The 56,386-nt window shown below is 73.2% G+C and carries 49 protein-coding genes, 1 pseudogene and 1 riboswitch (1 of these 51 cut by a window edge); of the genes and pseudogenes, 26 read left to right on the top strand and 24 right to left on the bottom strand.

Going from position 1 to position 56,386, the window contains the following annotated elements; all coding sequences use genetic code 11:
- Positions 1-224 carry the end of a YhjD/YihY/BrkB family envelope integrity protein gene (locus JJV70_RS16320; protein WP_219048717.1) on the top strand. The gene continues 877 nt to the left of window position 1, outside the view, so only the last 224 of its 1,101 coding nucleotides appear in the window; its start codon lies off the left edge, out of view; it ends in the stop codon at positions 222-224.
- 227 nt (positions 225-451) lie between these two features.
- Here JJV70_RS16320 and JJV70_RS16315 read toward each other — a convergent pair whose 3' ends face one another.
- From JJV70_RS16315 to JJV70_RS16305, 3 genes are all read right to left on the bottom strand, one after another.
- The gene (locus JJV70_RS16315) at positions 452-1,348 is read right to left on the bottom strand and encodes a hypothetical protein (RefSeq protein WP_219048716.1); all 897 of its coding nucleotides are present in this window, start codon (positions 1,346-1,348) and stop codon (positions 452-454) included.
- On the bottom strand, positions 1,345-2,667 hold the full coding sequence (locus tag JJV70_RS16310) for a glycosyltransferase family 4 protein (protein ID WP_219048727.1): 1,323 nt from the start codon (positions 2,665-2,667) through the stop codon (positions 1,345-1,347). The genes JJV70_RS16315 and JJV70_RS16310 overlap by 4 nt, the downstream gene beginning before the upstream one ends.
- 117 nt (positions 2,668-2,784) lie before the next feature.
- On the bottom strand, positions 2,785-4,197 hold the full coding sequence (locus tag JJV70_RS16305; protein WP_219048715.1) for an FAD-dependent oxidoreductase: 1,413 nt from the start codon (positions 4,195-4,197) through the stop codon (positions 2,785-2,787).
- A gap of 103 nt (positions 4,198-4,300) precedes the next feature.
- Here JJV70_RS16305 and JJV70_RS16300 point away from each other — a divergent pair, with 103 nt between their 5' ends.
- Positions 4,301-4,699, top strand: coding sequence for an RNA-binding S4 domain-containing protein (locus JJV70_RS16300; protein ID WP_219048714.1), 399 nt, complete (start codon positions 4,301-4,303; stop codon positions 4,697-4,699).
- Positions 4,700-4,718: 19 nt separating this feature from the next.
- Here JJV70_RS16300 and JJV70_RS16295 read toward each other — a convergent pair whose 3' ends face one another.
- The gene (locus JJV70_RS16295; RefSeq protein WP_219048713.1) at positions 4,719-5,561 is read right to left on the bottom strand and encodes a SigB/SigF/SigG family RNA polymerase sigma factor; all 843 of its coding nucleotides are present in this window, start codon (positions 5,559-5,561) and stop codon (positions 4,719-4,721) included.
- A gap of 1,019 nt (positions 5,562-6,580) precedes the next feature.
- On the opposite strand from JJV70_RS16295, the gene JJV70_RS16290 reads away from it, so the two are divergent.
- The 5 genes from JJV70_RS16290 to JJV70_RS16270 all read left to right on the top strand — a co-directional run bounded on the left by JJV70_RS16290 (position 6,581) and on the right by JJV70_RS16270 (position 10,964).
- On the top strand, positions 6,581-8,191 hold the full coding sequence (locus JJV70_RS16290; protein ID WP_219048712.1) for a sensor histidine kinase KdpD: 1,611 nt from the start codon (positions 6,581-6,583) through the stop codon (positions 8,189-8,191).
- A 140-nt stretch (positions 8,192-8,331) separates the two neighbouring features.
- Positions 8,332-8,751 carry a roadblock/LC7 domain-containing protein gene (locus JJV70_RS16285; protein WP_219048711.1) on the top strand — a complete coding sequence of 140 codons (420 nt, stop codon included), beginning with the start codon at positions 8,332-8,334 and terminating at the stop codon, positions 8,749-8,751.
- Positions 8,748-9,107, top strand: a complete 360-nt coding sequence (locus tag JJV70_RS16280; RefSeq protein ID WP_219048710.1) for a DUF742 domain-containing protein — start codon at positions 8,748-8,750, stop codon at positions 9,105-9,107. The genes JJV70_RS16285 and JJV70_RS16280 overlap by 4 nt, the downstream gene beginning before the upstream one ends.
- Positions 9,088-9,705 carry an ATP/GTP-binding protein gene (locus JJV70_RS16275; RefSeq protein ID WP_219048709.1) on the top strand — a complete coding sequence of 206 codons (618 nt, stop codon included), beginning with the start codon at positions 9,088-9,090 and terminating at the stop codon, positions 9,703-9,705. Before JJV70_RS16280 ends, JJV70_RS16275 begins: the two co-directional genes overlap by 20 nt.
- Positions 9,702-10,964 (top strand): cytochrome P450, encoded by a 1,263-nt coding sequence (locus JJV70_RS16270; protein ID WP_219048708.1) that lies wholly within the window; start codon positions 9,702-9,704, stop codon positions 10,962-10,964. The genes JJV70_RS16275 and JJV70_RS16270 overlap by 4 nt, the downstream gene beginning before the upstream one ends.
- A gap of 60 nt (positions 10,965-11,024) precedes the next feature.
- Here the strand turns inward: JJV70_RS16270 and JJV70_RS16265 are convergent, their stop codons facing one another.
- On the bottom strand, positions 11,025-12,245 hold the full coding sequence (locus JJV70_RS16265) for a cytochrome P450 (protein ID WP_219048707.1): 1,221 nt from the start codon (positions 12,243-12,245) through the stop codon (positions 11,025-11,027).
- Between the two features lie 155 nt (positions 12,246-12,400).
- Here JJV70_RS16265 and JJV70_RS16260 point away from each other — a divergent pair, with 155 nt between their 5' ends.
- A complete protein-coding gene (locus JJV70_RS16260) occupies positions 12,401-12,763 on the top strand; it encodes a DUF427 domain-containing protein (protein ID WP_219048706.1) in 363 nt (120 codons plus the stop codon).
- Between the two features lie 365 nt (positions 12,764-13,128).
- Here the strand turns inward: JJV70_RS16260 and JJV70_RS16255 are convergent, their stop codons facing one another.
- Positions 13,129-13,542, bottom strand: coding sequence for a VOC family protein (locus JJV70_RS16255; RefSeq protein ID WP_219048705.1), 414 nt, complete (start codon positions 13,540-13,542; stop codon positions 13,129-13,131).
- Positions 13,543-13,824: 282 nt separating this feature from the next.
- Here JJV70_RS16255 and JJV70_RS16250 point away from each other — a divergent pair, with 282 nt between their 5' ends.
- The 3 genes from JJV70_RS16250 to JJV70_RS16240 all read left to right on the top strand — a co-directional run bounded on the left by JJV70_RS16250 (position 13,825) and on the right by JJV70_RS16240 (position 16,000).
- Complete coding sequence (locus JJV70_RS16250; RefSeq protein ID WP_219048704.1) at positions 13,825-14,019, top strand: hypothetical protein; 195 nt, start codon at positions 13,825-13,827, stop codon at positions 14,017-14,019.
- Positions 14,020-14,175: 156 nt separating this feature from the next.
- Positions 14,176-14,370 carry a hypothetical protein gene (locus JJV70_RS16245; protein WP_219048703.1) on the top strand — a complete coding sequence of 65 codons (195 nt, stop codon included), beginning with the start codon at positions 14,176-14,178 and terminating at the stop codon, positions 14,368-14,370.
- Between the two features lie 16 nt (positions 14,371-14,386).
- Positions 14,387-16,000 (top strand): hypothetical protein, encoded by a 1,614-nt coding sequence (locus JJV70_RS16240; RefSeq protein ID WP_219048702.1) that lies wholly within the window; start codon positions 14,387-14,389, stop codon positions 15,998-16,000.
- A gap of 178 nt (positions 16,001-16,178) precedes the next feature.
- Here JJV70_RS16240 and JJV70_RS16235 read toward each other — a convergent pair whose 3' ends face one another.
- Entirely contained in the window at positions 16,179-17,681 is a 1,503-nt protein-coding gene (locus JJV70_RS16235; protein ID WP_219048701.1) for a PLP-dependent aminotransferase family protein, read from the bottom strand.
- Between the two features lie 216 nt (positions 17,682-17,897).
- Between JJV70_RS16235 and JJV70_RS16230 the strand changes: the two genes are divergently transcribed.
- The 3 genes from JJV70_RS16230 (at position 17,898) to JJV70_RS16220 (ending at position 20,746) form a co-directional block, all read left to right on the top strand.
- Positions 17,898-18,665 carry a glycerophosphodiester phosphodiesterase gene (locus JJV70_RS16230; protein ID WP_308294845.1) on the top strand — a complete coding sequence of 256 codons (768 nt, stop codon included), beginning with the start codon at positions 17,898-17,900 and terminating at the stop codon, positions 18,663-18,665.
- A gap of 75 nt (positions 18,666-18,740) precedes the next feature.
- Positions 18,741-20,102 carry an MFS transporter gene (locus JJV70_RS16225; RefSeq protein ID WP_308294844.1) on the top strand — a complete coding sequence of 454 codons (1,362 nt, stop codon included), beginning with the start codon at positions 18,741-18,743 and terminating at the stop codon, positions 20,100-20,102.
- Between the two features lie 269 nt (positions 20,103-20,371).
- A complete protein-coding gene (locus JJV70_RS16220; RefSeq protein WP_219048699.1) occupies positions 20,372-20,746 on the top strand; it encodes an RNA polymerase-binding protein RbpA in 375 nt (124 codons plus the stop codon).
- Between the two features lie 121 nt (positions 20,747-20,867).
- Here JJV70_RS16220 and fxsA read toward each other — a convergent pair whose 3' ends face one another.
- The 5 genes from fxsA to JJV70_RS16195 all read right to left on the bottom strand — a co-directional run bounded on the left by fxsA (position 20,868) and on the right by JJV70_RS16195 (position 26,982).
- A complete protein-coding gene (fxsA, locus tag JJV70_RS16215) occupies positions 20,868-21,542 on the bottom strand; it encodes an FxsA family membrane protein (protein ID WP_219048698.1) in 675 nt (224 codons plus the stop codon).
- Complete coding sequence (locus JJV70_RS16210) at positions 21,529-22,323, bottom strand: polyprenol monophosphomannose synthase (protein ID WP_219048697.1); 795 nt, start codon at positions 22,321-22,323, stop codon at positions 21,529-21,531. The genes fxsA and JJV70_RS16210 overlap by 14 nt, the downstream gene beginning before the upstream one ends.
- On the bottom strand, positions 22,316-24,133 hold the full coding sequence (lnt, locus tag JJV70_RS16205) for an apolipoprotein N-acyltransferase (RefSeq protein WP_308294843.1): 1,818 nt from the start codon (positions 24,131-24,133) through the stop codon (positions 22,316-22,318). Before lnt ends, JJV70_RS16210 begins: the two co-directional genes overlap by 8 nt.
- A 580-nt stretch (positions 24,134-24,713) precedes the next feature.
- Positions 24,714-26,354: an amidohydrolase gene (locus JJV70_RS16200; protein WP_219048696.1), complete on the bottom strand. Its 1,641-nt coding sequence runs from the start codon at positions 26,352-26,354 to the stop codon at positions 24,714-24,716.
- 187 nt (positions 26,355-26,541) lie between these two features.
- Positions 26,542-26,982, bottom strand: a complete 441-nt coding sequence (locus JJV70_RS16195) for an Lrp/AsnC family transcriptional regulator (RefSeq protein WP_219048695.1) — start codon at positions 26,980-26,982, stop codon at positions 26,542-26,544.
- A gap of 214 nt (positions 26,983-27,196) precedes the next feature.
- On the opposite strand from JJV70_RS16195, the gene JJV70_RS16190 reads away from it, so the two are divergent.
- The 3 genes from JJV70_RS16190 to JJV70_RS16180 all read left to right on the top strand — a co-directional run bounded on the left by JJV70_RS16190 (position 27,197) and on the right by JJV70_RS16180 (position 29,947).
- Positions 27,197-27,580, top strand: coding sequence for a hypothetical protein (locus tag JJV70_RS16190; RefSeq protein ID WP_219048694.1), 384 nt, complete (start codon positions 27,197-27,199; stop codon positions 27,578-27,580).
- A gap of 242 nt (positions 27,581-27,822) precedes the next feature.
- A complete protein-coding gene (locus JJV70_RS16185; RefSeq protein WP_219048693.1) occupies positions 27,823-28,566 on the top strand; it encodes a DUF4142 domain-containing protein in 744 nt (247 codons plus the stop codon).
- The gene (locus JJV70_RS16180) at positions 28,547-29,947 is read left to right on the top strand and encodes a DUF1996 domain-containing protein (RefSeq protein WP_219048692.1); all 1,401 of its coding nucleotides are present in this window, start codon (positions 28,547-28,549) and stop codon (positions 29,945-29,947) included. The genes JJV70_RS16185 and JJV70_RS16180 overlap by 20 nt, the downstream gene beginning before the upstream one ends.
- Positions 29,948-30,392: 445 nt before the next feature.
- Here JJV70_RS16180 and JJV70_RS16175 read toward each other — a convergent pair whose 3' ends face one another.
- Positions 30,393-31,259 carry a CdaR family transcriptional regulator gene (locus JJV70_RS16175; RefSeq protein WP_306823474.1) on the bottom strand — a complete coding sequence of 289 codons (867 nt, stop codon included), beginning with the start codon at positions 31,257-31,259 and terminating at the stop codon, positions 30,393-30,395.
- A gap of 743 nt (positions 31,260-32,002) precedes the next feature.
- Between JJV70_RS16175 and JJV70_RS16170 the strand changes: the two genes are divergently transcribed.
- The 3 genes from JJV70_RS16170 (at position 32,003) to JJV70_RS16160 (ending at position 35,484) form a co-directional block, all read left to right on the top strand.
- Positions 32,003-32,824: a hypothetical protein gene (locus JJV70_RS16170; protein WP_219048690.1), complete on the top strand. Its 822-nt coding sequence runs from the start codon at positions 32,003-32,005 to the stop codon at positions 32,822-32,824.
- Positions 32,812-34,320: an NADH-quinone oxidoreductase subunit NuoF family protein gene (locus JJV70_RS16165; RefSeq protein ID WP_219048689.1), complete on the top strand. Its 1,509-nt coding sequence runs from the start codon at positions 32,812-32,814 to the stop codon at positions 34,318-34,320. The genes JJV70_RS16170 and JJV70_RS16165 overlap by 13 nt, the downstream gene beginning before the upstream one ends.
- Positions 34,321-34,446: 126 nt before the next feature.
- Positions 34,447-35,484 carry an SCO0930 family lipoprotein gene (locus tag JJV70_RS16160; RefSeq protein ID WP_219048688.1) on the top strand — a complete coding sequence of 346 codons (1,038 nt, stop codon included), beginning with the start codon at positions 34,447-34,449 and terminating at the stop codon, positions 35,482-35,484.
- A 228-nt stretch (positions 35,485-35,712) separates the two neighbouring features.
- On the opposite strand, the gene JJV70_RS16155 is transcribed toward JJV70_RS16160, so the two are convergent.
- A complete protein-coding gene (locus tag JJV70_RS16155) occupies positions 35,713-36,885 on the bottom strand; it encodes an acyl-CoA dehydrogenase family protein (protein ID WP_219048687.1) in 1,173 nt (390 codons plus the stop codon).
- A 268-nt stretch (positions 36,886-37,153) separates the two neighbouring features.
- Here JJV70_RS16155 and JJV70_RS16150 point away from each other — a divergent pair.
- From JJV70_RS16150 to JJV70_RS16140, 3 genes and pseudogenes are all read left to right on the top strand, one after another.
- Positions 37,154-38,205, top strand: a pseudogene (locus JJV70_RS16150) (glucose 1-dehydrogenase).
- A gap of 210 nt (positions 38,206-38,415) precedes the next feature.
- A complete protein-coding gene (gene ctaD, locus JJV70_RS16145) occupies positions 38,416-40,107 on the top strand; it encodes a cytochrome c oxidase subunit I (RefSeq protein WP_219048686.1) in 1,692 nt (563 codons plus the stop codon).
- On the top strand, positions 40,104-40,493 hold the full coding sequence (locus JJV70_RS16140) for a cytochrome c oxidase subunit 4 (protein WP_219048685.1): 390 nt from the start codon (positions 40,104-40,106) through the stop codon (positions 40,491-40,493). Before ctaD ends, JJV70_RS16140 begins: the two co-directional genes overlap by 4 nt.
- Positions 40,494-40,608: 115 nt before the next feature.
- Here JJV70_RS16140 and JJV70_RS16135 read toward each other — a convergent pair whose 3' ends face one another.
- Entirely contained in the window at positions 40,609-42,270 is a 1,662-nt protein-coding gene (locus tag JJV70_RS16135; protein WP_219048724.1) for a ubiquinol-cytochrome c reductase cytochrome b subunit, read from the bottom strand.
- A gap of 151 nt (positions 42,271-42,421) precedes the next feature.
- Complete coding sequence (locus JJV70_RS16130) at positions 42,422-43,804, bottom strand: peptidase C39 family protein (RefSeq protein ID WP_219048684.1); 1,383 nt, start codon at positions 43,802-43,804, stop codon at positions 42,422-42,424.
- Between the two features lie 305 nt (positions 43,805-44,109).
- Here JJV70_RS16130 and JJV70_RS16125 point away from each other — a divergent pair, with 305 nt between their 5' ends.
- Positions 44,110-44,697 carry a uridine kinase gene (locus JJV70_RS16125; protein WP_219048723.1) on the top strand — a complete coding sequence of 196 codons (588 nt, stop codon included), beginning with the start codon at positions 44,110-44,112 and terminating at the stop codon, positions 44,695-44,697.
- 487 nt (positions 44,698-45,184) lie between these two features.
- Positions 45,185-47,128 carry an AAA family ATPase gene (locus JJV70_RS16120; protein WP_219048683.1) on the top strand — a complete coding sequence of 648 codons (1,944 nt, stop codon included), beginning with the start codon at positions 45,185-45,187 and terminating at the stop codon, positions 47,126-47,128.
- Between the two features lie 7 nt (positions 47,129-47,135).
- On the opposite strand, the gene JJV70_RS16115 is transcribed toward JJV70_RS16120, so the two are convergent.
- From JJV70_RS16115 to ribD, 8 genes are all read right to left on the bottom strand, one after another.
- Positions 47,136-47,591 (bottom strand): PH domain-containing protein, encoded by a 456-nt coding sequence (locus JJV70_RS16115; protein ID WP_308294842.1) that lies wholly within the window; start codon positions 47,589-47,591, stop codon positions 47,136-47,138.
- 30 nt (positions 47,592-47,621) lie between these two features.
- Entirely contained in the window at positions 47,622-48,470 is an 849-nt protein-coding gene (hisG, locus tag JJV70_RS16110; RefSeq protein WP_219048682.1) for an ATP phosphoribosyltransferase, read from the bottom strand.
- Positions 48,471-48,579: 109 nt separating this feature from the next.
- The gene (locus JJV70_RS16105; RefSeq protein ID WP_219048681.1) at positions 48,580-48,852 is read right to left on the bottom strand and encodes a phosphoribosyl-ATP diphosphatase; all 273 of its coding nucleotides are present in this window, start codon (positions 48,850-48,852) and stop codon (positions 48,580-48,582) included.
- Positions 48,853-48,946: 94 nt separating this feature from the next.
- Positions 48,947-49,432 (bottom strand): 6,7-dimethyl-8-ribityllumazine synthase, encoded by a 486-nt coding sequence (gene ribH, locus JJV70_RS16100; protein ID WP_219048680.1) that lies wholly within the window; start codon positions 49,430-49,432, stop codon positions 48,947-48,949.
- A gap of 47 nt (positions 49,433-49,479) precedes the next feature.
- Positions 49,480-50,790 carry a bifunctional 3,4-dihydroxy-2-butanone-4-phosphate synthase/GTP cyclohydrolase II gene (locus JJV70_RS16095; protein ID WP_219048679.1) on the bottom strand — a complete coding sequence of 437 codons (1,311 nt, stop codon included), beginning with the start codon at positions 50,788-50,790 and terminating at the stop codon, positions 49,480-49,482.
- Positions 50,787-51,452, bottom strand: coding sequence for a nicotinamide mononucleotide transporter family protein (locus JJV70_RS16090; protein ID WP_219048678.1), 666 nt, complete (start codon positions 51,450-51,452; stop codon positions 50,787-50,789). Before JJV70_RS16090 ends, JJV70_RS16095 begins: the two co-directional genes overlap by 4 nt.
- Positions 51,449-52,126 (bottom strand): riboflavin synthase, encoded by a 678-nt coding sequence (locus tag JJV70_RS16085; protein ID WP_219048677.1) that lies wholly within the window; start codon positions 52,124-52,126, stop codon positions 51,449-51,451. The genes JJV70_RS16090 and JJV70_RS16085 overlap by 4 nt, the downstream gene beginning before the upstream one ends.
- Positions 52,127-53,233 (bottom strand): bifunctional diaminohydroxyphosphoribosylaminopyrimidine deaminase/5-amino-6-(5-phosphoribosylamino)uracil reductase RibD, encoded by a 1,107-nt coding sequence (gene ribD / locus JJV70_RS16080; protein WP_219048721.1) that lies wholly within the window; start codon positions 53,231-53,233, stop codon positions 52,127-52,129. It lies immediately after the preceding gene.
- Positions 53,234-53,396: 163 nt separating this feature from the next.
- A riboswitch (FMN riboswitch) is annotated at positions 53,397-53,527 on the bottom strand.
- A 337-nt stretch (positions 53,528-53,864) separates the two neighbouring features.
- Here ribD and JJV70_RS16075 point away from each other — a divergent pair.
- Positions 53,865-56,213 carry a chitinase C-terminal domain-containing protein gene (locus tag JJV70_RS16075; RefSeq protein WP_219048676.1) on the top strand — a complete coding sequence of 783 codons (2,349 nt, stop codon included), beginning with the start codon at positions 53,865-53,867 and terminating at the stop codon, positions 56,211-56,213.
- The last annotated feature ends 173 nt before the right edge of the window (positions 56,214-56,386 follow it).

The raw sequence follows: 56,386 nt of genomic DNA, 5'->3' as shown, positions 1-56,386 counted from the left end.
TGTTCGCCCTGTATGTGGCGAACTTCAGCAACTACAGCGCGACCTACGGCAGCCTGGCGGGCATCATCATCTTCCTGGTGTGGCTGTGGGTCTCCAATATCGCGATCCTGCTGGGGCTGGAGCTGAACGCGGAGTTGGAGCGGGGCCGGGCGATTGAGGGCGGGCATCCGCCGGAGGAGGAGCCGTACGTGGAGCCGCGCGACACCCGGAAGTTCGAGGACTGACATGGGGTGGGGCCGCCGGTGTGGTGGGTCAGGGCCATAGGACGGTCAGTGCGGGCATGGGCGGGCCGGGAGTCAGGGGCCGGAGGGCCTGCGGAACAGGTTGTGCCCGGCCTGGGTGGGCCGGCACGGCGGCTCGGCCGGAAGGGTGGCGCTGGCAGCGACCGGCGCGTGGCCCGTCCGGCCGGGTGCGGGGGCGTGCTCAGCGCCTCGGAGCCGGGGTGAAGGGCTCAGGGCGCTGGAGGGTGGTGGACGCTGACGGAGAGGTCGCCTTCGCCGGTGTAGGCAAAGCCGGTGGTGGTGCCGTCGGGCAGGGTCAGGGGCGGGTAGCGGTAGACGGTGCGCTTGTCGGGGACGTCGTCGAGGATGCGGGCGACGCGGACGGACGGTGTGGCGGCGCCGGGGCGCAGCCACAGCTCCCACTCGGTGGGCTCGCCGGTGCGGGGCGATTGGTGCGCCAGGTCGGCGAGCGGGACGGTGGCGGTGAAGTGCGGTCCCCGGTGGCGGACGGGCCCGGTGACCGGTGGAGTGGTGCTGTGGAGGGCGTGGGCTTCCAGGCGGGCGTCGTCGGTGAGGCAGGCGCCCAGCAGCAGGCCGTCGAGGGTGCCGTCGGCGTCGGCGAGGTGGACGGCGGTGGCCTCGGCGTGCGGCCAGCGCAGCCAGGTGCGCAGGGAAAGGTTGCCGTAGGTCGTGGTGTAGGGGATGCACACGGCCCCCTGGGTGTGGCGGCCGCGGGTGGCGGCGCGGGCCTCGTCGGCGAGGGTGCGCAGGTCGCCCACGCCGGGGCGCAGCCGGGTGCGGGGAGCGCCGGGTGCGGTGGCGCGGGCGACGTAGACGTCCCAGCGGCCTTCGGTCAGACGCAGGGCCGCGGTGGTCAGGGTGGCGGTGCTGTGACCGGCGTTGGGGTCGGTGAGGGGCAGGTGCACGGTGTCAGTGGCCTGATGGCCGCCGCGGCGCTGGAGCAGCACGGCGTACCAGGGGGGAGCGGTGGCGGGCTGGGGAACGGTGAGGGTGAGGGTGCCGTCCGCGTGGGCGGTGCAGTGGGCGTGCGGGGTGAGCGGCTGGGGGGTGTGGTGGGGTGCGGGGTCCGGGCCGGAGGCGTCGTGGGCGGTAACGGGGAGGGTCATGCCGCGGGTCCTTTGCTGCCGTGCGGTGCCTCTGACCGGCGGGCGGTGCTGGTGCCACGGTGGGCGGGGTGGATCTGGCGCAGGGTGTCGCGGGTGGTGAGGGCGGTGCTCAGCAGGGCGCCGCGGGTGCGGTGCGCGGTGGCGCGCAGGGTGCCGATGCGGGTGCCGCGGCCGCGCCGGGTGACGAGGTCGGTGAACAGGCCGGTGTAGCGCTCGGCGATGACGGACGGGTCGTAGCGGCGGGTGTGCTCGCGGGCCGCCTCGGCCATGCGGCGGCGCAGCTCGTCGTCGCTGACGAGTTCGAGCAGGCCGGTGGCGATGGCGTCCACGTCGTTCATGGTGACCAGGCGGCCGTCGACGCCGTCGTGGATGATCTCGGCGGGTCCGTGGGGACAGCGGGTGGCGACGACGGGCAGGCCGCAGCGCATGGCCTCGACGATGCTCATGCCGAACGCTTCGAGGCTGGAGGTGGAGGCGGCGACAGAGCCCTTGATCCATTCGGACTCGATCGGGTGGGCCGGGCCCATGAGGAAGGCATGGTTGTACAGGCCGAGGGCGTCGATGACCGTGCGCAGCCGGTCGCGTTGCGGGCCGCCGCCGTAGATGCGCAGCCGCCAGTCGGGGCGCTGCTGGATCACCTGGGCGAAGGCGCGCAGGAGGAGGTCGTAGCGCTTGGCGGGTGCCAGACGTCCGGCGGCGATCACCCAGCGGGCGTCGGGGTCGGCCGGGGCGGTGGCGGGGGCGGGGACGCCGTTGGGCACGGCCTCCACGCGCACCCCGGGCAGGCGCATGCGGCTGCGGTAGTCGCGGGCGTCGGTTTCGGTGACGGTGGTGAGGGCGTCCAGGCGCGGGTAGGCATCGCGCAGCGTCAGGCGAAGGCGGCGGGAGTGGCAGGAGAGCGTGAGGTGTTCCTGGCCGACGAGGACGGGCCCGCGCGGTGCCCGCAGGGCGAGCTGGGTGTTCAGTCCGGGCCGGGTGCCGAGGATGACGTCGGCGCGGTTCTGCCGCAGGTAGGCGTCGATGCGCTGGTCGGTGAGGCGGCTGTAGCGGGTGAAGTGGCCGTCGGGGCGGGGGTAGTGACGGGCGGGGCGCTGGTGGTCGGGGTGGTCGCCGTCGTATTCGGGGCTGTCGGGCCGCAGGTCGATCAGGTGGCGCAGCCGGACGCCCGGCCCGGGGGCGAAGACGGGCCGGTCACGGTGGCGGAAGACGGAGACCACCTCCACGTCGTGGTGGGCGGCCAGGGCCGCGGCCGAGTTGAGGGTGGTGCGGATCGTGCCACCGATGCCGTAGGCGTGGTGGAGGAGGAAGGAGATCTGCATCGCGAAGTCCTCGGGGCGCGGCGCGTTATTCCGTTTTGACACCTTAGTGAGTTTTGGGTGGTTTGTTGCGGCGGCAGGCGGTACGGAGTGCTGGTGTCGCTGCGCGGAGTGCGTCTATCAGTCTTCGCTGGCCTCGCGGACGGCTTTGACGGCCTTGCGAGCGGCGGCGAGCACCGGGTCCCACACGGGTGAGAAGGGCGGCGCGTAACCGAGGTCGAGCGCGATGAGCTGCTCGACGGTCATGCGGGCGGTGAGGGCGACAGCGGCGATGTCGACCCGTTTGCCCGCGCCTTCCCGGCCGACGATCTGGGTGCCCAGCAGGCGTCCGGTGCGGTGCTCGGCGATCATCTTCACGTGCATGGGCGCCGCGCCGGGATAGTAGCCAGCGCGGCTGGTGGACTCCACGGTGACGGTCACATAGCGCAGGCCCAGCGCGGCGGCCTGCCGCTCCAGCAGGCCGGTGCGGGCGATCTCCAGGTCGCAGACTTTGGAGACGGCGGTGCCGACGACGCCGGGGAAGGTGGCGTAGTCGCCGCCGATGTTGGTGCCGATGATCTGGCCGTGCTTGTTGGCATGGGTGCCCAGCGCGATGTGCTGGTTGCGGCCGCCGACGAGATCGAGGACTTCGACGCAGTCGCCACCCGCCCAGAGGGTCTCGTGGCCGCGTACGCGCAGCGCCTGGTCGGTCAGCAGCCCGCCGGACTCCCCCAGCGGCAGACCGGCGTCGCGGGCGAGGGTCGTCTCCGGCTGGACACCCAGGCCCAGGATGACGATCTCGGCGGGGAACTCGGCGTCGTCGGTGGCCACGGCCCGGACGTGGCCGTCGGCGTCGGTGTGGATGGCGGTGACGGCGGTGCCGGTGCGGGTGTCGATGCCCATGGCGTCCATCGCCTCGTGCACCAGGGCGCCCATGTCCGGGTCGAGGGTGGTCATCGGCTGCTCGGACTGGTCCAGCACGGTGACCTGGTAGCCGCGGCGCACCAGTGCCTCGGACATCTCCACGCCGATGTATCCGGCGCCGACGACGACGGCGCGCCGCCGCGCGCCACCGGGTGCACCCGTCTCGGCTCTCTCCAGGGCGTGGAGCAGGGCCCGGCCGTCGTCCAGGGTCTGTACGCCGTGCACGCCGGGCGCGTCGATGCCCGGCAGCGGCGGGCGCGTGGGGCGCGCGCCGGTGGCCAGGACCAGGTGGTCGTAGGGGAGCCACTCCCCCGCGGTGCCGGGCTCCCCGGTCGGGCGGAGGCACACGCGCCGGGCCTCCGCGTCCAGGGCGACGGCTTCGGTGCCCGTGCGCACGTCGATGCCGCGTTCGCGGTGCTGCTGGGGGGTGCGCACCACGAGGGCGGCTTCGCCGGTGACGTCGCCCGCGATCCAGTAGGGGATGCCGCAGGAGGAGTAGGAGGTGACGTCGCCGCGTTCGGCGACGACGATCTCCAGCTCGTCCGGCCCCTTGAGGCGGCGGGCCTGGGACGCGGCCGCCATGCCCGTCGCGTTGCCGCCGATAACCACCATGCGTGTAACCGCCGCCATGGGTGTGCGCTCCCTTCGTCTGCTGCCGCCTACGTCTTCCCGGCCGCACCGCTGCCCATGCGGGCCGTGAAACCCGGGCGGGCGAGGTGTTTACAGTTCGGGTATGGCTTCTGCTTCTGAGGGCAGCGTGCGGGTGGACAGCTGGATCTGGGCGGTGCGGCTGATCAAGACACGTTCGCTGGCGGCGACGGCGTGCCGTGCGGGGCACGTGCGGGTCAACGGCGACCGGGCGAAGGCCGCCCAGGCGGTGCGTCCCGGTGACGAGGTGCGGGTGTGGCACGCGGGCCGGGAGCGGATCGTGGAGGTGGTGAAGCTGGTCCGCAAGCGGGTCGGCGCGCCCGAGGCGGTGACGTGCTACGCCGACAACTCGCCGCCTCCGCCCGCGCCGCTGGAAGCCGCTGTCGTCCCCCGGCGGGACCGCGGCGCGGGGCGGCCGACCAAGCGGGACCGGCGGGAGCTGGACCGGCTGCGGCGCACGGCCGGGCCCGGCACGGAGCGCTGAGCGGCAGCGGCCGGGCGGCTCAGCCGCAGCGGCCTGGGCCCCGGGGGTCGCCCGGGGGCGCGGACATCTCCGCCTCCACCTCGCGGCGGATGCGCTGGCAGGTGGAGCTGATGAGACGGGAGACGTGCATCTGGGAGATGCCGACCTCGGCGGCGATCCGGCTCTGCGACATGTCGCAGAAGAACCGCAGGTAGAGAATGCGCCGCTCCCGCTCGGGCAGTCGGCGCAGGCGCGGCTTGACGGACTCGCGGTAGATGACGCGGTCATAGCCGGGCTCGAAGTCCCCGAGGGTGTCGGCGCGGGTGAAGGCGTCTTCGGCATGCGGGTAGGGCGAGTCCAGGGACAGGGTGCGGTAGCTCTCCAGCGCCTCCATGCCCAGCTGTACGTCCTCCTCGGACAGCCCGGTGTGCTCCGCGATCTGCGCGACGGTGGGGCTGCGCCGGTCCAGGGTCAGGCTCAGTTCCCGGCGGCTGGTGCGCACCTTGTTGCGCAGTTCCTGCACCCGGCGCGGGACGTGCAGGTCCCACAGGTTGTCGCGGAAGTGGCGGCGCAGCTCGCCGACGATGGTGGGGACGGCGTAGCTCTCGAAGGCGCAGCCGCGGGCGGGGTCGTACCGGTCAACGGCCTTGACCAGGCCGAGGGCCGCTACCTGCTGGAGGTCCTCGATGCTCTCGCTGCGGTTGCGGTAGCGGTGGGCGAGCCGGTAGGCCATCGGCATCCAGGCCCGCACGACATCCTGCTGCAGCCGTTCGCGTTCGGGTCCGGGCGGCAGGGTGGCGAGCCGCTGGAGGTCGGCGGCGGTGTCGGGGGCGTCGTCGTGGGGATGGCGGGCACGTTTGGTGCGGGAAACTACGGCGCTCATCTGCTTCGCTCTCCCAGAACACGCTTGTCGACGGTGGAAGCGGTGACCGCGGGAGCAGGCACGCGCGGGGTCCCTCCAGGCGAAAGGGGTGGGCGGGTCGCGGCCGCACCGGCTCATACGGTGGCTGGCGGCTGTGCCTCCTGGCCGAAGCACGGGGAATCGCCCCATCGGCAGCCCGTGACCGAGCTGGGATGCGGGCCATCTCTTCTTCAACTCTGCGTCCGGGCGCCGCCGACCGCAAACGCAGCCGACGCCTCGTGCGCCGCGGCCGGTGCGGCTCACCCGGACGGGCGCGGAGAGCAGCCGCGGTGCGTACGTCTGGGCGGGAAGCCGGGCGCGGCCGACAGCACGCGAGATCACGTCGCCGGCGGAAATGGTCTGGGAGCACAGGCATGGAAACCGCTGTTCGAGGTAAGAAGGAGGGCGAGCCCGCCCGGTGCGCATCCCCCGTCGCACCGGGCGGGCCTTGTGGTACTCGGACCTTCGGGGGCGGGGCTGGGCTGGGCAGGTCGGGTGCTTGGGCGCGGGTCAGTGCGGTGCACCGCGGCGGGCGGTGCGGGCCGTGGTCGGGGCCCGGCGGGAAGCGGGCGCGCGGTGGGCTGGTGCCGAAAGGCTGCCGGGTCTCAGCGGGCGGGCACGGCGCGGCCGGGTGCCGATCGCTGCGCGGCTGCCGTTCGTGTTCCGGCCCCGGCGCGGGCTTTGCGGTAAGCGGGCGCGAAGCCCGGTGGGCGCTGGCGGCTGCTGTGGCGCGAGCTGGTAGGCCCGTGAGGGGTGCGGTGCCAGAGGTTGCGCCTTTACCACGGGCCCTCACGGACGTCCGGCCAACGGTGTGCGGTCATCCCTGCGTATCCCCTCTTCGAGTGGCTTCCTCAACCGCCCTTGTACCTGGCTACCATGAGGCCGAGTGTGGAGCGGAAGATCGCCGTCAGCTTCTGCCGGTGCCGTCCACCTGTCCGGCCTGCCTGCGCCGGTTCAGCCCGCGTCCCTCGCACCACCTTCAGCCCCTGAGGACCGATTGCATGTCAGTGCCAGTGACCACTCACCAGCCGGCGATACCGTCGGCGCGTCCGGGACTTCTCGCGCTGGCGGGTACCGTCCTGGCGACCGCGGCGGCGTGCGCGGGAGTGACGATCCTCGCTCCGGAGCCGGGGCGCGTGTGGGTAACGGCGACGGCCGTCGCCGCAGGCGTGGCCATCGTGGTGTCCGCCAGCGTCGTTACGGTCACGCTGCGCCGGGCCAGACTGCGGGAGGTGTCCGCCGGGCAGCAGGTCGAACAGCTGCGCTCCCAGCTCGGGCAGGCGGGCGCGGAACTCGCGCACGCCCGGGCCGAGGCGGGCCAGCTCGCCGAGGTGACGCTGCCCTCGGTGCTGGGCCACTTGCGCGACGGCGCTTCGGCCGACACCGCGCTGGACCGGGTGCCCACGCCGCACGACCCGCAACTGGCGCGGCTGCTGGAGTGGTGCGCGCGCGAGATCGCCGTCGGTGAGCGGCGCAGCATGGCGGCGATGGCCGCGAGCGCCAAGGGCGTTGACCGGGTCCAGGCGCAGGCGAACACGATCCTGGCGCACCTGCGGGACATGCAGGACCGCTACGACGAGGACGTGCTCGGCGACCTGCTGACGCTGGACCACAACACCTCGCAGCTGAGCCTGCTGGCCGACCGGCTGGCGGTGCTCATGGGCGGTCGCTCCAGCCGCCAGTGGAACAAGCCGATCGTCATGGAGTCCATTCTGCGCGGCGCGTCCGGGCGGATCGCGGCGTATCAGCGGGTGCGGCTGCACTGCACCAGCACGGTGGCGATCGCCGGGCACGCGGCCGAGGGCGTCATGCACCTGCTGGCCGAGCTGATGGACAACGCCACCACCTTCTCCCCGCCGACCGACGAGGTGCACGTCTACGTCGAGGAACGCACCGCGGGCATCGTGGTCACCATCGAGGACAGCGGGCTGAAGATGGCGGACGCGGCGCTGCGCCGGGCCGAGGAGACGGTCGCGGGCGCGGCCAACGACCTGGCCACGCTCCAGGGCACCCGGCTGGGACTGGCCGTGGTGGGGCGGCTGGCGACCAAGTACCAGATGACGGTGAGCTTCCGGCCGTCCTCACGCGGCGGCACCGGGGTCGTCGTGCTCATCCCGCAGCACCTGATCGCCCAGCACCGCACGCCCGTGCCGGCGGCCCAGCCGCCGCGTGAACAGGCGCCGCAGGTCTCACAGGCCCCGCAGGCCCCGCAGGTCGCCTCGCCACCAGCGGCCGCCGTACCCGCGCCGACGGAGACACGGGCCACCGAACGCACCGCCGAACTGCCGCCCGTCCCTGCCCGCGTTGACGGGGACCTGGGCAGCGCCCCAGCCGGGGCGCTGCCCAAACGGCCACGGGGCCGTACGCTGGCGTCGGCCGAGCGGCAGCCGCTTACCCCGCCGGCGTCCGCGCCGCCGCCCCGGGCGCCGGGCGAGGCGGGCAGCCGGTTCAGCGCCTTCCGGCAGGCGAGCCGCGGCCGCACGGATGGCCCGTCCGATCCGCTTGGCGGCCTGACCGACCCGCTCGGCGGTGCCTCCGACCCGCTCGGTGGGCCGGATCCCTACCAACGCGCCCAGGACCGCGACACGCCGGAGCCGCCCCCCACGCCGTAAGCAGGGCTTCCGTCGGCAGCAGTCCTCCGCGCCGGAACGGTGACGTCGCCGTCCGGTGCACCACCCGTCCCCCCGCACCAGATTGGAGGCACGGGCTGACGCAAACCGGGACTCCGGTCCCGTTCAGCCCCACGACCACGATGCAGACCACTGACCGCAGCCTCGACTGGCTCCTGGAGAACCTGCTGGCCAGGACCCCCGGCACCCGGCACGCACTGGTGCTCTCCCGGGACGGCCTCAAACTGTGCTGGAGCGAGCAGCTGACCGTGGACAAGGCGGACCAGCTGGCCGCGATCGCCTCGGGCATCCAGAGCCTGTCGCACGGCGCGTCCATCGAGTTCGGCGACGGCACCGGAGGAGTGCGCCAGTCGATGACGGAGTTCCACGGCGGGCTGCTGTTCATCGTCGAAGCCGGTGAGGGCGCGCACCTGGCCGTGCTGGCCGCCGACGACGCCGACCCCGGCCTGATCGGGCACCACATGGCGGAGCTGGTCGAACAGCTCAGCGACCACCTGAGCGCGGCGCCCCGGATGCCGCAGCAGGAGAGCCGGCCCGCATGACCAGGCGGCCCGTCGATCTCGGCGACCCCGACCGGCTCTACACCGTCACCGGTGGGCGGCACCGCACCGACGGCGACTCCTTCGACCTGGTGACGCTCATCGTCGCCGAGTGCGAGCCGACGCCGGGAATGCAGTCCGAGCACGTGCGCATCCTGAAGCTGTGCCGCCGTCCGACGGCGGTGGTGGAGGTCTCCGCGGAACTGAAGCTCCCGGTGACGGTGACGCGCATCCTGCTCGGCGACCTGCTGGCCACCGGCCGTATCACCGCCCGCCACCCGCGCCCGGCCCCCGCCCACCACGTGCTCCCCGACTCCGCACTGCTGAAACAGGTACTCGATGGACTCCACAATCTCTGAGCCGGACGCCGACGCCCGGGTTCCGCTGGGCGCGGCGGCCGACACCGGACTGAAGATAGTGATCGTCGGCGGGTTCGGCGTGGGCAAGACCACGCTGGTGCGATCGGTCAGCGAAATCCGCCCGCTGAACACCGAGGAGGTGATGACCCAGGCCAGCGTCGGCATAGACGAGAACGCGAAGGTGAGCGACAAACACACCACCACCGTGGCGTTCGACTTCGGCCGGATCAGCCTCAACGAGCGCATGGTGCTGTACCTGTTCGGCGCGCCGGGCCAGGAGCGGTTCTGGTTCCTGTGGGACCGCCTGTTCAGCGGAACGCTGGGCGCGGTGGTCCTCGTCGACACCCGCCGGGTGGAGGACTCCTGGTACGCCATCGACCGGCTGGAGCACCACGGGACGCCGTTCGTGGTGGCCGTCAACCGTTTCTCGGACGCCGCCTCGCACAGCCTTGAGGAGGTGCGCGAGGCGCTGTCCCTCTCCGAGGACGTGCCGATGCTGGACTGTGACGCGCGGCAGCGCCGGTCCAGCAAGTCGGTGCTGATCGGACTCGTCAACCATCTGTACGACCTGTCCATGGCCCGGGAGATGACGCCGTGACCGACCCACTGACCGCCGACGCACCCGCTTCCGGCTGCCCCGCGCACCCCGAGGCCACCACGCTGAGCGGCCTGGAGTACCAGCAGTCGCCCGCCGAGCTGTACCGGTCGCTGCGGCACCGGCACGGCCCGGTGGCGCCGGTCCTGCTCGACGGCGGCATTCCGGCGTGGCTGGTGCTCGGCTACCGCGAGGTGCGCTACGTCACCGCTCATGACGAGCTGTTCGCGCGCGATTCGCGGCGCTGGCACGCCTGGGATTCGATTCCCGCTAACTGGCCGCTGCTGCCGTTCGTCGGCTACCAGCCCTCGGTGCTGTTCACCGAAGGCGCGGAGCACCAGCGCCGGGCCGGGGTGATCAGTGAGGCACTGGGCGCGATGGACCAGTTCGAGCTGGCCGTCACCTGCCGGCGCATCGCGGACACGCTGATCGACTCCTTCGCCGGGCGCGGCGAGGCGGATCTGAAGGCCGCGTACGCGCATCCGCTGGCGATGCTGGCGGCGGTCGGTCTGGCGGGCATGCCGATGGGCAGCGCGGACACCGACGAGCTGGTGCGTGACCTGGGGATCTCGCTGGACGCGCGGGAGGGCGAGGACCCGGTGGCCGCCTATGGGCGCGTGGGCCAGCGCCTCACGGCACTCGTGCGGGACAAGCGCGCTCAGCCGGGTTCGGACATCACCTCGCGGATGCTGGCGCACCCGGCGGCCCTGACGGAGGAGGAGATCGTCCAGGACCTCATCTCGGTGATCGCGGCGGCCCAGCAGCCGACGGCGAACTGGATCGGCAACGCGCTGCGGCTGATGCTGACCGACGACCGGTTCGCGCTGAACGTGGCGGGCGGACGGCTGAGCGTGGCGCAGGCGCTGACCGAGGTGCTGTGGCTGGACACGCCGACGCAGAACTTCATCGGCCGCTGGGCGGTGCGCGACACCCAGCTGGGCGGGCGGCTGATCCGGGAGGGAGACTGCCTGGTGCTGGGGTTCGCCGCCGCCAACACCGATCCGCAGATCTGGCCGCAGGGGCACGTGGGCGCGGCCGGGAACTCCGCGCACCTGTCGTTCAGCCACGGCGAGCACCGCTGCCCCTACCCGGCGCCGCAGCTGGCCGAGGTGATCGCGCGGACCGCGGTCGAGGCGCTGCTGGAGCGGCTGCCGGACGTGGTGCTGGCGGTGGATCCAGGCGAGCTGCGCTGGCGCCCGTCGGTGTGGATGCGCGGGCTGACGGAGCTTCCGGTGACCTACACCCCGTCCTACGTCGGGTAAACGCGGACGGTCACCGCCCGGCGTTGCGGCGGAACGCGGCTCCGCCGCAACGCCAGCGGGTCAGCCCCGCACAGGGGTGAACTCGACCGGCAGGCTAGCGGGTCCTCGGGTGAAGACGCCCTCCTCGCGTGGGTGGAAGCCTTCAGCGAGCCGCAGGCCGGGCAGCGCGTCGAGCAGTTGGCTGACACCGACCTCCACCTCGGCCTTGGCCAGCAGGGCGCCCACGCAGAAGTGGCGGCCCAGCGCGAAGGCGAGGTGGTCGGCGGCGGCGGAGAACGCGCGCGTCGTGGTGAGGTCGTCCCGGAAGATGTTGAAGGTGTCCGGGTCCTGGTACCGGTCGCGGTCGCGGTTCGCGGCACCGATCAGGCAGGTGACGGTGGCTCCGGCGGGTATGGTGCCGCCGCTGAGTTCGACCTCCTCGGCGGTCTCCCGCATGATCATGTGCACCGGCGGGGTATAGCGCAGCGTCTCGGCAAAGGCCCGGTCGATCAGGGTCCGGTCCTCGCGGACAGCGGCGAGCTGCTCAGGGTGGGTGAGCAGATTGGCGAAGATGCTGGCGATGGCCTTGTCGGTGGTCTCACCACCGGCCGCGAGCAGCAGACTGCAGAACGCCTTGATGTCCTCATCGCTCATCTTTGTGCCGTCGACCTCGGCGGCACACAGCACGGAGAGCAGGTCATCTCCCGGGTTCTCCCGGCGCCGCTGGATGATCGGGATCATGTACTCGGCGAACTCCACCCGGGTGCGCTCACCGGCCGCGGTGACCTCGGGGTCCCCGGAGAGGTTGCCGAGGAAGTTGATGACCGAGGTGTACCAGCCGTGGAAGCGGCCATGGTCGGCCTTGTCCAGGCCAAGCATGTCGGCGATGACGTTGACCGGGAACCGGGTGGCGTACTGGGCCACCAGGTCGGCGCGGCCCGCATCCCGGAAGGCGTCGATGAGGTCGCGGGAGTTGCTCTCGATGACGGGGAGGAACTTCTCCTGTAGTTCGATGCCACGGAAGGCGGGGGCCACCAGGGCGCGACGCACGGCGTGTTCGCGGCCGCTGAGCTGGAGGATCGTCCTGCCGTGCACGGGCTCGACCTGCCAGGCGTAATTGTCGGTGGTGAAGAGTGAGTCCTTGAAGGCCCGTTCGACGTCGGCGTAACGGGAGATGATGTAGCTGTTCATGGCTTCGTGCCAGATCAGGGGGGCGTGCTCGCGTATCTCCCGGTAGGCGGGGTAGGGGTCTGCCGCGAACTCGGGCGAGAGAATGTCGGGGACCTGCCGTGCCGTGGCCATCGTGCTCCCTGAAAGTCAGTAACGTACGTACTGCTACAGGTTATTGATCATTTGTGAGCTCGACCAGACCGCCTTCGTACCTGGAGCTGAATACTGGGTGCGCAGAGTGACGGTTACGATCGCTGTTGGCACGGGTTCCCATACAAGGAGCGATCATGGGCGGGACAGCACATCCGCACGGCAGCGGCGGTGGCGGGCACCGGGTCCGGGTTGAGCAGGGTGAGCGGCACGTTCGCGCGGCGGTGGGCGGGCAGGTGCTGGCCGAGAGCCACCGGCCGGTGCTGCTGCACGAGACCGGGCTGCCGGTGCGGTACTACCTTCCGCCTCAGGACGTGCGCATGGACCTGCTGGTGCCCTCGGCGACGACCACGAGCTGCCCGTTCAAGGGAACGGCCTCGTACTGGTCACTGCCGGACAGCCCCGCCGACGTCGCCTGGGCGTACCGGGAGCCACGGGCGGAGGTGGCCGCGATCGCGGGTCACCTGTGTTTCTACGCGACCGAAGTCCTGCGCGGCTGAGCCCGTCCGGTGCCGGGGCAGTGTCAGCGCGGGTGGCACGTGCGCATGCGGCGTCGCCCCCCGGCGTTCCGCCCGCTCGGTACGTGGACCGGCCAGGCACAAAACAGCCGCGCCCAGGCCGTGACGACCGCCGCGCCGATCGGTCAGCCGCCGAGCACGTCGGCGGGCTGGCTGCGCACAAGCTGCCGCTTGGTGAACGTTACGCCCGACGGGTGACAGTCCGCCGGGCGTAACGCCGTGCCCGGGCCTGGCCCGTGGCACGTACCACCCCGTGGGCCGGCCACCGGCCGCTGGGGAGCGGCGACGGCTGGCGTGGCCCCCGTGCCCGCCAGCCGCGCCGCGCTACCGGGACCGCCCGGGCGGCGTCACCCCTGCTGCGCGCGCATGGCCTCCAGGTCCAGGGTGATGACCTCCCACAGGTGGCCGTCCAGATCCTGGAAGCTGCGGGCGTACATGAAGCCCTCGTCCATCGGCTCCCGGGTGGCCGTGCCGCCCGCTGCCAGGGCCTTGTCCACGAGTTCGTCCACCCGCTCACGGCTGTCCACGCCCAGGGCGAGGATCGCCTCGGCGGTCCTGCCGGTGTCCGGGATCTCCTTCTTGGAGAAGCTCCGGAAGAAGTCCTCGGTCAGCAGCATCACGTAGATGTTGTCCTCGATGACGAGGCAGGCGGCGTTGTCGTCGGTGAACTCGGCTTCGAAGGCGTAACCGAGTTCGGCGAAGAACTTCTTGGCGGCGGGCAAGTCCTTCACGGGCAGGTTGACGTGAATCTGGGTAGCCATGGGGTCCTCTTCTCTCTCCTGGGCCGGTGAGTGCCACGCGTTCACAGCGGGCAGCCGCCCGGCGGGCTGGTGCGGCCTTCGGTCAGGCTGGCCTGTTGGGGCCGTCATCCCTACAGACGCCGGCCGGCACGCGAACTCATCGCCGGGCGCGGAAAATTCTCGCGGGAGCGGCGGCGCGGTGTACGCGAGGCCCTCCGCCATCCGGTCCTGCCGGTTTGCGGGGTGTGCGGCGGCTGGTGAACCTGGGGAAACCCGCTGGCCATCCCCTTTCCGGAGCCCTTCATGGACCTGTCCATCTCGAGCGTCCTCCTCCTCGGGATCATCATCTTCCTGCTCTCCCGCAAGGGCGGGCTGAAGTTCTCGCACGCCCTCGTGTGCGCCCTGTTCGGCTTCTACCTGGCGGGGTCCACGATGGCCCCGGGGATCGCGGCGGGCGGGAGCATGATCGCCTCGCTGGTGTCCGGACTGACGTTCTGACAGAAGCCGGTGGTCTACGGCCCCGAGGACGGCTGGCCTGTCACGCGATCAGAGTGATGAAATGCCGATTCACCCTTTTGCCTGTTGGACGACCCGGTGCTTTCTGTGAAGCTGTCATCACAGAAAGTGATGCACGCCTCCACTCCAGGAGAACTCATGGTCCTGTCCATCTCCGGCGTCGTCCTGTTCGGAGTGATCGGCTTCCTGCTCTTCCGCAAACACGGCCTCAAGCCGTCCCACGCCCTGGTCTGCGCGCTGTTCGGCTTCTACCTGGCCGGAACCGCCATCGGCCCCGGCATTCAGGCGGGCAGCGACAAGCTGGCCAGCCTGCTCGGCGGAATCGCCCTCTAGCGGCCGGGAGGTTCACGTGGCGTGGCGCTCACTCACCCAGGTCCGCGTCCCGTTCCGCCCCTTCGGCCACGGCGCGGGTGACCCGCTCCAGCCGGTGCGCGTGCTGGGGCGCGGCGGAGGCCGTCTGATCGCGCTGGCCCGCGACTGGTGGGGCCGTACCCCCAGGGAGCAGCGCGGCCCGGCGCTGTTCCTGGCCGGGGCCTGCGCCCTGTTCCTGTGGCTCATGCCGTACGGCCTGTGGCTGGCCGGTGCGGGCCTGCTCGGGGCCGCCGCCTGGTACGGGCGGGAGCGGGAGCAGGAGGCACCGGCGGTGGCGGAGGCCGCACCGCCCGAGGAGCAGACGAGGCGGCTGCAAGCGCTGTACGAGGCTTTGGTGCCGGTGTTCACCGTGGCCGGTGACCCGCACCCGGAACCGCTGTACGCGCCCGGCGGCTCCTTCGAGCGGGCCTTCACCGGGCAGGAGTTCGACGCGGATGGGCGGATCACCCGGCTGGTGCTGCGCTACCCGCCCTGCTTCCCCGACGGCGAGCTGGAGGCGCGACTGCGGGTGCAGCGTGTGCTGTGCGCGAAGGCCGGGCGAAGTCGCGAGTTCCGGTTCGACTGGGACGAGGAGGCGGGCGAGCTGGCCTTCACCGCCCTCGCCCCGCTGCCGACCGGAATCCACGCCCAGCGGTTCGTCGTCGCGCCCGGGGAGATGGTGCTGGGGTTCACCGACGGTGACTCGGTGCAGCGCACGCTGCCGGTGCGCGACGGCGAGGTATCCCGCGATGTGCCGCCGGTGGTGTGGCGCACCGGTCCCCGCTCCACCGAGCCGCACCTGCTGGCCCTGGGCCAGCCGGGCGCGGGCGCGACGACGCTGCTGCGGTCGGTGGCTCTGCAGGCGCTGCGCCACGGGGACGTGCTCGTCGTCGACGGGTCCGGCTTGGGCGAGTACGCGAGCCTGGCGGGGCGCCGGGGCGTGCTGTCAGTGGAAACGACGCTGGTGGGGGCGCTCGCCTCGTTGCAGTGGGCCGCGCACGAGACCGAGCGGCGGCTGCTGGCGGCCGTCCGCGCCCGGCAGGCCGGGACACCGGCCGATGAGGTGCGCCGACCGCTGTGGGTGCTGGTGGACCGCCCCGCGGTGCTCAGCCACCTGGCGCGCGGCGAGGGGCGCGGTGATCCACAGGAGCTGCTGCAGGTGGCCCTGCGGCATGGCCGGGCGGCGCGGGTGTCCGTCGCAGTGGCCGAACAGTTCGAGGGCGCGGAGGCGCTGGCGCAGGTGGTGCGGGCCTACACCAGGGCGCGGGTGGTGCTGGGGTCGGCCACGCCCGAGCAGGTGCGCGCGGTGCTCGGTGAACCGCCGCAGACCACGCCGGTGCGGGAGGTGCCGCCCGGACGCGGCTTTGCCCGGCTCGGCACGGGCCCCGTGCTGCGGCTCCAGGTGCCCGCCACTCCGGACCCCTGCGACGAGCTGGCCGGTGAGGCGGAACGGGAGGCGGTGGCCGCCCTGCTGCCGGGCCCCGTGGTGGGCGTCGAGGAGCACGGTGACGCGGAGGGCGCGGAGGGCGGACCCGGTACGGCCGACGGCGCGCGGCAGGGGGCCGGCCCGGTGGACCCGGTGCGGGAGGAACGGCGGGCGGCGGCCCGGTAACCGCCGCGCCGGGCTGGCCGTGCCCGGCCGGTGCCGCGCCCCGGCGGTAGTCTCGGGTGCCGCGCCTGGTTGGGGCCCCGGGTTGTTGCCTCCGCCAGGATGCGGCGCCGCCTGAGCGAAGTGGCTCCGGCGCCCGGTAGCGCGTCCGGCGGGCCCGGGGCCGCCGCTCCCCCGGGCCTCAGGCGACGAAGCTGCGCGGGATGTCGGGCTCGGTGTGGGGGCCGCCCACGACGAGCCGGGCCGCGGTGGCGAGCCGGGTGGCCGCCTCGGTGGCCACCGGGCCCGACACGGTGAACGGCAGCCGCACGTAACCCTCGAACGCGCCGTCGATGCCGAAGCGCGGCCCGGACGGCACCCGGACCCCGAGCCGCTCCCCCGCCTCGGCGATGCGCGAGCCGGAGAGCCCTCCGGTGCGCACCCACAGCGTGAGGCCGCCGCGCGGGACGGTGAACTCCCACTCCGGCAGGTGCTCGGTGACGGCGGCGACCAGGGCATCCCGGTTGGCGCGGGCCTCCGCGCGGCGCACGGCCACCGCGCGCTCCCAGCCGCCGTCGGTCAGCAGCCGGGTGACGGCGAGCTGTTCGAGCACGGGGCTGCCCAGGTCGGCCCAGGCACGGGCGGCGGTGAGGTGGCGGATGACGTCGGGCGCGGCCCGCACCCAGCCGATGCGCAGGCCCGCCCACACCGCCTTGCTGACCGAGCCGATGGTGATGACGGTGGCGCCGCCGGGGTCGAAGGCGGCCACCGGACGGGGCGGTGCGGCCACGGTGGTCTCGTCCAGCGCGAGGTCGGCCATGGTCTCGTCGACGACGAGGGTGGTACCGGCGGTGCGCGCGGCGGCCACCAGGTCACGGCGCTGTCCCTCGTCGGCGAGCGCGCCGGTGGGGTTGTGGAAGTCGGCGACGACGTAGGCCATGCGGGGCGCCGCCGCCCGCAGCGCCTGCTGCCAGGCGGGCAGCTCCCAGCCGCCGAGTCGGTCGGCCATCGCCACCGGTACCAGGCGCATGCCCGCGTCGCGCATCAGGTGCAGCACGTTGGCGTAGGAGGGGTGCTCGACGGCTACCCGCTCGCCGCGCGGGACGAGCAGACGGCAGATCGAGGCGACGGCGCCCATCGCGCCGGTGGTGATCATGATCTGTTCGGGCCGCGTGGGCAGGCCGCGCGCGGTGTAGCGCCGGGCGACGGCGCGGCGCAGATCGGGCAGGCCGGCCGGGTAGTCGCCGTGTGTGCTCGCGTAGGGCGGCAGGTCGGCCAGGGCGCTGGTGAACGCCTGGCTCAGGTGCGGTTCGGGGGCGGGAAGCGCGGCGCAGGCGAGATCGATGACGCCTCCCGCCGACTCCGGCGGCAGCGGCTTGAGGCCACGGGACGGCGGCGGGCTGCCCGCGGGCACCGCCGTCCAGCTTCCGGCGCCCCGGCGGGAGGCCAGGAAGCCCTCGGCGCGCAGCGCCTCGAAGGCGGCGGCCACGGTGGTGCGGCTCACCGACAGGGCGGCGGCCAGTTCGCGTTCGGCGGGCAGCCGGGCACCGACGGGGACGCGGCCTTCGAGGACGAGGAGCCGTACGCCGTCGGCCAGCGCGCGGTAGGCGGGAGTGCCGCCGCGGGGTGCGGGCCGCGTGGTGCGCTGCGAGCGCAGGAGCCGCACGAGTTGCGGAGCACCCACCACTGAGGTCCACTCGGGCATCGCAGAAGGCCACCTTCCCTGATTGGCCATCGTATTGGCCTTGCCAGTGGCTCCAGGATGTCACCCGGCTGGCGCGGCGCGTCAAGTGGCTATCGGCCGGGTGGGCTGCCGCGGGAGCACGGCGCCGCGGCGGGACGGTGCCGGGCGGTGGCGCAGCACCGGTGTCCGGGTGGCGCCGGTTCCGGGGTGCGCGAGCGGGCACGCGATACTGCGGCGGTGACGACTGCGGCGCATCCCTACTTCGACCATCCCCGCCCGCTCGCCTTCGCTCACCGGGGCGGCACGGCCGAGGGCCTGGAGAACACCCGGTTCGCGTTCGCCCGGGCGGTGGACCTGGGCTACCGCTACCTGGAGACGGACGTGCACGCCACCGCCGACGGTGTGCTGGCGGCCTTCCACGACGCCACCTTGGACCGGGTGACCGACGCCCGGGGCCGCATCGCCGACCTGCCCTGGTCCGAGGTGGCCCGGGCCCGGGTGGGCGGCCGGGAGCCGGTGCCGCTCTTCGCGGAGCTGCTGCGGGAGTTCCCGCGCGCCCGGTGGAACATCGACGTCAAGGCCGATGCGGCGCTAGTGCCGCTGTTGCGGGTGCTGGCGGAGCAGGACGCCTGGGACCGGGTGTGTGTGGGCTCCTTCGACGAGCGGCGGGTGGTGCGGGCGCGGGCGCTGGCGGGGGCGCGGCTGGCGACGTCGCTGGGCACGTCCGGCGTCCTGGCCCTGCGGCTGCGCTCATGGCGGCTGCCGGTGCCGGTGCGGCCGAGCGCGCTGGCGGCGCAGGTGCCGGTGCGGCACGGGCGGATACCCGTGGCCGACCGGGCCTTCGTGCGGGCCGCGCACCGGGCGGGGATGCAGGTGCACGTGTGGACGGTGAACGATGCCGACCAGATGCGGGAGCTGCTGGACCTGGGCGTGGACGGACTGATGACCGACCACCTGGTGCGGCTGCGCGAGGTGCTGGCCGAACGCGGGGCCTGGACGGGGTGAGCGGGAGCCGGGATACGGTTTCGGCCACAGCCGGTGCGGCACTCGGCCGGGCGGGCGCGGCGAGGAGGGGGCCAGGTGAAGTCCAAGGCGGTGAGTGAGCCCGCGGACGGCGCGGGCGACGCGGGGGCACGCCGTCGCGAGCAGCGGGGCTGGTACTGGTACGACTGGGCGAACTCGGTCTTCCAGACCAGTGTGCTCACCGTGTTCCTGGGCCCGTACCTGACGGAGGTCGCCAAGAGCGCGGCGGACGCCGACGGGTACGTTTACCCGCTGGGTATCCCGGTGCGTGACGGCTCGTACTTCGCGTACGTCATCTCCGTGTCGGTCCTGCTGTCGGTCCTGGTGATGCCCCTGGTGGGCGCGGTCGCCGACCGGACCGGACGCAAGAAGCCACTGCTGGGCGTGTTCGCCTACACCGGCGCCGCGGCGACGCTGGGCATGTTCTTCCTGGACGGCGACCGTTACCTGCTGGGCGGCTTCCTGCTGATCGCCGCGAACGTGGCGTACGCGGCGTCGATCGTCGTCTACCACGCCTATCTGCCGCAGATCGCCGAGCCGCACGAGCGCGACGCGGTCTCCTCACGCGGGTGGGCCTTCGGGTACGCGGCGGGCGCGCTGGTGCTGGTGGCGAACCTGGGTCTGTTCCTCGGGCACGAGTCGCTGGGGGTGAGCGAGGGGACGGCGGTACGCATCTGCCTGTCGTCGGCCGGTCTGTGGTGGGCGCTGTTCACGCTGGTGCCGCTGGCGCGCCTGCGGGACCGGCCAGGGACCGTGGCCGGGGCCCGGATGTCGCTGGGCGGCGGCTTCCGGCAGCTCGGCCAGACGGTGCGGGAGCTGCGCCGCTACCCGCTCACGCTGATGTTCCTGCTGGCGTATCTGCTCTACAACGACGGCGTGCAGACGGTGATCACGCAGGCGTCGGTGTTCGGGGCGGAGGAGCTGGGGATGGCCCAGGAGACACTGATCGGCGCGATCCTGCTGGTACAGGTGCTGGCGATCTTCGGGGCGCTGGGACTGGGCCGACTGGCCGAGCGCCACGGCACCAAGCGGACGATCCTCGGCTCACTGGTGGCGTGGACGGCGGTGGTGGCGTGCGGCTACTTCCTGCCAGCCGGGCAGCCGGCGTGGTTCTTCTGCCTGGCAGCGGCGATCGGCATGGTGCTGGGCGGCACGCAGGCGCTGTCCCGCTCGCTGTACGCCCAGCTCGTGCCGCGCGGCAAGGAGGCGGAGTACTTCTCGCTGTACGAGGTCAGCGACCGCGGCACGAGCTGGCTGGGGCCGCTGCTGTTCGGTCTGACCTACCAGATCACCGGCAGCTACCGGGACGCGATCATCTCGCTGGTGGTCTTCTTCGTCCTGGGTTTCCTGCTCCTGCTGCGGGTACCGGTTCGACGGGCGGCGGCCGCGGTGGGCAACACCGACCCCGGCCGGATTTAGCCCCGGCGCGGCGGGAGCGGTAGTGTACGCCTTCAGCCCGCCACGTCCGACCGTAACCGCGTGTCCACCAGGAAGAAACACCGGGTGACATCCGCCCCTCAGATGTGACAAAGCGGGCACCGGCGGGTACAACAAGGGGCGGCTACGACGGGCCGGGTACGTTGACGCATGTCCCGATTCGGGAATCTTCACCGCCGACCGGACGTTGACCGGTATGACGACGACAGCGACACCTGTCCTGTGGGCGACAAGCCCGGGAGGCACGATTCATGAGTGAGCGAGCTCTGCGCGGCACGCGACTCGTGGTGACCAGCTACGAGACGGACCGCGGCATCGACCTGGCACCCCGCCAGGCCGTGGAGTACGCATGCGAGAGCGGACATCGGTTCGAGATGCCGTTCTCGGTTGAGGCGGAGATCCCGCCGGAGTGGGAATGCAAGGTCTGCGGCTCCCAGGCTCTGCTGGTAGACGGCGAGGGCCCGGAGGAGAAGAAGACCAAGCCCGCGCGTACGCACTGGGACATGCTGATGGAGCGGCGTACCCGCGAGGAGCTGGAGGAGGTGCTGGCCGAGCGGCTGGCCGTCCTGCGCTCCGGCGCGATGAACATCGCGGTGCATCCGCGCGACAGCCGCAAGTCGGCGTAAGCGCCGCCGGGGTCGGCCAGCGCTGACCTGACTCGGCACGATACGGCGCGGAGGCCGGTGAGTCAGCCCTGAGGGGCTGCCACCGGCCTCCGCGCCGTTGTGCGTACGGCCGCGAGCGCGGTCAGGCGCCAGGGCGGCGGGGGTCGGTGGCTCCGTCGCGGGGGCCGGGGTCGCGGGGACGCTCCGTGTGGGGATCATGGTCGCGGATGACCTCACCCTGGACGACCTTGCCGTCCGGGCGGTGGATGCGGGCCTGATCGCCGGCGGTGCGCGCCTGGTGCAGGGCCTCCCCCAGCGTGCCGGCGCCGGCTGCGGGCGCGTGCCGCCGCACCCAGCGGTCAGCGGCGCGGCGCAGGAGGGAGGCGGTGGGCGGGAAGAGGCACAGCAGGCCGGCGGCGTCCGAGAGCAGGCCGGGCAGCATCAGCAGCATCCCGCCGAGCATGGCCGGGGCGTTGCCGCCCGAGGGGGTGCGGGCGGGCTCCCGCTGCGTGGTACCGGGCGGCTGAAGGGTCCGGGCCAGGGCCTGCCAGGCGCGGCGTCCGGCTCGCTTGATGACGGCGGCACCCAGCACGAACCCGGCGGCCAGCAGCAGGAAGACGGTCAGCCCACCGGCGGCGTCACCGAGCAGGAGCAGCAGCCACAGCTCCAGGACCACCCAGGCCGCGACGGCCAGCGGCAGGAGCGTGCGCAGCCGGGGGCGCACGGTGCGGGCGCGGCGGCGGGGACCGGCCGAGCCGGACCGGCCGCCGGTGTGCTCGGAGGGTGGCTCGTAGCGGCTCGGATCACGCGTGGTCATGGTTCCCAGTGTGCCTGGGCCGGGTCACCTGCTCGAAACGGGACCGCAGGCCCCATACCGTCACCCGCCACAGGGCCTCGATGACGATGTCCCGGCTCATCTTGCTGTCCCCCAGCTCTCGCTCGACGAAGGTGATGGGCACCTCGACGACGTGATAGCCCGCGCGCACGGCACGGTTCGCGAGGTCAACCTGGAAGCAGTAGCCCTGCGAGGCCACGGTGTCGATGCCGAGGCCGCGCAGCGTGTCGGCGCGGAAGGCGCGGAAGCCGCCGGTGACGTCGCGGACCGGGATGCCGAGGATCATCCGCGAGTAGGTGCTGCCGCCACGGGAGAGGAACACCCGCCCGGCGGGCCAGTTCACCACGCGGCCCCCGGGCACCCAGCGCGACCCGAGCACCAGGTCGGCGCCGCGCAAGGCGGTCAGCAGCCGGGGCAGTTCCTCCGGCTGGTGGGAGCCGTCGGCGTCCATCTCCACCAGCACGTCGTAGCCGTGCTCCATGCCCCAGCGGAAACCGGCCAGGTAGGCGGCGCCCAGGCCCTCCTTGCCGCGCCGGTGCAACACCCGCACGTGGTCGTCACCGGCGGCGAGTTCGTCGGCGAGCTTTCCGGTGCCGTCGGGGCTGTTGTCGTCGGCGACCAGGACATGCGCCTCGGGCACGGCCGCGCGGGTGCGGCGCACGATCGCGGCGAGGTTGTCCACCTCGTTGTACGTCGGGATGATCACCAGGGCCGGTCCCAGCGGGCCGAAGCGCCGCTCCTTCGCGCGCTCGCGGTCAGTCACGGCTGGTCCCCTTTTCGTCCGGACGGCGCAGGCGGCCGTGGAGGATCGCGGCGGCCCAGGAGAAGAGGCCCACCATAGCGAGCGTCCACTCCGGTGCCGAGCCGACGCGGTCAGCGAGAGTGCGGCCGTCGCGCAGCGGCAGCTCGGCGGAGAGCACGTCCTGCGTGAACTCCTCGGTACGCTGCTCGATCGTCCCGTCCGGCGCGACGACGGCGCTGATGCCGCTGGGTGCGGCGGTGACGATGGCGCGGCCGTGCTCCATCGCCCGCAGCCGGGACATGGCCAGCTGCTGCTCGGGCTGGCCGGTGTTGCCGTAGGTGGCGTTGTTGGTCTGGATCACCAGGGCGCGGGCACCGGCGGTGACGGTGTCGCGGACAATCTCGTCGTAGGCGACCTCGAAGCAGATCACGTCGCCCAGCCGGGCCGGTCCCACCGTCAGGACGCCGGGCTCGTCACCGGCCAGGAAGTCACGCGGAACCCGGTCAAGGCGGGTGATGACCTGGCTCAGCTGCTCCCGGAAGGGCACGTACTCGCCGAAGGGCACCGGGTGCTGCTTGGTGTAGGAATCACCCGGGCCGGTCCGCGGGTCCCACACGATGCCCTGGTTTTCGACGTAGCGCTCGTTGGTGGGGTGGTTCACCAGGGCACCGACGAGGATAGGGACCTGAACGGCGGCGGCCGCCCGGTCGATCGCGGCGTACGCCTCGGCGGACTGGTACGGATCGAGGTCGGAGGCGTTCTCCGGCCAGATCACCAGATCCGGCCGCGGGACGCGGCCCGCCTCCACCTCGGCGGCCAGGTCGAGGGTGGCTTCGACATGGTTGCCCAGGATCAGCATCGGGCGGCCGAGGAAGTTCATCCCGGGCTGCTGCACATTGCCCTGGACGACCGCGATCCGCACCGTGTCGGCGGCGGTGGTGGGGAGGGGTACGGCGTACCCGGCCAGGGTGAGGGCGGCGGCGAGCGAGGCGGCGCCGAGCAGGGTGCGCCGCGCGCGGACGCGCTGGGCCGGGGCGGGCACCGGCTCGTCGGTGCTGGCCGTCCGGGGGCGGCGCAGGCGGTGCGCGGCCAGGACCACGGCGGCCAGCAGGGTGCCGGTCAGCGCGACGGCGAAGGTGACCAGCGGCGCCCCTCCCAGCGCGGCCAGCGGCGTGAAGGGCGAGCCGGTGTTGGCGAAGGCGAGCCGCCCCCACGGGAAGCCGCCGAACGGCACCCGGTCCCTGGCCCACTCCTCGGCGACCCACAGGCAGGCACCCCACAACGGCCACAGCGGCAGCCGGGAGACCCGGGCGAGCCCGGCGCCCAGGGCGGCGAGGAAGAGCGCCTGGAGCAGGGAGAGGCCGATGACGGCGTCCCAGCCGATGACGCGGAGCCACTGGAGCAGGCCGGTGAAGAAGGCGAAGCCGAAGACGAGCCCGGTCGCGGCGCCCTGGCGGGCGGTGCGGTGCCGGGTCAGCAGCGCGAGGGCGGCGACGGCGAGGACCGACAGGGGCCACAGGCCGACCGGGGGAAAGGCGGCGGCCAGGGCGAGACCGCTGAGCGCGGCGGCGCCGACGCGCAGGACGGCGGGGCGGGCCGGGCGGGTGGGCCAGAGGCGGCGGGTGCGGCGGCCCGGCGGCTCGGTGGGGTCCTGCGCCGGGGGCGGGTCCGGGTCGCGCCGGTTCCGCCGTGGGGAGTTCGGGTGGCGTTCCGGCACGGCGGCGGCCGCGGACGCGTCGGCCGCCGGGCTGGCGGTGTTCCGGCGTGCGGTGCTGGGCGCGGGCTCACCGGCGTCTCGCTCCGCCGCCCCATCCGGGTGCGCAGTGCGCACGGGGCGGGCGGAGGCGGGTTCTGCGCAGTGGGGTCCACGGGTCGTGTCGGGGCCCGGTGCCACGGTGGCGGCCTTCCTGCAGGGAGGGGGATCTGAGGTGACCGTACAACGACGGGCGGGCGTTGCGGGCCTCAGGTAGACAACGGATCGCCGGGCACGGGAAAGCCCCCGGACCCCCGCCACCTCCCCGGGCAAGCCCTCCCCGGCGAGACCGCGAACACTGCGGTCGGGGCCCGGCGCCCTTCGGGCCGACCTGGGACCCGCTGGCTGCGGATCAACCGAAAGCCGTTGTCTACTGAGCGACCGGGCCCCACCCGGGTCACACCTGCCGGTCAGACGAAACCTTCCGCCCCGTGCCGCGGGCGCTGGCCCTGGCTCCGCTGGCGCGGGGGAACCCCCGACCGGACGTCCTGTGGTGGACTCCGCCGAACCTACCGGGCTCCGACGCCCGCCTGTCAACAGCCGTTTGACCTGTGTCTTAGTCCCGCACCGCGTCAAACCAGCAGTTCAGGCGCATGGTCCGGGGGCGGCGGCCCCGTGCGGCGGCCGCACCTTTCGGCGTAGGGACGACGCTCGCAGATCACTCGTTCGGCCGCGTAAAGACCGTCCGGCCGCCGACCACGGTCCGCAGGCACAGCGGCAGTTGGGCGCCCGGGCTGAGGTCGGGCAGGCCCGGGGTGCCCGAGCGCGGGTCGGTGGACCAGTCCGCGACGCGGGTGTCGGGGGTCTGCACGAGGAGTTCGCCGGTGCGCCACACCGCGTAGTCGGCCGGGGCGCCGGGCACGAGGACACCGGCATCGTCGCGGCCCAGCGCCCGCCAGCCGCCACGGGTGTGGGCGGTGAAACCGGCGCGCGCGGAGATGCGGTGCCCGGGGGTGCGGTGGAAGGCGGCGGCCCGCACCCCGGCCCAGGGGGCGAGTGGCGTCACCGGGCTGTCGGAGCCGAAGGCGAGCGGGACACCGGCCCGGCTGAGGGCGGCGAAGGGGTTGAGGGTGCGGGCCCGCTCGGCCCCCAGGCGCTGGGCGTACATGCCGTGTTCCCCGCCCCAGGCCGCGTCGAAGCCGGGCTGGACGGAGGCGATGAGGGCCAGTTCAGCGAAGGCGGCGACGTGGGCGGAGGTGAGCATCTCGGCGTGCTCGACGCGGTGCCGCAGGGCGCGGACGGGGCCGGTGCCCAGACGGTCCGCGGCGGCGCGGACGCCCTGGGTGACGGCGGTGAGCGCGGCGTCGCCGATCGCGTGGAACCCCGCCTGGAGCCCGGCCTTGGTGCACGCGGTGACATGCGCGGCGACGGCGTCGGCGTCCAGGTGGGCGGCGCCGGTGTGCGGCGCGTCGGCGTAGGGGGTATGCAGGTGGGCGGTGTGCGAGCCGAGGGAGCCGTCGGCGAAGAGGTCTCCGGCCGCGCCCACGGCACCGAGTTCGCGGACGCGCTGGGCGTCCCTCGCGCCGGTGACGGTCTCGGCCCAGTAGCCGTAGACGCGGGGCCCGGGCGTCTGGGCGGCGAGGGCGAGCAGGGCGGTCAGGTCGTCGGCGCCGGAGATGTCGGGCCCCGCGCACTCGTGCAGCGCGCCGATGCCCAGCTCGGCGGCGCGGGCCAGGGTGGCGCGCTGGGCGTCGGTGCGCTGGGCGGGGGTGACGGCGGCGTGGGCGGCCGCGCGGACGGCGTGGTGGGCGGCGCCGGTCAGCGGGGCGTCGGCGGCGAAGCCGGGCAGTTCGCGGACGCCGGTGACCTGGTCCAGCAGGGCGGTGGTGGCCAGCGCCGAGTGGACATCGACACGGGTGAGGTAGAGGGGGCGGTGACCGGTGGCCTCGTCCAGCTCGGCCCGGGAGGGTGGACGCTGCTCGGGCCAGGCGGTGGCGTCCCAGCCGTGACCGAGCAGCACGCGGTCGCCGGGGCGGGCGGTGGCATGGGCCCGGACGCGGGCCAGGGCGTCGGCCAGCGAGGGGCACGCGGTCAGGTCGAGGCCGGTGAGCGCGAGACCGGTGGCGGTGGTGTGCACGTGTGCGTCGGTGAACGCGGGGGTGACCAGCGCGCCGTCGAGCCGCACCACCTCGTCTACGCCGTCGGCGAAGGAGTCCGCGGCGCCCTCGGAGCCGATCCAGGCGACGCGCTCGCCCTCGACCACCATCGCGGTGGCGAACGGGTCGGCCGGGCTGTAGACGTTCCCGCCGCGCAGCAGGACGGTGCGGGAGTTCTCACGGGGGTTGGCGCGCTCAGTCATGGGCCAAGTCTCGCGCCTGGACGCGGACGGGCGCCGCGCGGGGTGGGGGCGCGGGGCGCCCGGCCGGACGCGCGCGCCGGAGGCCGGGCGAAGACGCCCCCGGTGGTACCGGCGAGGTGGGCCGGGATGCCCGAAGGAGGCTGCGGAAGGCACCGGCCGCGCGGGGGCGGGCGGGCGGCCCGCCCGGTCAGACGCGAGGCGGGCGGGCCTCGTACGGCGTGGAGAGGACCACCGTGGTGCGGGTCGAAACTCCGGCCAGGGTACGGACGCGGGCCAGGAGGTGTTCCAGCTCGATGGGCGTGCCCACCCGCACCTTGAGAATGTAGTTCTCCTCACCGGCCACGCTGTGGCACGCCTCAATCTCCGGTACGTCGGCGAGGCGCTCGGCGATGTCGTCGGGGGCGCTGGGGTCGAAGGGGGCGACGGAGATGAACGCGGTCATGGGCAGGCCGACGGCCTCGGCGTCCACGATGGCGGCGTAGCCACGGATGACGCCGCGCTGCTCCAGCCGCCGTACCCGCTGGTGCACCGCCGACGTGGACAGGCCCGTGGCCTTGCCCAGGTCGGTGTAGCTCATCCGCCCGTCCTTGACGAGCAACTGCACGATCTGCCGGTCCAGCTCCTCCACAGCAGCTCAACCTACTCTGCCCGGCGCACTCCGGCACAGGGAACGCCCGGGGGGAAGCCCCCGTGCACGCCGGGTGTGAGCAAGGACACATCACGTGCCGCGCAGCGCTCGGGGTGGCGGAGATTACGCGCGGGCCCCTATGGGAAATGCTTGCTGTGGCCGAGAAACCAGCCGTTTCAGGGCGTGGTCCGGCCGGTCCATCCGAGGGGGATGCATGCCGAAGACCAACCCGCTCCGTTCCGATGCCGCGCCGCTCGGGCCCGCCGCGGGCGACGGTGTCGAACCAGCCGCCGAGGAGGCGGACGAACCCTACGACTCCGTGGAGATCTACCGGGTGCGCTGCCCGCGGTGCGCGCAGCCGATCGCGCTGCTGGCGGAGGAGGAGAGCCTGCCGGAGCACGCGCTGTGCGCCACGCCGTGGAACCCGTTCGGGCTGACGGTGTGCCAGGGCTCAGGGCTCCCGGTGACGGACGCCGAACTCGACGCCGGCACGGCTCAGGAGGCCGACGCCGCCGCGCTGTTGACGCTGCCAGCCGGTCTCGACTGGCGTACGCAGCCGTTCTCCCACGCGGTGGGCCCGGCTTCGATCACGCGGTAGGCCCGGTTACGCGGCAGGGGGCGAGCGGCGGGAAGCCGACGGCGGCGGGTCCCGGCCCGGAGCGGTGACCTCCGGGGCGGCGCCGGGCCGCCGCCCGCGGCCAACTGGCCCGCGCGGAACGTAACAGGCTCCCGGCACGGCCCACCGGTCTTTGTCGGCTCCGGATGAAGCCGGCCGGCGGCCTCCTCCCCGCGCGCTAGCGTCCCGGTGCACCAAGGGCGCCCGTGCACCGAGGAGGACGTATGCGCCACGTCAACGGCCCGCCTCTCGCGTCCGGCCGATCGCTGGGCACGATGCTGGTGATCGCCGCGCTCGCGGCCACGCTCGTGGCACTGCTCTTCCCGGTGCAGAAGTTCGGCGGCGTCGAAGCGGCCGCCGCGTCCGCCCAGGGCTGGGAGGACGACGGCCAGGGCACGGTGAGCACCGAGTACGGACCGCTCACTCCGCTCGACCGGGACTTCGTGCGCAAGGTCCGGCTGGCCGGGCTGTGGGAACTGCCTGCCGGGCGCCAGGCCCAGGAGCGCAGCGCCCGGGAGTCGGTGCGCACGGCCGGGGACCATCTCGTCGAGGGCCATACCGAGCTGGACGAGAGGGCCATCGAAACCGGGCGCGCGCTCGGCGTCGAGCTGGCCAATCAGCCCACCGAGGAACAGCGGGGCTGGCTCACGCAGCTGAACGCCGCGAGCGGCGACGCGTTCGACCGGCTTTTCGCCAACCTGACGCGCCGTGCGCACGGTCAGGTGTTCGCCCTGGTCGCCCAGGTGCGGGCTCAGACCCGCAACTCCCTGGTCCGCTCCCTGGCTACGCAGGCCAACACCGTCGTGCTGGACCACATCACGGTCCTGGAGAACACCGGACTGGTGGACTTCGAGTCCCTCGCCGCCACGGCGCCGCCCGCCCCGCCACCTGCCGGGACGCCCAGGGCCCACGCCGGTCCTGCCCGGTCCAACGAAGTGGAGTCACCCCATGAGAAAACAGGCGCATAAACGCTCCCGCAAGACGACGCGGACGGTGGCGGCGCTGGCCGCCCTGGCCCTCGGCGCGGGCGGAACGGCCCTCGTGGCGACCAACGCATCGGCCGGATTCAGCTCCGGGGAGCAGGAGCGGGAGCAGGTACGCCCGGTGGCACAGACCATCGACTGCCCGGACGTCAGCCTGGCCCTGCGGGACGTGCCCCAAGAGGCCAAGGTGCCGGTGGGCCAGGGTCTGGCGGAGCTAGACGCTCAGGTGGCGACCGCCTACGAGCGGTTGCACTCCGGCCGGTGGGCCACGTCTTCGGTGCTTTCGGAGCTGGCGGGGGACCGGACGGGAAGCATCGAGGAGATCACGAGCAGTATCCGCACGGCGGGCGGTTCCCCCCAGGAGCTGGAGCAGCTGAACCGCTGCGAGGTGCGCGAGGACGACTCCGCCGGGCAGGTGCGCGACGGCGAGGTGCTGGGCCAGCGGATGGAGCCGTGGGAGGGGGTGGAGAAGTTCGGCGGACCGGTGGTCGAGGACTTCGTGGACATCACCGTCGTCCAGCCGAACGTGCGTCAGCCAGCGCTGGGGCGGAACGCGTCTACGGGCACCTTCATCAACGAGTGCGGCACGAACGAGGAGGAGCATTTCAACTCCGACAACGTCATCGTCAACCCGGGAGTGAGCAACGGCGCCCACCATGTGCACGATTACGTCGGCAACCTGGCCACGGACGCCTTCACCGGCGACCGGGACCTGGCCCGGGCCCGGACGACCTGTCAAAACGGTGACCAGTCCAGCCACTACTGGCCGGTGCTGCGCCAGCTGGACGGCCGCAAGGACTTCCGGGGCACCGAGAACGGCGGGGCCGGCGGGCACCTGGACGGCAACCTCGGCACCATCCTCCAGCCAGCCGACGTGGACCTGATCTTCCGGGGCAGCCCGGTCTCCCAGGTCACCGAGATGCCACGGTTCCTGCGCATCATCACCGGCGACGCGAAGGCGTTCACCAACGGCCTGGACAACGCCAACGCCTCCTGGAGCTGCACCGGGTTCGAGGACCGGCAGCTGACCGACAAGTACCCGATCTGCCCCCAGGGCAGCCAGGTGGTGCGCACGTTCGAGTTCCAAAGCTGCTGGGACGGCCGGAACACCGACAGCGCCAACCACCGTGACCACGTGGCCTTCGCCCAGCGGGACGGCTCGTGTCCGAGGGGCTTCACCGCCATTCCGCAGCTGGTGCAGCGCATCGTCTACGACGTGCCGCAGGGCATGGCCTTCGCGGTGGACAGCTTTCCCGAGCAGTTGCACAAGCCGGTCACCGACCACGGTGACTTCATCAACGTCATGGACGAGAACCTGATGCGGCAGGTGGTGGAGTGCGTCAACGAAGGCCGCTCGTGCCGGTAAGGAGGTGACACCAGGCGTCCGCACGTGAAGGGCCCGTCCCGGCCTGGCTGGGACGGGCCCTTGGCGTGCGACGGTGGCGGAGACGTCTCCGGGGGCACCGCCCGGGCGGCGGGCTCGCGGGGGCCGGGCTTGACGGTGGGACCGCAGCGGGCTTGAGGGTGGGACCGCGGGGGCGCGCCCGGGGGCACGATGACGGGGCATGGAGGCCCGGGCGGGCAGGGGCGGCACGACACGGCGACGCGGAAGGCCGGGTGGTGCGGACGCCGGGCGCGGACCTCGGCGGCGGGGGCGAGCGGGCTGGCGAGTCCGGTTTCGGCTGCCCGGCCAGCGGGGTGCGCTGGCAACGGGGTGGGTGTATCCGCCCTCGGGCATGCCGCAGCGGCCCCGGAGCCGGGTGAGGGCTTTGGGGCCGCTGCGGTTGGGGGGCGGCGTCAGGCTGTGGTGCTCACAGCCCGTTCACCCGCGCCTCGCGGGCCACGCCCAGGGGGCGCATGCCGACGGCGACGGCCCGGGCGCGTCGTACGGCCCGCGACTGACGGCGCTGCAGCTGGGCCAGCAGACGGCGGCTGCGCAGGGTCATCTCCAGCTCGAAGCGGGTGCGCGGGTCACGCAGGGCGGGCCCGAACAGCTTCTCTATCTGCCGGAGCCGGTACCGGACCGTCTGCGGGTGCACCTGGAGCGTGCGTGCCGCCTCCGGCGCGCCGCCGCCCTCCAGCCAGGCGAGCAGGGTGGCTTCCAGCCGTTCGCTCTGGCGCGGCGTCAACTCGTCGAGTGGGCTGAGCCAGCGGCAGCTGAGGGCCCGGGTCAGCGACTCGTCCTGGAGCATCAGCAGCAGGGTGAGGTGGTCGTCGACGAACGCGGGGTCGGGGGCCGGGCCGGTGCGGCCGAGGGCCAGCAGGTGGCGCGCCCAGCGCAGCGAGGACGCCGCCTCCGCCAGTGGTACCGGGTGCCCGACGGCGACGAGCCGGCCGCGCAGCACGTGTTCGAGCAGGCTGCGGGTGGAGGCACCCTTGTCGGGCACCAGCAGGCAGGTCTCGGCGTCGGCCCGGCTGAGCAGGGTGTCGCCGAGTGCGACGGCGAGCTGGGTGGCGTCACCGGGTGAGGTGAGGACGACGGCGCGCACCCGCTCGGGCAGCGGCCACCGGGCGGACCGGGCCAGGTCGCTCAGTGCCGTCTCCGGGGCGCAGGGGTCGCCGGTGAGGGCGGCGAACAGGTTGCGCCGGGCGCGGTCGATGGGCACGGGGGCGGAGACGGCTCCCCCGGCCGCCGCCGGTGGCCCCTCGTCCTTCTCACGGTACCCCAGGACGGTCAAAAGGGCGTCTTCAACAGCCCGTTTCGCATCATCCCGGTCACTTACCGAGGGAAGGGTGGAAAATTCCGGAATGCTTCGCTGGAGCACTTTTACGACCTCGTCCGCGATCGCGGGAAGTTCCTTTCTCAGAACGCGGGTCCACTCGCCGCGAGGGCGGGCCCAGATGCGGTTGATCAGGTCACACATCTTTACCTCGTTCCTGCCGGGGCGGGTCCTACCGGAAGTAACCAGTAGGACCTGTGGCGCTTGACTCCTTGCCAGCTCCCCGGTCTGGCAGAGAAGTTGACCGTTGAACAAAGCCGTCCGCCGGACGGCGTCTGCGGTCGTGGCGAGCCGCGTGCTCCCTGGGGAGCGGTGCACGACCGCCTTGGAGGGGCATCATCCGCAGCTCCGGGCGCGGCGGCGACGTCGCTGCCGGAATTTGTCACAGCACGATAAACCTTAGGAGGTTCGGAGGGTGTTCGGCGATGCTGCTGGCGCCCGTTCCCACGGTTTTCGCTGCGCAAAGCGGAGAAAGCGGTACCTCTCGCCACGGGTTAACTTCAGTAACACCGCGCTTTACCAGCGCCACTGAATTAGCGTCAAAAGCGTGACCCGTAACGCCCCCGGAGGGGAGGCGGTCGAGGGGTTCGTGCGGGCGGGCAGCAGGTCCGTCGCACGTACCGGAGGTCCCGTTGTCGCCACTGCCCCCTTCGACCACGCCCCCGCGCGCCCCGAACCGGGCCAGGCCCAAAGGGCGCCCCGTGCGGGACGGGTGGCCGGCCGGCACGCTGCCCCGCCAGCGCGACCGCCGCCACGCCGACGGGTACCACGCCGGCCGGCGGCAGCGTGACCGGCGGCACGGCGAGCGCTACGGCGCCGGCCGGCGCGCGCCCGACCGGCGCCGGCACGCGGACCCGCTGCCCTGGCGGCGCGTCCTGCGTCCCGCACTCGGCCTGACGGCGGTGCTGTCGCTGTCCGTGGCCTTCAACGCGGGTGCCTTCCACCGCACCCGCGAGTTCCTGGACTTCGGCGCCGGTGTCCTGGCCCTGGTGTCGCTGACCGCCACGGTGCTGTGGGGGCTGGCGGCCACCGACCGGCTGCTGCTCAGTTCGCCGCACCGGCTGCTCGCCCAGGGCGTGCACCGGGGAACGGCGGTGGCCGGGCTGGGCTTTCTGTCGCTGCACATCTGGGTGAAGATCGCCGAGAGCCGGGTGAGCGGGACGGCCGCCCTCGTGCCGTTCTGGGACGACGCGCGACCGGTGCTCATCGGGCTGGGGACCGTGGCCGCGTACCTGTTCCTGGCCGTCGCCATCACCGGCGCGGTGCGCAGCGTCTTCGCCGCGGGCGGCCGGTCGCGGTACTGGCGGGCCCTGCACATGTGTGCCTACCCCGCCTGGGGAGCGGCGCTGGTGCACGGGCTGAAGGCCGGGCGCGCCGCGAGTGGCTGGGTGACGGCCGGTTACGTGCTGTGCCTGCTCGGGGTGGCCACGGCGCTGGCCCTGCGGCTGCTGCCGCACCTGGGACCGGCGTGGCGCGGCCGGCAGCGGCGCGCGGGCGGCGGGTGGCGGTCATGGCTGAGGTGACTCCCACCCTGGTCTCGGTGGGCCCGCCACGGCTGCTGGCCGGGCTGGACCGGACGGCGCGGCTGGACCGCGTCTCCCACCTGACCGTGCACGGCTCGGTGCCTGATCTGCGTCCGGTGGAGCTGATCGACCTGGCGGAGAACATCGATCTGCGGGGCAAGGGCGGCGCCGGGTTCCCGTTCGCGCGCAAGGTGCGGGCGGTGCTGACCGCCGCGCGAAAGCGGGATGGGCGGTGCGTGGTCGTCGTCAATGGCAGCGAGGGGGAGCCCAGTTGCCTCAAGGACACCGCCCTGTGGCTGCACACCCCGCACCTGGTGCTGGACGGGGCGGCGCTGGCCGCGCGGGCGCTGGGAGCGGACGAGGTGTGGGTCGGGGTGACGCGCGTGGATGTGGAGCGCTCGGTGGCCGCCGCGATCGCCGAGCGCGGACCCTACGCGCCCCGGTTGCGGGTGGCGCTGCTGCGCGAGCGGTTCGTCACCGGCGAGGGTTCGGCGCTGATCAGCGGCATCGCGCAGGGTACCGGGCTGCCGTCGGGACGCCGGGTGCGCTCCAGTGACAGCGGGCTGGGCGGCCTGCCCACGCTGCTGTCCAACACCGAGACGTACGCGCAGCTCGCGGTCGCCGCGCGGCTCGGCGCGCTGGAGTACCGGTCGGTGGGTCTGCCGGACGAACCGGGCACGGTGCTGCTGACGGTAGCCGGGTCGAAGGTGGTGGAGACGCCGAGCGGGGTGCCCCTGCCCTACGTGCTCCAGGTCTGCGGCAGCACACCGGGGCAGGGTGTGCTCGTCGGCGGCTACCACGGGGGCTGGCTGGGGCCCCGTGCGGCGTGGGGGGCGCTGGTCTCGCGCGGTTCGTTCGCCGACGCCGGGGCGTCCTTCGGCGCGGGCGCCGTGCTGCCGGTGCCGGAAAGCACGTGCGCGGCGGCCGAGACGGCGCGGGTGGCCCGGTGGATGGCGGACGAGTCGGCCGGGCAGTGCGGGCCGTGCTTCATCGGCCTGCCCGGGCTCGCGGACGACCTTGACCGGGTGGTCGCGGGGGGCGGCGAGAGCGCGCTGGCCGCCGTGACCGCGCGGCTGGAGGCGGTCGTCGGGCGCGGGGCGTGCAGCCATCCCGACGGCACGGCGCGGTTCGTGACGTCGGCGCTGACGGTGTTCGCGGACCACTTCGCCGAGCACGCGCGCGGTGGGCCGTGCGGACTGCCGGTGCTGGGTGTGCTGCCCGTCAGCAAGGAAGCGGGCGGTGCGGCACCGGTGGCGCTGCCGCCGGGACCCGGGCCGGAGGGCGGTGCCGCCAAGGAGAGCGCGGAGCGTTTGGTCGTGGACTGGACGCTGTGCCAGGGCCACGGGTTGTGCGCGGACATCGTGCCCGGCGTGCTGCGGCTGGGGCCAGATGGTTACCCCGAGCGTGCCGTCTCGCCCGTTCCGGCCCGGCTGCGGCAAGACGCGCTGCGTGCGGTGCGCCGCTGCCCCGCGCTGGCGCTGCGCATCCAGGAGTGAGCTGCCGCTTGTCGCGGCGTGCCATTTGTCGCGGCGTGACAACTTCTGGCCGCGGTGAGCGCCTGCCCCATGGGGGCCGTACCCACCGATGACAGACCCTGAGGTTGCCTTGAGTGAGGAGCGGTCATGAGGAACGGGCGTCAGCGGGTGGCGGTGGGGGCGGCGGTCGCGGTGGTTCTCGCGGTCACCGCGGGTTGCGGCAGCGGTGACGAGGCACAGGAGGACCGCGTCGCTCCAGCCGGGGAGAGCTCCTCGCTGTCCCCGCAGTACGGCGGCGGGTACGGCAGCGACACCGCCGGCGGCGAGGACCGCAGCGGACCCGCGGGCACGCTGGCGCTGCGGGAGGACGCCGAGCTGGGCAAGGTCGTCACCGACAGCGAAGGCTGGACGCTGTACCGCTTCGAGGAAGACTCCGCGAAGCCGCCCAAGGCCACCTGCGAGGGCGACTGCGCCTCGGCGTGGCCACCGGTCCCGGCGGACGACGCGAAGGCCGCGTCCGGGATGGACGCCGCGCTGGTCGGCTCGGTGGAGCGGGCCGACGGGTCGAAGCAGCTCACCCTGGGCGGCTGGCCGGTCTACCGGTACGCCAAGGACACCAAGCCCGGCGACGCCAGCGGACACGGTGTGGGCGGCACGTGGAACGCGCTGGCGCCGGACGGCGGCAAGGCGGGCGCGGACGCGGGCGGCGGCGCTGAGGCGGCGGGCTCCGGCGGCAGCGAACCGGCGGGCAGCGCGCCCGCGGGCAGCTCCCCGGCCGGGAGCAGCGGTGACGCTGGCGAGAGCGCGGGCAAGGAGGAGGGCGGCGGCGCGGACCTGACCGCCGTGACGGACGCGGAACTCGGGGAGATCGTGCGGGACGCGGAGGGCCGCACCCTGTACCGGTTCGACAAGGACACCGCGTGGCCGATGAAGTCCAACTGCAACGACGACTGCGCGGAGGTGTGGAAGCCCGCGGGGGCGGTGGACCTGGGGGCGCTGGAAGGCGTCGATCCGGAGCTGGTGACGACGTTCACCCGCGACGACGGCTCCGAGCAGCTGTCCATCGACTGCTGGCCGGTGTACACGTACACCGGTGACAAGGCCCCCGGGGACACCAACGGTCACGGCGTCGGCGGCACCTGGCACGCGGTGACACCGAGCGGCACCAAGGCTGCCGCGAGCTGACACCAGGGGCCGCGGACTCCGGCTGACCCCCGGGCCACAGGGGCCGCGCTCCTCGCGGGGAGCCCGCCACGGCGGCGGGCCGTCAGGAGCCAAGCTCTGACGCGGCCCCTCCCGCCGCGGCAGGTGCGGTATCGGTCACCGGCTCCCCGGTGAGGGTGATCCGCGGGGTCTTCGAGGGCCGGTGGCGGTGGTAGAGCGTGCTCTTCCCCCGCCACCGGCCCTCGTGGGTCAGCCGCTTTCTGGGCCCAGGAGGTGGCGGGAGATGACCACGCGCTGGATCTGGTTGGTGCCCTCCACGATCTGGAGCATCTTCGACTCCCGCAGGTAGCGCTCGGCGGGGAAGTCGGCGGTGTAGCCGTAGCCGCCGAGGACCTGCACGGCGTCGGTGGTCACCCGCATGGCCGTGTCGGTGCACACGAGCTTGGCCATCGCCGCCTCCTTGCTGAACGGCAGGCCCGCGTCGCGGCGGCGGGCGGCGGCCAGGTAGAGCGCGCGGCCGGCCTCGACGCGGGAGGCCATGTCGGCCAGCAGGAAGCGCAGCCCCTGGAAGTCGGCGATGGGGCGGCCGAACTGCTCACGGCCCTTGGCGTAGGCCAGCGCCTCGTCCAGCGCGGCCTGGGCCAGGCCGACCGCGCAGGCGGCGATGCCCAGACGGCCGGAGTCCAGTGCGGCCAGCGCGATGGCGAAGCCCTGGCCCTCCTCGCCGATGCGCCGGGCGTCGGACACACGGACGCCGTCGAAGTGCACCTGCGCCGTGGGCGAGCCCTTCATGCCCATCTTGCGCTCCGGCGCGGCGGCGCTCAGGCCCTCGGCGTCGCCGGGCACGAGAAACGCGGTGATGCCGCGCGGCCCCGCGACGCCGGTACGGGCCAGGACGGTGTAGAAGTCGGCGATGCCACCGTGGGTGATCCACGCCTTGGTGCCGTCGATGATCCAGTCGTCGCCGTCGCGGACGGCGCGGGTGCGCAGCGAGGCGGCGTCGGAGCCCGCGGCGGGTTCGGACAGGCAGTAGGCGCCGAGCAGCCCGCCGCCGAGCATGCCGGGCAGGTACTCGGCGTGCTGCTCCTTGGAACCGAAGGCGGCCAGCCCGTGACAGGCGAGGCTGTGCACGCTGACACCGAGACCCACGGTCAGGCGGGCGGCGGCCAGCTCCTCCAGCATCTGGAGGTAGACCTCATACGGCTGCTCACCGCCGCCGTACTCCTCCGGGTAGGGCAGGCCGAGCAGCCCGGAGCGGGAGAGCAGGGCGAAGGTCTGGCGGGGGAAGCGGCCCGCGTCCTCTTCCTGGGCGGCCACGGGGCGGATCTCCCGCTGCACCAGGTCGCGGACCAAAGTCAGCAGGTCCTCGGATTCCTCGGTGGGCAGCCTGCGGTCCACCGGCGGGGGGACGTACTCGGACATCGCGGCGCTCTCCTCCCTGTAGGGCGCGGCGGCGGCGACACCGGGGTTGGGGCATCGGCACCGGGTTGGTACGAACCAGTCGTGGTGCGCCCCTCCGGGTTTCCGAGGCGGCTGACCAGCGACTGTGCGGAGTGGAGTATGCCTGATCGACCGCTTCGGCGTCACTGGTGTCACAGCTGACGGTGCTGGCAGGAGTGTTAGGGGCGCGGAGACCGGGGGAACCGACGACAGGGCCCGTCGTACCCGTCGTATCCCCTCGGGAGTGCCGATGCAAGCGCTGACCGTCGCCCCGCAGCAGCGGAACTCGCTGCGAGTGGAGAGCCTGCCCGACCCCGAGCCCGGTGCCGGGGAGCTGCTGGTGGAGGGGCTGATGCTCGGCGTCTGCGGCACGGACCGGGAGATCGTCGGCGGGGAGTACGGCTGGGCGCCCGTGGGAGGGGAGCGGCTGGTGCTGGGGCACGAGTCGCTGGGCCGGGTCCGGCAGGCACCGGCTGGCAGCGGCTTCTTCGCCGGGGACCTGGTGGCCGGGGTGGTGCGGCGCCCGGACCCGGTGCCGTGCGGGGCGTGCGCGCACGGCCAGTTCGACATGTGCCGCAACGGCCGCTACACCGAGCGCGGCATCAAGGAGCGCCACGGCTACGGCTCCACGCTGTGGACGGTGGAGGCCGGCTACGCCGTCCGGGTGGACCCGGCGCTGGAGCACGTGGGCGCGCTGCTGGAGCCCACCACGGTCGTGGCCAAGGCCTGGGACCAGGTGCTGGACATCGGCAACCGGGCCTGGTTCGCGCCGCGCTCGGTGCTGGTGACCGGTGCCGGACCGGTCGGCCTGCTGGCGGCCCTGCTGGGGCAGCAGCGCGGGCTTGAGGTGCACGTGCTGGACCGGGTCACCGGGGGCCGCAAGCCGGAGCTGGTGCGGCGACTGGGCGGGACGTACCACAGTGACGACGTGGAGAGCGTGTTGCGCGCGGTACGGCCGGACATCGTCATCGAGGCGACCGGCGCGCCCCGGTGGCGTTCGGCGCGATGCTCGGCCTTCCGGCCTACGGGGTGCTGTGCCTGACCGGCGTCTCCCCCGCCGGGCGCCCGCTGAAGGTGGACGCCGGGGCCATCAACCGCGAGCTGGTGCTGGAGAACTCGGTCGTGGTGGGGTCGGTGAACGCGGGCAAGCACCACTACGAGGCGGCGGCCGCCGCGCTGGCCGCAGCGGACCCGGGCTGGCTGGACGCCATGATCACCCGCCGGGTCCCGCTCGCCCGCTTCCAGGAGGCGTTCGAGCCGGACTCCGGCGGGGTGAAGACGGTGCTGGAGCTGGGCGGCTGACGCCGGTCAGCGGCGCGGGCGGCGGGCGGTGGCCAGCGCGGCGAGGGTGGCTGCGAGGCACGCCCCGGGGCGGCTGGGCGCGGGACTCCGTAGGGGCGAGGGGTAAGCCGGTGTGTCGGATCGGCCCCCGTGGCCGCGGGTGGCGCAGGGTTGAGGCGCGGGCCCGTGGGTTACGGGACGGCGCGGTACCCGTGGAGGAATGAGGCGTTGATGGCCGCTCAGGACAGCGACACCCGGGTACGGCAGCCCCGGCACCCCGGCCCGGCCGGGCACCCCGGCGGGGGCGGCCCGGGGCTCGGCATCCGGCTGCACGGCTGGCTGCGGACGACCGACCACAAGGTCATCGGCAACCTGTACCTGGTGACGTCCTTCGGGTTCTTCCTGTCCGGCGGTCTGCTGGCGCTGCTCATGCGCACCGAACTGGCCGCCCCCGGGCTGCAGCTGACCACACCGGACCAGTACCACGAGTTCGTCACGATCCACGGCACGATCATGATGCTGCTGTTCGCGACGCCGCTGTTCGCCGGGTTCGCCAACGCGATCATGCCGTTGCAGATCGGTGCGCCGGACATGGCGTTCCCCCGGCTGAACGCGTTCACCTACTGGGTGTACCTGTTCGGCGGGCTGATGGTGGTCTCCGGGTTTCTCACCCCGGGCGGTGCGGCCTCGTTCGGATGGTTCGCCTACGCGCCGCTGAACAGCGCGGCGTTCTCCCCCGGCTACGGCGCCGACCTGTGGACCATGGGCCTGGTGGTCGCCGGTACCAGCACCATCCTGGGCGCCGTCAACTTCATCACCACGATCATCTGTCTGCGCGCCCCGGGCATGACCATGTTCCGGATGCCGATCTTCACCTGGAACGTGCTGTTCACCTCGATCCTGGCGCTGCTGGCCTTCCCGGTGCTGACGGCCGCGCTGCTCGCGCTCCAGTCGGACCGCACCTTCGGCTCGCACGTCTTCGACGCGGCGAACGGCGGCGCCATCCTGTGGCAGCACCTGTTCTGGTTCTTCGGTCACCCCGAGGTCTACATCGTCGCGCTGCCGTTCTTCGGCATCGTCACCGAGATCCTGCCCGTCTTCAGCCGCAAACCGGTCTTCGGCTACTTCGGGCTGATCGGCGCGACGATCGCGATCACCATGCTGTCGGCGGTGGTCTGGGCGCACCACATGTTCGCCACCGGCGCGGTGCTGCTGCCCTTCTTCTCGCTGATGTCCTTCCTCATCGCGGTGCCCACCGGGGTGAAGTTCTTCAACTGGATCGGCACCCTGTGGAAGGGCTCCTTGAGCTTCGAGCCGCCGATACTGTGGGCCACCGGCTTTCTGGTGACGTTCCTGCTCGGCGGGCTCAGCGGCGTCGTCGTCGCCTCCCCGCCGCTGGACTTCCACCTGACGGACAGCTACTTCGTCGTCGCCCACCTGCACTACGTGCTGTTCGGCACGGTGGTGTTCGCCATGTTCGGCGGCTTCTACTTCTGGTGGCCGAAGCTCACCGGCCGCATGCTGAACGAGCGGCTGGGCAAGGTGCACTTCTGGACGACGCTGGTGGGCTTCCAGACCACGTTCCTGGTGCAGCACTGGCTGGGTGAGCAGGGCATGCCACGCCGCGTCGTGGACTATCTGGAGGCCGACGGCTTCACCGCCCTCAACACCCTCTCGACCGTCGGCGCCTTCGCCCTCGGCGCCTCGACGCTGGTGTTCCTCTACAACGTGTGGTGGACCTCCCAGTACGCCGAGCGGGTCACGGCCGACGATCCGTGGGGCTTCGGCAGGTCACTGGAATGGGCGACCTCATGCCCGCCGCCACGGCACAACTTCACCGCCCTCCCCCGGGTGCGGTCCCACGATCCCGCCTTCGCGCTGCGCCATCCGCTGGTGGTGTCCTCAAAGAGGAGGCCCGGGTGAGGGCGGAGGCGTGGTACTTCACGGGGGTCTCGGCGTTCTTCGCCCTGGTCACAGTGCCGTACGCGGTCTGGGGTGACGATCCGGCCGGGCGCGCGATCCTCGTCGTCGCGTGCCTGATGTCCGCGCTGATCGCGTTCTTCCTGTGGACCCAGTTCCGCAGGCGCGGCCGGCGGCCCGAGGACCGGCGCGAGGGCGAGATCGCGGACCGGGCGGGGCCGCTGGACTTCTTCCCGCCGCACAGCTTGGCCCCGGTGGTCACCGCGGCCGGTTTCGCGCTGGTGGGCACCGGCGTGGTGTTCGGGCTGTGGCTGGCGCTGATCGGCTTCGCGGTGCTGGCGGGTGGCGTATTCGGTTTCGTCTTCCAGTACGCGCGCGGCGTGCGGTGAGCGCCCCGCGCGTGAGACCGCGCGGTTCGCGTGGCTCCCTCGCGGGCGCCCGGCCGGGGCCGCGTTCGCGCTGCCCGTCCGGCACCCGCGTTCTCGCCCGGCCGGGCCACCGGCGTCAGGGCTCCGGCGGCCCGTCGGGCTCGCGGTCCGGGGCGGGCCGGTCCGGGGTGGCGGTGCGGGAGGCGATCTCCCGGCGCTGGGGCGGCGTGGTCGGCATCTCGACGCGGTGGCGGTAGAACCAGCGGCTGAGCGCGGTGCGCAGCCGCTCGCGGCGCGGGGCGCGCTCCCGGGGCGCGGGCGGCGGGGGCGCCGGATCGTCGCGGACGAGCAGCGGGTAGCTCTCCTCAGACGGCAGCGGCGTGTGCGCTGCGGTGAAGCCACCGGCCACCGACTGCCGGACCTCGCCCGTCTCCTCCCCCTCGGCCAGCCGTTGCCGGTCGTGCTCCTGGAGCGCGAGGCAGACCCGCTTGGTGACGAGGAACGCCAGGAGGGGCCCGGCGAAGACCGTCACCCGGAAGAACCACGCCACCGACTCCACCGGCGGCCCGAACAGGTAGGCGATCATGTCCTGGCCGCCGGCGAGGAGCAGGACGCCGTAGCAGGTGAGGCCCGCGACGCCCAGCCCGGTGCGGGTGGGCCGGTTGCGCGGGCGGTCGCACAGGTGGTGCTCACCGCGGTCACCGGTCACCCAGCGTTCGAAAAGCGGGTACAGGTACAGCACGGCGAACAGCGCCCCGGGCAGCAGCACCGCCGGGACGAACACGTTCCACATGAGCGTGTGGCCCCACAACGTCGTCTCCCACGGCGGCATCAGCCGCAGCGCGCCCTCCAGGAAACCGACGTACCAGTCCGGCTGCGCGAAGGTGGAGACCTGGTCGGTGCGGTAGGGGCCGTAGGCCCACACCGGGTTGATCTGGGCCACGGCGCCGAGGAGGGTGAGCACGCCGAAGACGCACAGGAACAGGCCGGTGGACTTGGCGACGAAGTGCGGCACCATCGGCTCGCCCACCACGTTGCGGTTGGTGTGGCCCCTGGCCGCCCACTGGGTGTGCCTCAGGCGGAACACCAGCAGCAGGTGCACGGTGATCAGCGCCAGCAGCAGGCCGGGCACCAGCAGGATGTGGACGGAGTACAGCCGCGAGATGACGTCGTCACCGGGGTACTCGCCGCCGAACACGAAGAAGCTGACGTAGCCGCCCAGGACGGGGATGGACAGCATGATGCCCTGCGCGATGCGCAGCCCGGTGCCGGAGAGCAGGTCGTCGGGGAGCGAGTAGCCGGCGAACCCCTCCAGCAGGGCGAGCACGAACAGCGTCACCCCCACCATCCAGTTGAGCTCGCGCGGCCTGCGGAAGGCGCCGGTGAAGAACACCCGCAGCAGGTGCACGCCGATCGCGGCGACGAAGAGCAGGGCCGCCCAGTGGTGGACCTGCCGGATCAGCAGTCCCCCGCGCACGTCGAAGCTGATCCGCACCGTGGCCGCGTACGCCTCGGACATCCGCACGCCGCGCAGCGGCGCGTAGGAGCCCTGGTAGACCACCTCGGCCATGCCGGGCGTGAAGAAGAACGTCAGCCAGACGCCGGTCAGCAGCAGGACGACGAAGCTGTAGAGCGCCAGCTCGCCCAGCAGGAACGACCAGTGCTGGGGGAACGCCTTGCGCAGCGTCCCCTTGGCGCCCTCGGCCACCGGCAGCCGCGCGTCCAGGGCATCGAAGGCGCGCTCCGCGCTCCGCTGGGCCCGCTGGCGGGCTCTCGCCTTGATCCGCGACGGCAACAGCACCGGCGCCTGCCTCCTCGTTCACGTGAGCGGTGGATCGGGACAGCTGACGCTGGGCCAGGCGGCGGGCAGCCCGCTGGTCAGCGCGCCGGGCACGGCGGTACCCGCGAGCGCCACGGCGGGGCTGGCGCCACGGTGCCGGGAGGCGCGGTCACTCCACGCCGACGGACGCCAGCGCGCGCAGCTGGGAGTGGCCCAGGCGGGTGGGGAAGAACAGGTAGCACACGCCGCCGGTGCCGCTGCCGGTGCTGCCGTCGGCCAGCTTCCGCCGGGTGCGCAGCCACACGTTCTCGAACTGCCGCCGCCGGTAGACGCGGCGGACGGAGGCGTTGTCCTCGGCGTTGGGGTCGTTCGCGATGACGTCGCCGTCCCCGGTGAAGCCGACGACCGTCATCAGGTGTCCGGACGTGCCGTATCCGGCGCCGTCCAGCTCGTCGGCACGGAAGGACTGGGAGGTGACGAGCGGGATGCCCGCCCGGATGAGCAGCTCGGCGTCGTGCAGGGAGCCCAGGCGGGTGACAAGGCCCTGCAGGTCGCGGTAGGTGGCGGCGTAGGCGGCGTTGAACGCCCAGTTGCCGCAGCCCTCGTACTGGTAGTCGTAGGTGGCGCGGGCGGCATGGCACACCTGCGGGTCGTCGTAGGAGGGCTCGACCCACGCGTAGTCCTCGGGTGCGGGGCGGCGGCCCCAGGACTCGATGATCATCTGTGCCGAGGTGGGGCTGCACCACGCCTCACCGCCGTTGTCGTACTCCGGGTACCGGCCGATGTGGATGTTCTGCGAGTAGGACGGCACGCTGAGCTCGACGCCTGCCGCGGCAGCCGGTTCGGTGGCGGGAACCTCGAAGCGGTCGGGCACCGCGGAGGTCATCGCGCCGAGCCGCCACATCGTGGGGGTGGCGCGGCTGCCGGGCGCGCGGTGCAACGTGGCGCGCAGCTGGTACTCCGTCAGGCGGGCACCGTCCTCGGTGAGCGCCAGGGTGTCCGTCCACACCCTGCTGCGGCCGTCGCCCTGTCCGTCCACCGAGGTGCGGCGCGGGACGTCGGGGCCGTCGCCCTCGGCCCACACGCCCAGGGTGTACCAGGGGGTGTGGGTGCCGTCGGTGTAGGTGCCGCGGGCTTCTACCCGGACCCAGGTGCCGGGCGGGGTGTGCGCGTTCCAGGAGGCGATCAGCTCGCGGGCACCGCTGTGCGGGCGGTAGACGGGTGAGGTCCACGTGGCGTACTCCCACGCGGTGCGCTCGGTGCCGCCGTGCGGGTCGCGGTAGTCGAGGGTGCCCCGCGCGGCGCCGATGACGATGCCGGGGCGGCGTCCGGCGGCGACGCGGGTGCCCTCGGCGCGGCCCGCACGCCAGTCGGCGGCGGTGGTCCACGCCTGGTAGTCCACCGAGCCGCCGGGGCCGCCAGCGGGCTTGCCGGGCGCGGCGCGGCCGGTGGCCGACGCGGTGGAGATCCCGGGGGCGGCGCCCGTGGCCGTCGCGGCGGCGGCGAGCGAGGCGGCGAGCAGGGTGCGGCGGGTGGGCACGGAACGGCTCATGCGGAGGTCCCCCTGTCGGGTGGTGGTACGGCGTGGTCGGCGGTGTCCGGCCGTGGTGCCCGGCCGGGATGGTGGGTGGCGCGCTGTCTACTATCGCGGCACGAAGGGGCGGCAGACCAGCGACCTGGCCCGGCGCGGTCCGGCGGTGTCGCCCGGACGGGCCGGGTGGCGGAAGGGGCGGCGGGCGCCCGTAGGCTGGCCGGGTGACACAGCACTCCCCCCGCGCGGTGCCCCCAGCGCCCGGGCCCCCGTCCGCCCCGGCCGGTGGAGCCGATGGCGGCGGGGCCGACGCGGAGAGCGCCGGGCTGGCGCGGCTGGCCGGGTGGTTGCGCGGGCGGGAGCCGTCGTGCGGCCCGGTGCGGGTCATCGGCGTGGACGGGCACGCCGGGTCGGGCAAGAGCACGCTGGCCGGTCTGCTGGCGGATGCGCTGGACGGTGCCCCGGTGCTGCACCTGGACGACCTCGCCTCCCACGACGCCCCGTTCGGCTGGACGCGCCGTCTGACCACCGATGTGCTGACGCCCCTGTCCCACGGGGAGACGGCCCGCTTTCCCGGCTACGACTGGGAGCGGCGGGCCTTTCACCGCCCGCTTGAGGTGCCCCCGGCCCCGGTACTGCTGGTGGAAGGCGTCGGTGCGGGCCGCCGGGCGCTGCGCCCGGCGCTGTCGGCCGTGCTGTGGCTGGACGTGCCCGCAGCGGTGGCGTGGCCGAGAGGGCGGCGACGGGACGGGCCAGCCCTGGCCGCCTTCTGGGACGGCTGGACGGTTGCGGAGAGCGCGCACTTCGCCTCGGACCCGACACGTCCGCACGCCGACGCCCTGGTACGGCCGTGCGAGAACGGGTTTCCGGGATGCGTGTGCTACGAGGTGCTTGAGGGACCCGAGGGGCACTGAGGGACGAAAGTTCACCCCTTTCGTAGCGTTGAGTAGTCGTACGCCCCCGGGGTGCCGCCGGTCTCGGGGGACTCCGCCCACGGCCTTGACAAGCTCTTGACCAGCGGCGCGAGAGCGGCTTACGTTCTGGGCATGCGGTCTGGTCAGGCCGTATGTGAGCGCGAAGCCCTCGGTTGTTCCCCCGTGACCGAGGGCTTCGTTCTGTCCGGGGCCGGTCGGCCCTGCCGGGGTCTCCGGTCCGTGCCTCCCCACGGCTCCCAGAAGGCGCGGGACGCGCACCGAGTGTGACGGAGGCGTCGGACGTGCCCTGAAGGCAGTCGGCACGGTGCGTACGGCGGTCTTCGACGCAGCGTGCCGCGCGGGTACCATGCGAGCGTCGCGAGGCGCCGGGTGATTGCCGACCACGATCAGCAACGCGCATTTATGACACGGCAGTTGACCGGACGGGGCGGGTCCGGCGGGATCGACGGGCACGGCTGGGGGCGGGATGGACTTCGGCACGCGGGACACCCGGGGGCCGCGCGCACCGGCCGACCTGGCGTGGCTGCGCGGCCTGGACGCCTACACCATGGGCGACTACCCGCAGGCCGAGGAGGAGTTCCGCGCCTGCGTCCAGCTCGACCCGGGGATGGCCGACGCCTGGCTCGGCCTGCACGCCCTGCGCGTGGACACCACCACCGCGCTGCTGCGCATGCTCGAGTACCGCGACCGGTTCGGCGAGCAGCGCTCCCGGCACGGCCGCAGCCTCAACTCCTGGTACTGGCTCGGCTGGTGGGTGCAGCCGGTGCTGGAGTCCGGCCGGGACCTGCTGCTCGCGCACGCCTCGCACTGGCTGGACGGCCGCCACGTCGCGGAGCTGGACCGTGCGCTGGCCGGCTGCCCGCCGCCGGACACCGATCCGCAGGTGCGGTTCCTGCATGCCTGCCGCGCCTACCTGGCCAAGGACTGGGACGGCCTCGTCGTCCACACCGAGCCGCTGGTAGACGATCCGCTGCTGGGCATCGAGGCCGGGCTGTTCGCCGGGATGGCCCGGGTGCGGCTGGAGATGTACGGGCAGGCCGAGCCGCTGCTCAGCCGCGCGCTGATGCGCTGCCGCAGCGAACAGCCGCAGCGCAAGGAGCTGCGCTACTGGCTGGCCCGGGCGCGCGAGGGCACCGGGCGCAGTGCCGCGGCGCTGCCGCTGTACCGGGCCGTGTACCGCGCGGACCCGGCGTTCATGGACACCGCTGCGCGGCTGACGGCCATCACCGACGCGGACGGCACGGCCGACCCCATGGTCTCCTCCTGGACCGGTCCGCTCGCGGCCTCGTTCGCGGGCGCCGGGCCAGCCGGTGACGTGCCGCCGGACGCCGAGGGCCTGGACACCGGCGATCCCGCCTTCGCGGAGGGGCGGCCCGGGGAACCGGGCCCGGGCGGGCCTTCCGCGCCGGTGGAGCCCGACGCGGCTCCCGCCCGGGCCGCCCGGCACGGGCCGCGCGGCACCGGGGCGGACGGCGCGGCGGGCCGGGGCGAGCCGGCCGACCGGTGGCCGCAGGGGCCAGCCGATCCGGTGCTGCTCGCCCAGGCGCTGGACGAGCTGGAGCGCATGGTGGGCCTGGAGCCCGTCAAGCGTCAGGTGCGGGCGCTGTCCGCGCAGTTGCACATGGCGCGGCTGCGGGCCCGGCAGGGGCTTGTGGTGCAGCCGCCGAAGCGCCACTTCGTCTTCTCCGGCCCGTCCGGCACCGGGAAGACGACGGTGGCGCGCATACTCGGCCGGGTCTTCTACGCGCTCGGCCTGCTCGGCGGCGACCACCTGGTGGAGGCGCAGCGCGCGGACCTGGTGGGCGAGTTCCTCGGGCAGACGGCGGTGAAGGCCAACGAGCTGATCGACTCCGCGCTCGGTGGGGTGCTGTTCGTCGACGAGGCGTACAGCCTGTCCAACTCCGGGTACGCCAAGGGCGACGCGTACGGCGACGAGGCCCTGCAGGTGCTGCTCAAGCGCGCCGAGGACAACCGCGACCGGCTGGTGGTGATCCTGGCGGGGTACCCCGAGGGCATGGACCGCCTGCTGGCCGTCAACCCCGGTCTCAGCTCGCGCTTCACCACGCGGATCGACTTCCCCAGCTACCGGCCGCTGGAACTGACCGCCATCGGGGAGGCACTGGCCGCCGACAACGACGATGTCTGGGACGGGGAAGCGCTGGAGGAGCTGCGCAGCATCAGCGGGCACGTGGTGGACCAGGGCTGGATCGACGAGCTGGGCAACGGCCGGTTCCTGCGCACGCTGTACGAGAAGAGCTGCGCCTACCGGGACCTGCGGCTGTCGGGCTGGCCCGGGGACCCTTCGCGCGAGGACCTGTCCACGCTGCGGCTGCCGGATCTGATGCAGGCGTACGGCGAGGTCCTGTCTGGACGCGGTGGCCCGGGGCCGCGTCCTCAGCCGCCGCTGTAGCGTGCGGTCAGCCCGTGCCGTGGAGGTCGGCCAGGGCCCGCAGGGCGGTGGCGTCGCGGATGGCCTGGGCGCGGGAGATGCCGGGCTGGATGCCCATCGCGGGCAGGCTGGTCCCGTCGGAGAGGTCGAGGTAGACCCACGGGTCGCCGGGGCGCAGGTTGACCTTGACCAGCTCCGCCCACTGCAGGCGCCGGGAGCGGGTCAGGTTGACGACGGTGACCCCGTCCTCGTCGGCCGTGACGTGCGGGCGGGCCAGCAGCACCAGCACGCCGAGGAAGAGCACACCGGTGCCGATGAAGCTGGCCCGCTCCCCCACCGTCAGCGTCGGCAGCATCAGCGCGATCACCGTGAGCACGGCGAGGATCGCGACGCCGGTGGTCAGCAGCACTGCCCGGGTGCGGGTCGGGCGGAAGGTGACCGGCAGACTGGGCAGCGGGGCGGGGCTGGGGGCGGCGGGGGGCACGGGGGTGCTTCTTCCTCGGCTGGTGGGGGCTTACACGCGACAGGCGTGGATGTTGGTGGTGAGGATCGCGCGGGCGCCCAGGTCGTAGAGGTCGTCCATGATGCGCTGCGCGTCCCGCGCGGGCACCATCGAGCGGACGGCGACCCAGCCCTTGTCGTGCAGCGGGGAGACCGTCGGCGACTCCAGGCCCGGCGTCAGCCGCACGGCCTGTTCGACGTGCTCGGCGCGGATGTCGTAGTCCATCATCACGTACCTGCGCGCGACGAGGACGCCCTGCATGCGGCGCAGGAACTGCCGCACCTTGGGGTCGTCGCCGGGCGTGTCCTTGCCCCGGATGACCACGGCCTCGGAGACGAGGATGGGCTCGCTGATGATCTCCAGGCCCGCGTTGCGCAAGGTGGTTCCGGTCTCCACCACGTCGGCGATCACCTGGGCGACGCCGAGTTTGATCGCCGTCTCCACCGCGCCGTCGAGGCGGACGACGGCGGCGTCCACGCCGTGCTCGGCCAGGTGCTGGGTGACCAGGCCCGGGAAGGACGTGGCCACCGTCATGCCGCCGAACTCGGTGACGTGCCCGGCGGTGCCGGGGAGGGTGGCGTAGCGGAAGGTGGACCCGGCGAAGCCGAGCTGAAGGATTTCCTCGGCCTCGGCGCCGGAGTCCAGCAGCAGGTCGCGCCCGGTGATGCCGATGTCCAGCTTCCCGGAGCCGACGTAGACCGCGATGTCGCGGGGGCGCAGGAAGAAGAACTCCACGTCGTTGGCGGAGTCGACGAGGACGAGTTCGCGGCGGTCCTTGCGCTGGCGGTATCCGGCCTCATGCAGCATCGCCGACGCAGGCTCGGACAGTGAACCCTTGTTGGGGACGGCGATGCGCAGCATGGTGCGGTCTTCTTTCACTCGTGCGACGGGTTGCGAAGTAAGTGGCGGAGTAACTCGGGTGACGCGCGGCGCCCGTGCGGACGCCGTGGTCCGGTCAGGGGCGGGCGTATCAGAGGTGGGCGTAGACGTCGTCCAGGGAGATGCCGCGGGCCACCATCATCACCTGAAGGTGGTACAGCAGCTGGGAGATCTCCTCGGCGGTGCGCTCGGTGCCCTCGTGCTCGGCGGCCATCCAGACCTCGGCGGCCTCCTCGACGACCTTCTTGCCGATCGCGTGCACCCCGGAATGGACCAGTTCGGCGGTGCGGGAGGTGGACGGGTCGCCGTGGGCGGCCTTGTGCTGGAGCTCGGTGAAGAGCTCGTCGAAAGTCTTGTTGGCCATGGTGGTGCCCACCTTACGGGGTGCCGTGGCAGGGTGTGCCGGGGCGTCCGCGTAGTGGGCCGCGCAGGCGGGTGCCGCGCGTGAGGCCGGGGCCTCAGCGCCAGGGCTCGGCCAGGGTGCGCAGGGTCGCGGCGGTGGCGACGGCGGCGGTGACGGCCTCGTGGCCCTTGTCCTCACGGGAGCCTTCCAGACCCGCGCGGTCCAGTGCCTGCTCCTCGGTGTCGCAGGTCAGCACGCCGAACCCGACGGGCACCCCGGTCTCCACGGACACCTGCACCAGGCCCTGGGTGACGCCCTGGCACACGTAGTCGAAGTGCGGGGTGCCGCCGCGGATGACGACGCCGAGGGCGACGATGGCGTCGTACCCGCGCTGGGCCAGTGCCTTGGCCACCACGGGCAGTTCGAAGCTGCCCGGCACCCGCAGCAGGGTGGGCTCGACGATGCCGAGTTCACGCAGGGCGCGCAGGGCTCCCTCGGTCAGGCCGTCCATGATCGTGTCGTGCCACTGCGCGGACACCACGGCCACCCGCAGGTTCTCGCAGTTCTTGACGGTCAGCTCGGGTGCGCCCTTGCCGCTCACGGTGTGCTCCTCGGGTCTCGGGTCTCGGATGGATCGGGGAGGGGTTTCTACTGGGTGACGCAGGCCGGGACGGCGGCGTCCTCCAGCCAGGGCAGGTCGTGGCCCATGCGGTCGCGCTTGGTGCGCAGGTAGCGGAGGTTGTGCTCGCCCGCCTGGACGGGCATGGGCTCGCGTCCGGTGACGGGCATGCCGTACCGGGCCAGCGCGTCGGACTTGGCCGGGTTGTTCGTCATCAGCCGGACCGAGCGCACGCCGAGATCGGCGAGCATCTGGGCGCCCGCCGCGTAGTCACGGGCGTCGGCGGGCAGGCCGAGTTCGAGGTTGGCGTCCAGGGTGTCGCGGCCGCGTTCTTGCAGTTCGTAGGCGCGCAGCTTGGACAGCAGGCCGATGCCGCGGCCCTCGTGGCCGCGCAGGTAGATCACCACGCCGCGGCCCTCGCGGGCGACGCGGCGCAGTGACTCCTGCAACTGCGGTCCGCAGTCACAGCGCTGGGAGGCGAAGATGTCGCCGGTCAGGCACTCGGAGTGGACGCGCACGAGCACGTCCTCGCCGTCCCCGAGGTCACCGGCGACCAGGGCGAGGTGTTCCACGCCGTCGAGCGTCGAGCGGTAGCCGTGAGCGCGGAACTCGCCGTGCGCGGTAGGCAGCCCGGTGACGGCCTCGTGGCGCACGGTGGGGGTGGGCCCGCCCGGGGCGGCGGCGCCCCGCCGGTAGGCGATCAGGTCCTCGATGGAGATGATCGCCAGGCCGTGCTTGCGGGCGAAGGGCACCAGTTCGGGCAGGCGCAGCATGGTGCCGTCCTCGCCCGCGATCTCCACGATCGCGGCGGCCGGACGCAGGCCCGCCAGGCGGGCGAGGTCCACCCCGGCCTCGGTGTGCCCGGGGCGGGTGAGGACACCACCAGGGCGGGCCCGCAGCGGGAAGACGTGGCCAGGGCGGACGAAGTCCTCCGGTGCGCTCGCGCCGTTCGCGAGCAGGCGGATCGTGGTCGCGCGGTCGGCGGCGCTGATGCCCGTGGTGACGCCGTGCCGGGGACCGGCGTCCACCGAGACGGTGAACGCGGTGCCCATCGACTCGGTGTTGCGCGTGACCATCTGCGGCAGTTCGAGCCGGTCCAGTTCGTCGCCCTCCATGGGCACGCAGATCAGGCCCCGGCACTCGCTCATCATGAACGCGACGATCTCGTCGGTGATCAGCTCGGCGGCGACGATGAGGTCACCCTCGTTCTCGCGGTCGGCGTCGTCCACCACGACCACCGGGCGGCCGGCGGCCAGGTCGGCGACCGCCCGTTCCACCGGGTCGAGGACGATCTCCCCGGTGACGGCGAGGTCGTGGTGCCGGGTCTCCAGTGCGGTCATGCGGCCGTTCCTTCCAGTTGCGTGGGACGCCCGGCGGACGCGGCGGCGCGGGAACGCAGCCACCAGGCCCGCAGGCCCCACAGGACCAGGACGAGGTAGACGAGGTAGACCAGGCCGGAGAAGGCCAGGCCGCTGGCGAAGGCGAGCGGCACGCCGACGAGGTCAACCAGCAGCCAGGCGAACCAGAACTCGACCAGTCCGCGGGCCTGGGCGTACATGGCGGCGAGCGTGCCGGTGAAGATGTAGGCGTCCGGCCAGGGGTTCCAGGACAGCGACGGCACGGCGGTGAACAGCCCGCCGACGGCCAGCGTGCCGAGCGCGGTGGCGGCGAGCAGCAGCAGGCGCTCGCGGCCGGTGGCGAAGCGGACGGCGACGTGGCCGTCCCCCGCGTCGCGGCGGCCGGTGTGCCACTGCCGCCAGCCCCACAGGCCGACGGCGATGACCAGCACCTGCTTGCCGACGCCGCCGGTCAGGGACGCGGAGTGGTAGGCGGCGACCAGGATCAGCCCGGCGAGCACCTGCACGGGCCAGGTGAGCACCGAGCGGCGCCAGCCGAGGGCGAGGGCGGCGAGGCCGAAGAGGTTGCCGACCATGTCGGACCAGATCACGCTCTGGCCGAACGCCTCGAAGGCGGGGGCGTTGAGGGTGTCGAGGGCGCTCACCGGCCGGACTCCGCGCCGGGCCGCGCCGCCGGTCCGGGCTGCGCGGGCGTGGCGTGCTGCGCGGGCGGGCCCGGGTGGGGCGCCGTGCCGGTGGTGAGCAGGCGTTCGACGTACTTGGCCAGGACGTCGGCCTCCAGGTTGACCGGGTCGCCGGGCTGCTTGGTGCCGAGCGTGGTGAGGTCGAGCGTGGTGGGGATGAGGCTGACGGTGAACCAGTCGGCACCGGTCTCGACGACGGTGAGGCTCACGCCGTCCACCGTGATGGAGCCCTTCTCCACCACGTACCGGGCCAGTTCGCCCGGAAGGGTGATGCGCACCAGCTCCCAGTGCTCGCCCGGCGTGCGCTGGGCGACCGTTCCGGTGCCGTCCACGTGACCCTGCACGAGGTGGCCACCGAGCCGTCCGCCGAGCGCCATGGGCCGCTCCAGGTTGACCCGGGAACCGGCTCGCAGCGCGCCCAGGCTGGAGCGGCGCAGCGTCTCGGCCATGACGTCGGCGGTGAACTCCCCGGCGCCCACGGTCACCACCGTCAGACACACGCCGTTGACGGCGATGGAGTCCCCGCGCGCGGCGTCCTTGGTGACCAGCGGGCCGCGCAGGGTCAGGCGGGAGGAGTCACCGAGCGGCTCGATGGCGGTGACCTCGCCCAGTTCTTCGACGATTCCGGTGAACACTCAGCGCTCCTCGGTGCGGGTGGTGGACAGGGGGGCGGCGGACGGGACGGCGGTGGGAACGGCGGTGACCCGCAGGTCCGGGCCGACGGACACGGCTTCGGTGACGCGCAGGCGCAGGGCCTGGGCGATCGTGGTGATGCCCGCACCGCCCAGCACCTGGGGGCCCGCGCCGAGCAGGGCGGGAGCCAGGTAGCCGGTGACGCGGTCGATGAGGCCCGCGGCGACGAAGGCACCGGCGAGCGTGGCGCCGCCCTCCAGCAGCACCGAGCGCACTTCGCGGGCGTGCAGCGCGGCGAGCAGCGCGGCCAGGTCCAGCCCGCCGCCGGGGTACGCGCGGGGCAGGCGGACGACGTCGGCGAACGGTTCGAGCGCGGCGGCGTCGGCGTCCTCGGCGACGGCCACCAGGGTGGGGGCGGCGTCGTCCAGAACGCGGGCGCCGGGCACGACGGCACGGGCGGCGGAGTCGAGGACCACGCGCAGCGGCTGGACGGCGCCGGGCACGCCGCGCACCGCGAGGTGCGGGTCGTCGGCGCGGGCGGTGCCGGAGCCGACGAGCACGGCGTCGCACCGCGCGCGCAGCCGGTGCACGTCGGCGCGGGCTTCCGGAGAGGTGATCCAGCGGCTGCTGCCGTCGGCGGCGGCGGTGCGGCCGTCGAGGGTGGCGGCGTACTTCCAGTGGACGAACGGGCGGCCGAGCCGGACGGCGGTCAGCCAGGCGGCGTTCACTTCGGCGGCCTCGTCGGCGAGCGGGCCGCCGAGGACGTCCAGACCGGCGGCCGAGAGCGTGGTGGCGCCGCCGCGCGCGGCGGCCGTGGGGTCGGCGACGGCGTAGACGACGCGGGCGACCCCGGCGTCGATCAGCGCCTGCGCGCAGGGGCCGGTGCGGCCGGTGTGGTTACAGGGTTCGAGGGTGACGACGGCGGTGCCGCCGCGGGCGTCCTCCCCTGCCTCGGCGAGGGCGTGCACCTCGGCGTGCGGGCCGCCAGCGCGCTGGTGCCAGCCTTCGCCGACGGTGCGCCCGCCCGCGTCCAGCACGACACAGCCCACGACCGGGTTCGGGCTGGTGCGGCCCAGCCCCCGGGCGGAGAGCGCGATCGCGCGGCGCATCGCGTCCCGCTCGTGCGGTACGGCGAGTGCGGTGGCGGCCACCGGGTCCTCCTGCCTCTTCGGGCGCGGACTCCGGGGCGTGGCGGGACTGGCGGACACCGGGGCTGACGTGGGTGGGCTTCCGTGAGAACACGGAAGCGACAGCACGTGGCCTCGTGGTCCGCCGCGCACTGCCTCCCATCCGGACTTTCACCGTCGGTCCAGGAATTTCACCTGGTCAACCGGCCGCTGGCGGCGGACGGGTCGCGGACTGTAACCGCCGGTTCGGACTTTCACCGACCCCGGAGTGCGCTGACGTCACTTCTGCGCCCAGTGTGCCACGGTCTCGCCGGTGCTGGCTGTGGGGTCGGCCACGTTCCCGGTAACCCGGGCGGGCCAGCGGCGCTCAACCGGCCCTTTCGCGCGGCCGGGACGGCGGGCGCCTGGGTGTCGGCGGCTCTCGCCCGGTGGGCGCGGGGCCACCGGGCCGGTGGTACGTCCGGGAATGGGCGGCGTCATCCGGTGCGCGGGGCAGCTGAGTTGACCCGCCGATCTATTGGTACAGACCTATTGACCGACTGGTCTAGTCCTCCTACGCTCACCGCGCACCCACCCCCCATGTTCCACCTGCCGTTCCCAGGAGGACCCCACCGTGTTCCCCCACCGAAACCGCGCGAGAGCGCAGCTCACGGCGGCCGCGACGGCCGTCGCCGGGCTGCTGCTCGGCGCGCTGGCCACCTCGCCCGCGCAGGCCGCACCGGTCGGCGCACCCACGGCACAGGCCGCCGTGGACCACTCCTCGTGCCGCCCCGACGGGCTCTACGCCACCGCGGGCGTGGACGTGCCGTACTGCACCGTCTACGACAGCGCCGGACGCGAGCGGATGGGCGCGGACCACCAGCGCCGCGTCATCGGCTACTTCACCAGCTGGCGCACCGGCAAGGACGGCCGCGACGGCTACCTCGCCTCCGACATCCCGTGGGACAAGGTCACGCACCTGAACTACGCGTTCGCCCACGTGGACCAGAACAACGAGCTGTCCGTAGGCCCGGACAGCCCCGGCAACCCGGCCACCGGCATGACCTGGCCCGGCGTCGAGGGCGCGGAGATGGACCCGTCCTTCACCTACCAGGGCCACTTCAACCTGCTGAACAAGTTCAAGAAGCAGCACCCGGACGTCAAAACGCTGGTGTCCGTGGGCGGCTGGGCCGAGACGGGCGGGTACTTCGAGCCCGGCGGCGACCGGGTGGCGTCCGGCGGTTTCTACACCATGGCCACCCACGCCGACGGCTCGGTCAACCACGCCGGCATCGAGACGTTCGCCGACTCGGCGGTGGAGTTCCTCCGCGCCTACGGCTTCAACGGCGTGGACATCGACTACGAGTACGCGACGTCGATGAAGGACGCGGGCAACCCGCTGGACTGGCACATCGCCAACCCCCGCCGGGCCGGGCTCAACGCCGGGTACGCGGAGCTGATGAAGGTGCTGCGGGAGAAGCTGGACCGGGCCGGGGCGGCGGACGGCCAGCACTACCTGCTCACCGTGGCGGCGCCCTCCTCCGGCTACCTGCTGCGCGGCATGGAGACGTACGAGACGGCCAAGTACCTCGACTACGTCAACATCATGTCCTACGACCTGCACGGCGCGTGGAACGAGTACGCCGGGCCCAACGCCGCGCTGTTCGACGACGGCAAGGACGCCGAGCTGGCCGCCGCGGGCGTCTACGGCGCCTCGCAGTACGGCGGCATCGGCTACCTGAACGCCGACTGGGCCTACCACTACTTCCGGGGCTCCCTGCCCGCCGGGCGCATCAACATCGGCCTGCCCTACTACACGCGCGGCTGGAAGAACGTCACCGGCGGCACGAACGGGCTGTGGGGCAAGGCTCCGTCGGCGGACTGCCCGGCCGGGTCGGGGCTGACCACGTGCGGTGACGGGGCCTCGGGCATCGACAACCTGTGGCACGACCTGGACACCGAGGGCAAGGAGTCCCCCGCCGGGTCCAACCCGATGTGGCACGCGAAGAACCTGGAGCGCGGCATCGTGGGCGACTACGTCACCCAGTACGGCTTCCCGGCTGGCTTCGAGCTGACCGGCTCCTACGCGCGCCACTACGACTCCACGCTCACCTCACCGTGGCTGTGGAACGCGCGGAAGAAGGTGTTCCTGTCCACCGAGGACGAGCAGTCGGTGCGGGCCAAGGCCCAGTACGTGGTGGACGAGGGCATCGGCGGGACCATGATGTGGGAGCTGGCCGGGGACTACGCCTGGAACGAGGCCAAGGGCCAGTACGAGCCGGGCGAGACGCTCACCACGCTCCTGCACGAGGCGTTCACGGACGCGTCCCCCTACGGTGCGAAGCGCGCCACGACGGACCTTCCGGCGGAGACGATCGATGTGGACGTGGCGTTCACCGACTTCCCGCTCGGTGACTCCAACTACCCGATCAGCCCGAAGCTGCGCATCACCAACAACGCGGACGTGACGCTGCCGGGCGGCACGGAGTTCCAGTTCGACTACGCCACCTCGGCACCGGGCAACGCACGCGACCAGTCCGGGTTCGGCTCGACGATCGTCCGCAGCGACCACACCGGGAACAACATCGGCGGGCTGGACGGCCCGTACCACCGGGTGTCGCTGAAGCTGCCCGGCTGGCAGTCGCTGGCCCCGGGCGCCACGGTGGCGGTGGACTTCGTCTACTACCTGCCCGTCTCGACGCCGTCGAACTGGACGGTGACGGTCGGCGGAAAACCGTACGCGATCCCCGGCGACCTGGCCCGCGGCACGGCGCCGGGCGACCCCGGTGACCCGGGCGACCCGGGCGACCCCGGCGAGCCGGGGCCGTGCACCGCGCCCGGGTGGGCCTCCGGTGAGGTCTACACCGGCGGCGACACCGTCTCCTGGGAGGGCCACACCTGGCGCGCCAAGTGGTGGACGCAGGGTGACGAGCCCGGCACCACCGGCCAGTGGGGCGTCTGGGAGGACCTCGGCGCCTGCTGACCCACTCCCCCGAACCGGCCCTGGCGGGCACCCCACGCCGCCCATCGGGGCCGTTCCTCCGCACCCGGCCCGGGAGCCGGGTGCGGAGGATTTCGTGCTGCCTCGGAGTGACTACTCAGCGGGTCGTGTGACCTGTCGCTGATCGGATCGTTGGTCTGTTTGTGGGCCTGTCG

The organism is Streptomyces sp. JJ66, assembly GCF_019303495.1.
GTDB lineage: Bacteria > Actinomycetota > Actinomycetes > Streptomycetales > Streptomycetaceae > Streptomyces.
Note: the sequence above shows the minus strand (reverse complement) of the source record. Positions and strands in the feature narration are given on the sequence as shown.

What these genes read in the sequence shown, in the direction of transcription:
- JJV70_RS16160 (WP_219048688.1), top strand. Translation starts at nt 34,447, where the DNA reads ATGAGGAACGGGCGTCAGCGGGTGGCGGTGGGGGCGGCGGTCGCGGTG.
- JJV70_RS16280 (WP_219048710.1), top strand. Translation starts at nt 8,748, where the DNA reads ATGACCAGGCGGCCCGTCGATCTCGGCGACCCCGACCGGCTCTACACC.
- JJV70_RS16235 (WP_219048701.1), bottom strand. Translation starts at nt 17,681, where the DNA reads ATGCCCGAGTGGACCTCAGTGGTGGGTGCTCCGCAACTCGTGCGGCTC.
- JJV70_RS16315 (WP_219048716.1), bottom strand. Translation starts at nt 1,348, where the DNA reads ATGACCCTCCCCGTTACCGCCCACGACGCCTCCGGCCCGGACCCCGCA.
- JJV70_RS16285 (WP_219048711.1), top strand. Translation starts at nt 8,332, where the DNA reads ATGCAGACCACTGACCGCAGCCTCGACTGGCTCCTGGAGAACCTGCTG.
- JJV70_RS16220 (WP_219048699.1), top strand. Translation starts at nt 20,372, where the DNA reads ATGAGTGAGCGAGCTCTGCGCGGCACGCGACTCGTGGTGACCAGCTAC.
- JJV70_RS16105 (WP_219048681.1), bottom strand. Translation starts at nt 48,852, where the DNA reads ATGGCCAACAAGACTTTCGACGAGCTCTTCACCGAGCTCCAGCACAAG.
- ribD (WP_219048721.1), bottom strand. Translation starts at nt 53,233, where the DNA reads ATGCGCCGCGCGATCGCGCTCTCCGCCCGGGGGCTGGGCCGCACCAGC.
- JJV70_RS16095 (WP_219048679.1), bottom strand. Translation starts at nt 50,790, where the DNA reads ATGACCGCACTGGAGACCCGGCACCACGACCTCGCCGTCACCGGGGAG.
- JJV70_RS16185 (WP_219048693.1), top strand. Translation starts at nt 27,823, where the DNA reads ATGCGCCACGTCAACGGCCCGCCTCTCGCGTCCGGCCGATCGCTGGGC.
- JJV70_RS16300 (WP_219048714.1), top strand. Translation starts at nt 4,301, where the DNA reads ATGGCTTCTGCTTCTGAGGGCAGCGTGCGGGTGGACAGCTGGATCTGG.
- JJV70_RS16290 (WP_219048712.1), top strand. Translation starts at nt 6,581, where the DNA reads ATGTCAGTGCCAGTGACCACTCACCAGCCGGCGATACCGTCGGCGCGT.
- JJV70_RS16265 (WP_219048707.1), bottom strand. Translation starts at nt 12,245, where the DNA reads ATGGCCACGGCACGGCAGGTCCCCGACATTCTCTCGCCCGAGTTCGCG.
- fxsA (WP_219048698.1), bottom strand. Translation starts at nt 21,542, where the DNA reads ATGACCACGCGTGATCCGAGCCGCTACGAGCCACCCTCCGAGCACACC.
- JJV70_RS16120 (WP_219048683.1), top strand. Translation starts at nt 45,185, where the DNA reads ATGGACTTCGGCACGCGGGACACCCGGGGGCCGCGCGCACCGGCCGAC.
- JJV70_RS16200 (WP_219048696.1), bottom strand. Translation starts at nt 26,354, where the DNA reads ATGACTGAGCGCGCCAACCCCCGTGAGAACTCCCGCACCGTCCTGCTG.
- JJV70_RS16250 (WP_219048704.1), top strand. Translation starts at nt 13,825, where the DNA reads ATGGACCTGTCCATCTCGAGCGTCCTCCTCCTCGGGATCATCATCTTC.
- JJV70_RS16275 (WP_219048709.1), top strand. Translation starts at nt 9,088, where the DNA reads ATGGACTCCACAATCTCTGAGCCGGACGCCGACGCCCGGGTTCCGCTG.
- JJV70_RS16155 (WP_219048687.1), bottom strand. Translation starts at nt 36,885, where the DNA reads ATGTCCGAGTACGTCCCCCCGCCGGTGGACCGCAGGCTGCCCACCGAG.
- ctaD (WP_219048686.1), top strand. Translation starts at nt 38,416, where the DNA reads ATGGCCGCTCAGGACAGCGACACCCGGGTACGGCAGCCCCGGCACCCC.
- JJV70_RS16130 (WP_219048684.1), bottom strand. Translation starts at nt 43,804, where the DNA reads ATGAGCCGTTCCGTGCCCACCCGCCGCACCCTGCTCGCCGCCTCGCTC.
- JJV70_RS16295 (WP_219048713.1), bottom strand. Translation starts at nt 5,561, where the DNA reads ATGAGCGCCGTAGTTTCCCGCACCAAACGTGCCCGCCATCCCCACGAC.
- JJV70_RS16245 (WP_219048703.1), top strand. Translation starts at nt 14,176, where the DNA reads ATGGTCCTGTCCATCTCCGGCGTCGTCCTGTTCGGAGTGATCGGCTTC.
- JJV70_RS16305 (WP_219048715.1), bottom strand. Translation starts at nt 4,197, where the DNA reads ATGGCGGCGGTTACACGCATGGTGGTTATCGGCGGCAACGCGACGGGC.
- JJV70_RS16260 (WP_219048706.1), top strand. Translation starts at nt 12,401, where the DNA reads ATGGGCGGGACAGCACATCCGCACGGCAGCGGCGGTGGCGGGCACCGG.
- JJV70_RS16310 (WP_219048727.1), bottom strand. Translation starts at nt 2,667, where the DNA reads ATGCAGATCTCCTTCCTCCTCCACCACGCCTACGGCATCGGTGGCACG.
- JJV70_RS16255 (WP_219048705.1), bottom strand. Translation starts at nt 13,542, where the DNA reads ATGGCTACCCAGATTCACGTCAACCTGCCCGTGAAGGACTTGCCCGCC.
- JJV70_RS16180 (WP_219048692.1), top strand. Translation starts at nt 28,547, where the DNA reads ATGAGAAAACAGGCGCATAAACGCTCCCGCAAGACGACGCGGACGGTG.
- JJV70_RS16165 (WP_219048689.1), top strand. Translation starts at nt 32,812, where the DNA reads ATGGCTGAGGTGACTCCCACCCTGGTCTCGGTGGGCCCGCCACGGCTG.
- hisG (WP_219048682.1), bottom strand. Translation starts at nt 48,470, where the DNA reads ATGCTGCGCATCGCCGTCCCCAACAAGGGTTCACTGTCCGAGCCTGCG.
- JJV70_RS16190 (WP_219048694.1), top strand. Translation starts at nt 27,197, where the DNA reads ATGCCGAAGACCAACCCGCTCCGTTCCGATGCCGCGCCGCTCGGGCCC.